Annotated in this window: 43 protein-coding genes and 5 pseudogenes; 7 read left to right on the plus strand and 41 right to left on the minus strand. The window is 33.8% G+C overall.

Translation table 11 applies throughout. The features are described from left to right. The 9 genes and pseudogenes from DMC01_RS05355 to DMC01_RS13320 form a co-directional block, all read right to left on the minus strand. On the minus strand, positions 1-860 hold an 860-nt coding region (locus DMC01_RS05355), incomplete at its 3' end, for a hypothetical protein (protein WP_221887133.1). A 103-nt stretch (positions 861-963) separates the two neighbouring features. After that, complete coding sequence (locus DMC01_RS05360; RefSeq protein WP_142693252.1) at positions 964-1,665, minus strand: hypothetical protein; 702 nt, start codon at positions 1,663-1,665, stop codon at positions 964-966. A gap of 9 nt (positions 1,666-1,674) precedes the next feature. Continuing rightward, positions 1,675-1,809: a hypothetical protein gene (locus DMC01_RS15870; protein ID WP_282432259.1), complete on the minus strand. Its 135-nt coding sequence runs from the start codon at positions 1,807-1,809 to the stop codon at positions 1,675-1,677. 8 nt (positions 1,810-1,817) lie between these two features. Beyond that, positions 1,818-2,567, minus strand: a complete 750-nt coding sequence (locus DMC01_RS05365) for a hypothetical protein (protein WP_142693253.1) — start codon at positions 2,565-2,567, stop codon at positions 1,818-1,820. An 11-nt stretch (positions 2,568-2,578) separates the two neighbouring features. Next, on the minus strand, positions 2,579-3,850 hold the full coding sequence (locus tag DMC01_RS05370; protein ID WP_142693254.1) for a hypothetical protein: 1,272 nt from the start codon (positions 3,848-3,850) through the stop codon (positions 2,579-2,581). Next, positions 3,850-6,720 carry a hypothetical protein gene (locus DMC01_RS05375; RefSeq protein ID WP_142693255.1) on the minus strand — a complete coding sequence of 957 codons (2,871 nt, stop codon included), beginning with the start codon at positions 6,718-6,720 and terminating at the stop codon, positions 3,850-3,852. Before DMC01_RS05375 ends, DMC01_RS05370 begins: the two co-directional genes overlap by 1 nt. Positions 6,721-6,840: 120 nt before the next feature. After that, a pseudogene (locus DMC01_RS05380) lies at positions 6,841-7,594 on the minus strand (IS1595 family transposase). Between the two features lie 156 nt (positions 7,595-7,750). After that, entirely contained in the window at positions 7,751-8,113 is a 363-nt protein-coding gene (locus tag DMC01_RS05385) for a hypothetical protein (protein ID WP_142693256.1), read from the minus strand. Positions 8,114-8,531: 418 nt separating this feature from the next. Then, complete coding sequence (locus DMC01_RS13320; protein ID WP_185908736.1) at positions 8,532-8,684, minus strand: hypothetical protein; 153 nt, start codon at positions 8,682-8,684, stop codon at positions 8,532-8,534. A gap of 1,048 nt (positions 8,685-9,732) precedes the next feature. Here DMC01_RS13320 and DMC01_RS16515 point away from each other — a divergent pair. Together DMC01_RS16515 and DMC01_RS05390 are read left to right on the plus strand one after the other, a co-directional pair. Continuing rightward, the gene (locus DMC01_RS16515) at positions 9,733-9,909 is read left to right on the plus strand and encodes a hypothetical protein (RefSeq protein WP_427846097.1); all 177 of its coding nucleotides are present in this window, start codon (positions 9,733-9,735) and stop codon (positions 9,907-9,909) included. A 9-nt stretch (positions 9,910-9,918) separates the two neighbouring features. Continuing rightward, positions 9,919-10,432, plus strand: a pseudogene (locus tag DMC01_RS05390) (transposase); the annotation flags it as partial. Positions 10,433-10,435: 3 nt separating this feature from the next. On the opposite strand, the gene DMC01_RS05395 reads toward DMC01_RS05390, so the two are convergent. From DMC01_RS05395 to DMC01_RS05435, 9 genes are all read right to left on the minus strand, one after another. Beyond that, positions 10,436-10,846 carry a hypothetical protein gene (locus tag DMC01_RS05395; protein WP_142693257.1) on the minus strand — a complete coding sequence of 137 codons (411 nt, stop codon included), beginning with the start codon at positions 10,844-10,846 and terminating at the stop codon, positions 10,436-10,438. A 51-nt stretch (positions 10,847-10,897) separates the two neighbouring features. After that, positions 10,898-12,196: a hypothetical protein gene (locus DMC01_RS05400; protein ID WP_142693258.1), complete on the minus strand. Its 1,299-nt coding sequence runs from the start codon at positions 12,194-12,196 to the stop codon at positions 10,898-10,900. Positions 12,197-12,207: 11 nt separating this feature from the next. Further along, a complete protein-coding gene (locus DMC01_RS05405) occupies positions 12,208-14,694 on the minus strand; it encodes a SprT family zinc-dependent metalloprotease (protein ID WP_142693259.1) in 2,487 nt (828 codons plus the stop codon). Between the two features lie 16 nt (positions 14,695-14,710). Further along, positions 14,711-16,348, minus strand: coding sequence for a hypothetical protein (locus DMC01_RS05410; RefSeq protein WP_142693260.1), 1,638 nt, complete (start codon positions 16,346-16,348; stop codon positions 14,711-14,713). After that, positions 16,332-18,302: a DUF5675 family protein gene (locus DMC01_RS05415; protein ID WP_142693261.1), complete on the minus strand. Its 1,971-nt coding sequence runs from the start codon at positions 18,300-18,302 to the stop codon at positions 16,332-16,334. Before DMC01_RS05415 ends, DMC01_RS05410 begins: the two co-directional genes overlap by 17 nt. A gap of 402 nt (positions 18,303-18,704) precedes the next feature. Continuing rightward, positions 18,705-19,361: an amino acid ABC transporter permease gene (locus DMC01_RS05420; protein WP_142693262.1), complete on the minus strand. Its 657-nt coding sequence runs from the start codon at positions 19,359-19,361 to the stop codon at positions 18,705-18,707. A gap of 2 nt (positions 19,362-19,363) precedes the next feature. Further along, complete coding sequence (locus DMC01_RS05425) at positions 19,364-20,107, minus strand: amino acid ABC transporter permease (protein WP_142693263.1); 744 nt, start codon at positions 20,105-20,107, stop codon at positions 19,364-19,366. Positions 20,108-20,676: 569 nt separating this feature from the next. Beyond that, the gene (locus DMC01_RS05430; protein ID WP_345788960.1) at positions 20,677-21,465 is read right to left on the minus strand and encodes a transporter substrate-binding domain-containing protein; all 789 of its coding nucleotides are present in this window, start codon (positions 21,463-21,465) and stop codon (positions 20,677-20,679) included. A 70-nt stretch (positions 21,466-21,535) separates the two neighbouring features. Next, the gene (locus tag DMC01_RS05435; RefSeq protein ID WP_142693264.1) at positions 21,536-22,264 is read right to left on the minus strand and encodes an amino acid ABC transporter ATP-binding protein; all 729 of its coding nucleotides are present in this window, start codon (positions 22,262-22,264) and stop codon (positions 21,536-21,538) included. Positions 22,265-22,588: 324 nt separating this feature from the next. On the opposite strand from DMC01_RS05435, the gene DMC01_RS05440 reads away from it, so the two are divergent. Continuing rightward, a complete protein-coding gene (locus DMC01_RS05440) occupies positions 22,589-23,704 on the plus strand; it encodes a Cj0069 family protein (RefSeq protein WP_142693265.1) in 1,116 nt (371 codons plus the stop codon). A gap of 2 nt (positions 23,705-23,706) precedes the next feature. Here DMC01_RS05440 and DMC01_RS05445 read toward each other — a convergent pair whose 3' ends face one another. The 23 genes and pseudogenes from DMC01_RS05445 to hisA all read right to left on the minus strand — a co-directional run bounded on the left by DMC01_RS05445 (position 23,707) and on the right by hisA (position 41,276). Then, positions 23,707-24,171, minus strand: coding sequence for a RidA family protein (locus tag DMC01_RS05445; RefSeq protein ID WP_246059043.1), 465 nt, complete (start codon positions 24,169-24,171; stop codon positions 23,707-23,709). 971 nt (positions 24,172-25,142) lie between these two features. Further along, positions 25,143-26,870 carry a mechanosensitive ion channel family protein gene (locus DMC01_RS05450; protein WP_142693288.1) on the minus strand — a complete coding sequence of 576 codons (1,728 nt, stop codon included), beginning with the start codon at positions 26,868-26,870 and terminating at the stop codon, positions 25,143-25,145. A gap of 170 nt (positions 26,871-27,040) precedes the next feature. Next, complete coding sequence (locus DMC01_RS13325) at positions 27,041-27,178, minus strand: hypothetical protein (RefSeq protein WP_185908738.1); 138 nt, start codon at positions 27,176-27,178, stop codon at positions 27,041-27,043. Continuing rightward, positions 27,178-27,813, minus strand: a complete 636-nt coding sequence (locus DMC01_RS05455) for a carbonic anhydrase (RefSeq protein ID WP_142693266.1) — start codon at positions 27,811-27,813, stop codon at positions 27,178-27,180. Before DMC01_RS05455 ends, DMC01_RS13325 begins: the two co-directional genes overlap by 1 nt. A gap of 527 nt (positions 27,814-28,340) precedes the next feature. After that, positions 28,341-29,210 (minus strand): hypothetical protein, encoded by an 870-nt coding sequence (locus DMC01_RS05460; RefSeq protein WP_142693267.1) that lies wholly within the window; start codon positions 29,208-29,210, stop codon positions 28,341-28,343. Between the two features lie 80 nt (positions 29,211-29,290). Then, on the minus strand, positions 29,291-29,677 hold the full coding sequence (locus DMC01_RS05465) for a DUF4878 domain-containing protein (protein ID WP_142693268.1): 387 nt from the start codon (positions 29,675-29,677) through the stop codon (positions 29,291-29,293). Positions 29,678-29,688: 11 nt separating this feature from the next. Next, entirely contained in the window at positions 29,689-30,240 is a 552-nt protein-coding gene (locus tag DMC01_RS05470; RefSeq protein WP_142693269.1) for a hypothetical protein, read from the minus strand. Positions 30,241-30,242: 2 nt separating this feature from the next. Next, positions 30,243-30,710 carry a hypothetical protein gene (locus tag DMC01_RS05475; protein ID WP_142693270.1) on the minus strand — a complete coding sequence of 156 codons (468 nt, stop codon included), beginning with the start codon at positions 30,708-30,710 and terminating at the stop codon, positions 30,243-30,245. 694 nt (positions 30,711-31,404) lie between these two features. Then, positions 31,405-31,707 (minus strand): hypothetical protein, encoded by a 303-nt coding sequence (locus tag DMC01_RS05480; protein ID WP_142693271.1) that lies wholly within the window; start codon positions 31,705-31,707, stop codon positions 31,405-31,407. A 394-nt stretch (positions 31,708-32,101) separates the two neighbouring features. Beyond that, positions 32,102-32,701: a hypothetical protein gene (locus DMC01_RS05485; RefSeq protein ID WP_142693272.1), complete on the minus strand. Its 600-nt coding sequence runs from the start codon at positions 32,699-32,701 to the stop codon at positions 32,102-32,104. Between the two features lies 1 nt (position 32,702). Next, positions 32,703-33,314 carry a T6SS effector amidase Tae4 family protein gene (locus DMC01_RS05490; RefSeq protein WP_142693273.1) on the minus strand — a complete coding sequence of 204 codons (612 nt, stop codon included), beginning with the start codon at positions 33,312-33,314 and terminating at the stop codon, positions 32,703-32,705. Positions 33,315-33,317: 3 nt separating this feature from the next. Next, complete coding sequence (locus tag DMC01_RS05495) at positions 33,318-33,776, minus strand: hypothetical protein (protein ID WP_142693274.1); 459 nt, start codon at positions 33,774-33,776, stop codon at positions 33,318-33,320. 263 nt (positions 33,777-34,039) lie between these two features. Continuing rightward, positions 34,040-34,216, minus strand: coding sequence for a hypothetical protein (locus DMC01_RS13330; RefSeq protein ID WP_185908740.1), 177 nt, complete (start codon positions 34,214-34,216; stop codon positions 34,040-34,042). 261 nt (positions 34,217-34,477) lie between these two features. After that, the gene (gene hisIE / locus DMC01_RS05500; protein WP_142693275.1) at positions 34,478-35,110 is read right to left on the minus strand and encodes a bifunctional phosphoribosyl-AMP cyclohydrolase/phosphoribosyl-ATP diphosphatase HisIE; all 633 of its coding nucleotides are present in this window, start codon (positions 35,108-35,110) and stop codon (positions 34,478-34,480) included. 389 nt (positions 35,111-35,499) lie between these two features. Beyond that, positions 35,500-36,267: an imidazole glycerol phosphate synthase subunit HisF gene (gene hisF / locus DMC01_RS05505; RefSeq protein WP_142693276.1), complete on the minus strand. Its 768-nt coding sequence runs from the start codon at positions 36,265-36,267 to the stop codon at positions 35,500-35,502. 36 nt (positions 36,268-36,303) lie between these two features. Next, positions 36,304-37,092 carry a R.Pab1 family restriction endonuclease gene (locus tag DMC01_RS05510; protein ID WP_142693277.1) on the minus strand — a complete coding sequence of 263 codons (789 nt, stop codon included), beginning with the start codon at positions 37,090-37,092 and terminating at the stop codon, positions 36,304-36,306. Then, complete coding sequence (locus tag DMC01_RS05515; RefSeq protein WP_142693278.1) at positions 37,079-38,314, minus strand: Eco57I restriction-modification methylase domain-containing protein; 1,236 nt, start codon at positions 38,312-38,314, stop codon at positions 37,079-37,081. Before DMC01_RS05515 ends, DMC01_RS05510 begins: the two co-directional genes overlap by 14 nt. A 67-nt stretch (positions 38,315-38,381) precedes the next feature. Continuing rightward, a pseudogene (locus DMC01_RS14950) lies at positions 38,382-38,510 on the minus strand (hypothetical protein); the annotation flags it as partial. A 15-nt stretch (positions 38,511-38,525) separates the two neighbouring features. Further along, positions 38,526-38,597 (minus strand): annotated as a pseudogene (locus tag DMC01_RS16520) (hypothetical protein); the annotation flags it as partial. Between the two features lie 52 nt (positions 38,598-38,649). Continuing rightward, positions 38,650-39,187 (minus strand): annotated as a pseudogene (locus tag DMC01_RS05520) (restriction endonuclease). Between the two features lie 9 nt (positions 39,188-39,196). Beyond that, complete coding sequence (locus tag DMC01_RS05525; protein WP_142693279.1) at positions 39,197-39,376, minus strand: hypothetical protein; 180 nt, start codon at positions 39,374-39,376, stop codon at positions 39,197-39,199. Beyond that, positions 39,369-40,499 carry a DNA cytosine methyltransferase gene (locus DMC01_RS05530; protein ID WP_142693280.1) on the minus strand — a complete coding sequence of 377 codons (1,131 nt, stop codon included), beginning with the start codon at positions 40,497-40,499 and terminating at the stop codon, positions 39,369-39,371. The genes DMC01_RS05525 and DMC01_RS05530 overlap by 8 nt, the downstream gene beginning before the upstream one ends. Before the next feature lie 45 nt (positions 40,500-40,544). After that, positions 40,545-41,276, minus strand: coding sequence for a 1-(5-phosphoribosyl)-5-[(5-phosphoribosylamino)methylideneamino]imidazole-4-carboxamide isomerase (gene hisA, locus DMC01_RS05535; RefSeq protein ID WP_142693281.1), 732 nt, complete (start codon positions 41,274-41,276; stop codon positions 40,545-40,547). 425 nt (positions 41,277-41,701) lie between these two features. On the opposite strand from hisA, the gene thrS reads away from it, so the two are divergent. From thrS to DMC01_RS05555, 4 genes are read left to right on the plus strand one after another with little or no spacing between them, the layout of a single operon-like run. Then, the gene (gene thrS, locus DMC01_RS05540; protein WP_142693282.1) at positions 41,702-43,510 is read left to right on the plus strand and encodes a threonine--tRNA ligase; all 1,809 of its coding nucleotides are present in this window, start codon (positions 41,702-41,704) and stop codon (positions 43,508-43,510) included. Further along, a complete protein-coding gene (gene infC, locus DMC01_RS05545) occupies positions 43,507-44,025 on the plus strand; it encodes a translation initiation factor IF-3 (protein WP_142693283.1) in 519 nt (172 codons plus the stop codon). The genes thrS and infC overlap by 4 nt, the downstream gene beginning before the upstream one ends. A 2-nt stretch (positions 44,026-44,027) precedes the next feature. Then, positions 44,028-45,113, plus strand: coding sequence for an AAA family ATPase (locus DMC01_RS05550; RefSeq protein ID WP_142693284.1), 1,086 nt, complete (start codon positions 44,028-44,030; stop codon positions 45,111-45,113). Continuing rightward, positions 45,110-45,775, plus strand: a complete 666-nt coding sequence (locus tag DMC01_RS05555; RefSeq protein ID WP_142693285.1) for a DUF4276 family protein — start codon at positions 45,110-45,112, stop codon at positions 45,773-45,775. Before DMC01_RS05550 ends, DMC01_RS05555 begins: the two co-directional genes overlap by 4 nt. Positions 45,776-45,872 lie beyond the last annotated feature (97 nt).

The following is a 45,872-nucleotide window of genomic DNA, read 5'->3' on the forward strand; positions in this document are numbered from 1 at the left end:
TTAATTTCTTTGTTCTTTAATGGCTTTGAGGAATCATAATCTTTGATGATGAGTTTAAAAGAAAATGTGTCGCTTGAGTGAGGGTTTAAAGGCTTGAAATCTTGCGTGATAGCTTGGTTGGGGGTGGTAAGAGAATTATCTATGCTTTTTTGAGATTTGTTTTCTTCATATGAATTTTTATCTTGTTGCAAATAGTTTTTATAAGATAGCATTTGTTGAATGATGGCAAAATGATTTATTTTAGGATTACTTAGATATTTACAAAGCTCTTCTGATTCAGCTTCGTTTAATGCTCGTAGTTCAATATAGTTATTTCGTAAAAGATAGTCTTTGATAAGATTTAGTTTGGTTATGTAAATTTCACAAAGCTTGTCTTGGGTTTGCTCTTCATCTAATTTTTGTTTTTTGCCTTTATCCTCAAATAAGCCCTCTTTAAAATACCAATCCTCTGCTAGTCCTGCTATAAATGCTCCTACAACAGCACCTATAATAGTGCCTACGATAGCAAAGCTAGTGCCAATAGTAGCTCCTATAACGCTTCTTGCTAGGATTTTGCTAGCTAAATTTATGCTTGCTTTTGTAGCTGATTTTTTAGCTATTTGTTTTGCAGATGTGCCAATATTTTTACCTATTTTACCAAAAGCATAAGACATGCTAGATTCAAATATTGTTTCTTGTATAGCTCTTTTATCATCTTTACCCTCTGCTTTCTTAAACAAATAAGAAAAAATACCAAAATTACCTATAAGTTTATATTGATAAAAAGTATTTATGCCTTTTGCGACTCCTTGTTTTACCATATATTCCTCTAATAGTACACTTGAACCTGCTCCCGCCACAACTATTGAGTAATTTATCAAAGTTCCTACATTGCCAAAATCATTGCTATAGCTATGGTTTTTTGCAAATTTTTGTTTGCAGATGCAAAATTCTAAAGCAATATAAGCAGATTGTGATTGTGTCTTACTTGACATTTTGTTTATTCCTCATCTTTTCTATTTTGTCCCAATCTATTTTGGGATATATGAAGCGTTCGTGTTGCAAACTTATTTTATATATTAAAAAATCATTTTTATCTGCGTTTAAAAGACTTTTTTCAATCATCGGCAATAAAAAGGAATAAAGCTCATCAATATTTGATCCTCCCCAATCTTGGATAAATGACACCACATTGCCAAAAGGGAATCTATCATTTAATCCCATTTTATAAAACTTTACTTCTGAACTTCCACCAAAAATCATAGCACCAGCGAAAAAAGGCAAATCAATATATATGTATAATGGCTCTGCTAGAGATATTTTTTTTGTTTTACCCAAATACTTTTCAAAAACTAAATTGTTTTTTGTAATATATATTTTTTTTCGATTTAATAATCTAAACAATCTATACATTGGCATTAGTGCAATAAATAATAAAACTAAGAATGCCAAAGCCATAATAATAGTCTCTAAATCACGATTGATAAGGTTTTCTATTATTTCTACTGGAAACCACCAACCCAAAACATATGAGAAAAATATTAGATGCAATATTGTAATAAAATAGCCTATATTGCTTTTTCGCTTTAGCCTCCAAATAATCTCATCGCCATTTGTATCATATCTTTTTGAATTTTGGCTTGTTGTTTGATTTGAATTTTTAAGTTGCACTTGTTGTTGCGACATTTTATTTTCCTAGCCCTTATTATAAAGTGTATAAATTCTAAACCACATATGTCCAAATATAGATTTATTATTCTTTGAGTTCTCTTTAAGATATGGTGTGCCAGCTTTTTCTATGAAGATCTGCATATAATATTTATTTTCCATAAGTGTTTCTATTTCCTAAATGGTCCAGAAATAATTATATGTGGCGTAATACCACTTGGCAAAGGTGCATTTTCTAGTACTTCAAGCCTAATGTTATATTTGTGCCAAACTTTTGTATCAAATAGCCCCAAGGTTATGATTTCATCATCGCTCCACATAGGAAAAACTCCCTTTATAGTTGTAAAATATAATGGCAATGTTATGATTTGTTCTTGGGATAATTTAGTATTGCCTAGTGGCGTAAAAATAAGCTTAAATTTAAAATGTTGATTTGGATGATACTCTTGCAAAATCTTTAAAACTTTTTGCTTTTGCAAGTCGTCCCAATAACATATAAGGCGACAACCATAAGAAAATTTATTGGCACTAGCAGGTCGCCAAATATAATCAAGTCGCTTGATAAAATCTGCTCCATTTTTTATAGGGAGATTTTCAAATGCTACCCTAAGATCGTAGTCATCAAGGTTTTTATCGTCATTTAAGCAGTAGCTATCCCTCCAATATGTATTAGGCTTAAAAAATATTTGAATAGCAATATATGGCTTGTGCCTCCAAAAATCAAACGGCATTGTAAATTGTTTTTCATACACATTGCCTTGCTTAGTAAAGTCAAATGGCTCTTTTATGTAAAAATACTCAGCTTTAAGTGGATTTAAAGTGCTACTAGAATATAAATTTATTTGAGATATAAATATTAACAAAATAGAATGTCTTAATATATTTTTGAATGTTTGTGTTGCATTTGCTGAATTTATCATTATGTCGCCTTTTATTCAAATCCTAACTCCAGCTTTTTCATCATTTCTTTGCTCCAACCCTTTGGGGCATTTGTGATGCTTGGATAGATTTGATTAAAAAATTCAATATACACATCTTTGTTATCGCTTAATTCAAAATAATATTTGCCTAGTGGGGAGGGGGTGGGTATGGTATATGATTCTTTTTCTTCTAATGACATCCATACAAGCTTGTGTTTTGGTATTTCGCTTATTTTTTGGTTGGGGGAGATAAAAGAAGACGATGGGCTACCAAATTCTGCGTGGTAAAGTCCTTTTTCATCGCTTGGGAGATAATTTGTAGCCTCCACATTAAAAAAGCCATATTCCCAGCCATCATTTGAGCTAGCAAGTATTTCATCTTTTAATTCTTGCGATAAATCACTATGATACAAATCGCTAACACTATTGCGCAATTTGTAAAACAAATGTTTCCAATTATCATATCTTGACAAAAAACTCTCATCTATATAACAGGCTATATTAAAGAGCATATTGTTTTTTTCTGCAAGGTATCCTTGATAATAGCGTATCGTATAGTTTTGCAAGCTCCACACCAAATACGCATAAAATAGCTCATCATATAGCAAAATCTTAAAATTAGATTGATTGGTTTTTGTTAGATAATCAAGGGCGATTAAATTAATCACATTATTGCGAACAATCTTATGTGTATCAGTATATCGCTTTATCATAGATTTTGGTAAAATCCCTTTTTGTGCTAGATTTTCAAAAAGTCTATCATTCAAATGATATGCCTTAATGCCGAGATTTTTGTTTATCGAAGTTAGGTAGTTTTGGATAAATTCTGTATTTTTTTGATGTAACTGCGTGAAATATGAGATGATTTGCTCTTTGCTTAAAGTAATATTTGCCTCGCTATTTTTGCAAAGGGTTTTTACATTATTGGCGTTATATATGGTGTATTCGCCACCCATCATTGCATCAAATTGTGTTTGTGGTGGAACATAGTTTGTATTTATCTCATCAAGCCATAAAGGATTGATTTTATCCACTTCATTAGTGATATTTGATATGTTTGAAGGGATCAATTTTGGTGCTAAAATGCCTTGCTTATTTTTGCTAAAAATAATTTTACCAAGATATAAGCCTATTTTATGGTCTAATATTTGGTATGAGTTATTGGGACACCAATCATTAAGGGCATTTATGGCTGTGTTTATGCCTAGATATATTTCTTTATCAGCTCGTTTGCGTAGAAAGTTATCGTGTATTTTTGGGTCCCAAACCCTTCCTAAGGCCATTATTTTACTCCAACTTTTTGTCTAAATTTCCAAGCCACCACCTTAGTATCTCTCTCGTTTGGTTGGATATAATATAGAGGCGATGGCTTCATAAATTGCTTGTTAATTTTAATTATATTTTTAGAATACTTATGATTTTTGTGGCACTTTTTCAATTCAGCATCAAAAATAGCGCATTCTTTATCATAGGCATTAAAAAATTTATCATAACTCCAAGCAATATAAAAAGTGTCATTATAATAAATCAATTTTGCCACTCTACTTTGTGCGAGTTTATGTCCTTGTGCATCCTCAAAAACATACCAAATATAAAAATGCCTAAATTCGTGGATAATTGTGTCTATAAATATAATAAAACTGTCTTTAATATTGTTTGGTGGCTTAATGCTAATGGTATTAGTTTTTCTACGGTAAGTGCCAGAATCGCCTGGATTTGGCTCAGTATCAATCTTTGGTCTATATTGTTGTTTTATGCCTAATTCATCGCAAACATCATAGAGAAAATCTGTGATAAGTTGTTTCCAATTTGCATTGCCACGCAAAAACGCATTTTCAAATTCTTGCTTATAATTTCTTGTGTTTGAATTTATGACATTACATATAATTGATATATTTATTGTTGAATCACAAAAACTTATACCTTTATATACTTTCACAACGCTATTTATAAAATTATCCCTATCATCTTTGTATTCATCCTTACACTCAAACCACACATAGCAAGTTTGTTCTACACTATCTATAAAATTCTCATCTCCTAAATCAAAGCTATAATAAATATAAGCAATTTTACCTGCAAGTTGGGGATAGGTTTTAAAATAATCAAATACTGCATCTGCCCTTTTGTTATATGTTGTTCTATTGCTTTTATAAAATTCATCTAAATTTTTATCATTAGCCTTTAAAAACCACAGTGCTTCATCTATGCTATAAATATAATCTAATTTATTCCACTCATTTATATCATTGCTATTTATGGCTTTAGCATATATAGCCTCTTGCTTAGTATTGTTATTAGCTCTTTGTGATTTGCTTACATTACCGTCATTGCCTACTGCAAAAGTTAGGTTAAATTTTATATGTGCTGTATTTTTATCAAACTGTTTTATGTTTGAAGCGTAGATAAGGTATATAAATTCTACATAGCCATTTTGTCGCAAATGATCTAGCTCTTTGGGTGTTGATAAATAAAAATCTTGTGTGTCTTGTCCTATAATAAATTCTTTTCTTAAATTATGTGATATAAGTTCAAAATTTTTAGCCTTATGTTTTTTTGCATAAAGCTCCTCTTTCCAATAAATTGTGCCTATATTAGATTCATCGCTAAATTTTATTGCTTTGAGTGTGAGATAAGTCCCTATTGCAAATGGAGCATTTAAATTCACAAAAACTCTATCATTATGCCCTTCAATCTTAATGTTTTTAATAAGATTAATCTTATAATCAATAATACATTTTACATATGGCATAGTATTTATTAGTTTGGCGATGTTTTTTATATTGGCAAAAAAGTGCTTTAAATATATATTATTATCTAGTGTTTCTTGTGTATTATCACATATTTTACAATGAGTTTGTGTGAATTCTTTATCATTATAAAGTGACAAAGTTGAATTAGATTTTGCAAAATCCGCATTGTTTTGAGCGGCAATGTTAGATTCTTTTAGCAAGGATTGTGCTTCTTGTGTGTTTATAAAATAAGTGCCATTTTCTATCCTTGCCTTAGTATGACCCTCATAACTCGCTCTTACTTTATCACCTTGCATCACAAAAAGTGTAAATCCATTGAAATATAAATAGATCTTTGCTTTGAAATAAAGCGTTGCAGAGCATTTTTGATAATTATTGGGGCTTAGAATTTTATTTGTGCTGTTTTTAAATTCATAGTATTGTGTGCTCTTTGAATTTAGTTTGTTTGTGGGGGTTTGATTGTAGTGCTCTAAGCTAAATGCGTGAGATGAATAAGTTTCTTTTGCTAGATAGTATGGACTTTGCTCGTAATCACTGTCATTTATGAGTTTAATGCTAAAAAAATCTCCCCTCTCATTGCTTGGAATTTCAAAGATAACTTCTCCATTTCTTGTAGTGAATTTAGATTCATAGCATTTTTTAGCATCAATATTTGTTATTTGAATTTCTTTGTCTTTTAAAGGGATTAATAAATCATAATCTTTAATGATGAGTTTAAAGGGAATCGTAGTGTTGTTTGTAGGTGGGTGAGGGTTGGGGGAATTTGTGGTGGTTTGAGTGGAGTGGTTAGAGGCATTTATAGTTGAATCATCTGTTGCATTTGTATTTGAATCTGCATCACTTTTTTTAAGATAATTGTTAAAACTGCGTAGCGTTTTATCTATATCGTTGGCATTAGAATCTGTGTGTAATAATACTTCTATTATGGATTGGTAGTCTTTGGAATCTAGATTCCTTTGAGGATTTGCATAGGGGTGAGCTGAATTATATTGTATCTCACCATTTGAATGATTGCCTTGAATAATCAAATCATTAACATCAAATTCATCTATCCAAGCAGTGATTTTATCGATAACATTGGAGGTAAAATCTTGCAAAGATGAAATATTATTTTCTATAATAGTTGCTATATATTTTGAAGATTCATCAAATCTTTGTTTTAGAGATTCCCAAAGTTGTGGAGCGTTTTCTTTGCAATAGATGTAAATTTCTGTTATGAAATATGTAAATGCTAAAGAAGCACCAATGCTAACCACCAAAGTCCAACAACCAGCAATAAAACCAGTAGAAGCAAGAGTCCCTACCGCCAATTCCGTAGCAATGCCAAATCCGATTTGCAAACCTCCTAAAATAAGCATATCATTAGCATTAAGATTAGAATCACTAATATTTAATACCATTGTTTTGGAGGCATTTTTGAACTTAGGTATAAATCTTGCATAAAAAGGCAATCCTTTTTCAATATACTTTATATTTTCTGTTATTACCGTGTCTATTGAACTTAACATATAAAATAAGGCTCAAGATACTTTAATAGGATTTTCTCTTATCAATTTTAATAAATTTTGATGAGAATTTTGTCCTAAATTTTTCGTCTTAATTCTGTTTCCTTTAAGTGAAGCACGAAATTTTCTTTTTTAATTCCACGAAATTTGGCAAGTCTAAACTTAGCAAAGCCCCAAAAATTATCTATTCCATTGATATGGCTTCGTCCGTTTGCGAACTCAAATTTGGCGTGTTTTACCCTATAATGTGCCTTTGCACCTTCTTGCAAAGTTGCGAGTGTAACGAAGCAAAAAATCCACTAAACCATCATAGGCTTTGAAGCTTTCCTGTAAATCTCGCTTTCTTCAAGCTCTGAAAATTCCTTTATTATGGACTGTAACTCTTTGGCAGAGCAATGTTTGACCACTTGCGTATAAACTCGTGCGATTGCGTTTTAACATACCAAACACAGGTGTCTTTTTTCCAGCCCCACGCCCACGCTTGCCCCTTACTCTTTTAGCTCCAAAATAACTCTCATCAACTTCGATTTCACCGCTGAGATTTTTTCGCATTCTTTGGCTATTAAAATGCGAATTTCACGCAAAATTCTATTCACGCAAACACGAGAAATTTTGCAAATTTCAGCGATTTTTTTCGCCTCTAAATCAAGGGCTTCTTGCAAAGTTACGAGCCGTAAGGCGAAGTAAAAAATACTTCAAAATTTCTCTAAATTTCTTTTGAGACAATTCGGAAGCGAATCATATACTTGTTTTTCATTTTGCTCTCCATACTTTAAAATGATATTGTATCAAATTAAAGTATCTTGAGCCTAAAATAATTTTGATTTTATTGAATCGGCGTTGTTGCTAACTTCTATGTCAATTAGACAGGGTTTATTGTCGCTTGTAATGCAGGTGGTAAATGTGTTTTCAATATTTTGTCCCATCATAATTCCTTTTCGCAAATTTTGGTATTTTGTGCGCTATTTGTTTTATCTTGTAAAATCGCTCTTTTGTTTAGAAAATCTATTAGCACACTAGAATCTATATCTTTTAAAAATCCAAAAACTCTGTGTTTAATGATATGATTGTCTTTGCGCTCACAACGCACGATTTGTTGTATTTTTACAGGAATTACCGATTGCGAAAATATATATTCGCAATAATACAAACTTTCATCATTTTTTATGCGATACAAGCCAATAGAGATAGCCCCAAATAAAATGCAAAATTCTGCAAAAAGCTCTTTATTTTGTGCATATATAGATTTTATGCGTGGCGTAACTAAAAGCAGGACACAAACAACCAAAAACCCAATATATAAAAAACTTAAAATGCCAAATAACGCACAAACAAATAATATGCAAAATATGCTAAAAAAACGCAATATTTTTGTTTTTCTATCACTACGAAATGGGGTAAGCAAGATTAGATTTTACTTTGTTTGTTTTCGCTCCCTAAAACTACAAAAATGCAAAAATAGCAAAATGAATATCGCGCAAAATATAGCAAAAAAGTATAACCCTACACACATCACAATATCATAAAAGTTTGCAAACATAGAATTTTGTCTAAAATGAATCTCTAAAATCACAAAACCAAGCAAAATGTTTATCGTGGCGCAGATTCGTGCAATATTTAGCACAGTGCCATATAGCCTCATTTTTTGTACATCCAAACTTTCATTTTTATAAGGAAATCCACAAAAAAGAAAAATATCAAACTTCTCACTCACTCTTTATCTCTCCACCTTTTATGTCCAGTTTATTAGAATCTATGATAACTTCCACGCTACCTACCTTTATATCAATGCCCTTATTTGCGTTATTGGGTAAGCCAAATGTTAAGCCCATTGCTTGTAAATGATTGTCTTTTGGCATTGCAATTCCTTATAAATATTACTTTATCGAATCACTATCGAGCTTATTTGTGTTTTTATGGCGCAAAAATTTCTTTGTTTTTGTTTGAAACATTTTCATAAATTTATCCATATTTGCATCAAATGTATTTGTATTAAATAGTGGCAAATGCACCATACACTTTATTTTCATATCGCTCCATTTAAGATTTTGCTTGTTTATATCAAAAAATATAATATTGTAAATACAAAAAGGAAATCCAAAATTGTGCGCAATTTTAACCCCATAATTTAGCTTGATTGTTTTTGTGAATAGAAATTTATTTGTTGTTATAATGAAATAGCTATCATAAAGCGTGATTTTACGCTTGTTGTCAACTATGATATCCCTTATACAAAAATAAACTCCAAATACAAATAATAACATAAGCGGAAAAATCAATATAGTAGCCCATTCTTGCTTGATTGCTTCAAATATATACAACTTAAAAAAGACTTGCATAAAACTATATATTACAATGCAACCAAACACCGCAGAAATAAAAAGCACAATTTTGCGTAATATGCCTATTTGGGATTTTACTTCGATTAGTGGATTAGAATCTATTGTGTGCATTTATATATTCTCGCGCTTCAAATATCTAAATGTTAATTTTTAATGCCCTTTCAATAACATTGATTTGGGCTTCTTTTGCCTTAATAATTTGTTCTTTTTGTGATTTGTCCATAATTTAACCTTTGCATATTATACTATTCTAACATAATATAATGGGAAAATTAGCTTTGTTTATATCGCATTTTCCATTTTCACGCTCATATTCATTTACCTTATCACTAGCTTTTTTGCTGAATGTGTAAAAAATTTCGTAAAGTTTATGAGATTTATTATATTTTGTATATTTGTCTTTATTGTAGAAATTTACCATTATTCGAATCAAACAATATGTTTCTTGTGATTAATTAAGACTCAATTAAACTTAAAACCAAATTGAAAGGTTTTTAAGTTAACGCCTATGAAAAACAAATACATAGTCCGTTCCCTAATTTCGCAGATATAATTTAAGGAAATTTTGCGTTATTTTTTACTTCGCCTTACGGCTCGTCCCTTTGCAAGAATTGATTTAGAGGCAAAAAAAATCGCTGAAATTTGTCAAATTTCACAACAAAGTTTGTGTAAAATTTTCAAGCAAATTTGCATTTTGATAGCCAAAGAATGCGAAAAAATCAGCAAAACGAAGTTTCTTTAGAAAATGAGCGGTGAAATCGAAGAGGGTGAGAGCTACTTCGGTGGTGTGCGTGGAAAAAGGGGGCGTGGGGCTGGAAAAAAGACACCTGTGTTTTTACTTCGTGCTACGCACTCGTAACTGCAAGCACAAGGTTTGCTAAAATGCAATCGCACGAGTTTATACGCAGGTCGTCAAGCATTGCTCTGCCAAAGAGTTACAGTCCATAATAAAGGAATTTTCAGAGCTTAAATAAAGTGAAATTTATAGGAAAGTTTCAAAGCCTACGAGGCCTTGTGATTTGTGTGCAAAGGCACATTATAGGGTAAAGCACTCCAAAAACGAGTTTGCAAATGGACGAAATCACATAAACGTAATATAGAATTTCTGGGGCTTTGCGAAGTTTCGTTTAGCGAAATTTAAGGGCTAAAAGAGAAAATTTTATCCTTCACTTAAAGGAAACAGAATTGAGACGAAAAATTTGGGACAAAATCTTTATCAAAACTTGCTAAAATTGATAAGAAAAAATCCTATTAAGTTTAATTGAGCCTTAATTAAATAGCGTATCCATAGATTCGCATACTTTATCACTATGTAAAAATTCATCTAAAATATAGATTCCATACAACAAAAGAGCTAAATATAAATCTTGTTGTGTGCATTTGGCATTATTTATTGATGGATTTTGCTGTATGTCTTTGCCATCATAAACGCATAAATTATAATTTCTGCCTAATTGTTTGACTTTGGATTTTAATGTTTCCGTTGAATCTAAATGTTGTGCTTTGGTCATTTCTTTTATATTTTGTAAGCGCAGATTTGGCTTATCATCATTTAGAATCTCAGTAAAAAAAGCTGTGGAAAAAATAAAGCTAGATTTTAATAATATTGTGCGACATAGCAAATCAGCCATTCCCCATCTGTTGCGTTTAATGCTTCTTGTTGTGTTATGTCTTTGCAACCAAAGCACCATATCGTTAGTAAAATACAGCAAAATCTATCGATTTATCCTTTACTCCAATCCTAATTCCAGCTTTCTCATCATTTCTTTGCTCCAACCCTTTGGGGCATTTGTGATGCTTGGATAGCTTCGATTAAAAAATTCAATATACACATCTTTGTTATCACTTAATTCAAAATAGTATTTGCCTAGTGGGGAGGGGGTGATTGGCTGCCTTCTTTCAAATAATGCTTGGTTGGGAGAGATAAATTGTAATTTTGTATACTCATCATCAACACTCATCAATCCCCCATTATTGCTAAAAAATAATTCCCTATAATATTCATCGGTTTCAAACATTTGATTTTCAAATCTCAGCTTAAATTCTTTTTTAAAATCACCTGTTTTTGGATCTATTTCACCACTTTGTCTCATTTGTGTTGCTAAATGAACATATTGTTGATATGCCCCTGGGTTAAAAAGTAGCTTATTTTCATCGCAAAAAGAAGCAGAAAAATTTACTATAAAATTTTTAAGACTCAATGCAAAATACCAATAAAATAGCTCATCATAAAATACAATCTTAAAAAGCATTTTATGATTCGTCTCTTTTAATGTTGAAAGATAATCTAAGATGGTTAAATCAAGTGCATTGTTGCGGATAAGCTTATGCGTGTCAGTATATCGCTTTATCATAGATTTTGGCAAAATCCCTTTTTGTGCTAGATTTTCAAAAAGTCTATCATTCAAATGATATGCTTTAATGCCGAGATTTTTGTTTATCGAAGCTATGTAGTTTTGGATAAATTCTGTATTTTTTTGATGTAACTGCGTGAAATATGAGATGATTTGCTCTTTGCTTAGCACAATATTATCTTTGTGCCTAAAATAGTGAATTTTTAGATCTTTGCGCTCATTTTTTGTAGGGTAAGTAGCCATACCATCTATATATCCTACTAGTCCTGTGTCTCTTGGCTGTATGTGTTTATTTGTTGGCATTACCTTTTTATTGATTTCATTTAGCCAAAATACATTCAATCCCTCAAAGCTAGAATCTGTGATATTTGAAGGGATAAATTTGGGCACTAAAATGCCTTGCTTATTTTTATTAAATTCAATTTTGCCAAGATAAAGAGTGGCAGTAAAGTCTTTGAAATGAGGTGGTGCGAAACATTGCATAAGGAATTTCTCAGAATTAACAGATAAATTTGGGTAAATATCCTCATCATATATCCTATCATCAATAGCTAAAATATTGCTTTCAATGCCTAAATAAATTGTTTTATACTTTACATATTCAATACCACCGCATATTGTGTTAAAATACATTTTATTATCAAGCAATAAACTTAAATCTAAAGTGTTAGCCATTTATCCGCCTTTTATTTTTGCTTTATACCAAGCCTTTTAATTACTTCGTTTGCCATATATCGTGGGTCGCGCTCATTTGGTTGAATCTCATAAGTACTTTGGTATATATCATTATTTTGTCCAAGATAGCAATTTACTTTATTTGATTCATTCTTATTGCATAATTTTTTGTAAGCCTTTGTTATTATATAATCACCGCTAATATAAAAATTAAAAGAATATGCAAGATAATTTAATAAAGGGCTTTTGTGTGGCTTTTCCTTATAAATTTTTTCGTAAATATACAAATGTCTGCATTCGTGTATAATAGTAGCAATAAGCCTATCTGAACGATACTGTAATGTAAATATAATATTGTCATTTGCATTGGCATAAGTAATTAATTTTTTATCTATTGCTACTGTATTGTATGGAATTTTATCTTCATTGTAGTAAGAAGTCATACCCCTACTAGCCATATCCTTAACAATTACATTATTAAGATTAAGTTTGAAGTATGAGCATATTTTCCATATTAAACTCTTTACAAAATTTTCTCTTTCTTGGTAAAAATCCATCCCAACCACCTTGCTTGCTTTGTCGTTGAGTGTGGCATTAAATAAACTATATCCATTAAATAAAGCATTATTATAAGCCTCTTTAAATGTAATATTTCTTTTTAAGATCTTACTTTGATAAACATCATTTTCAAACACTTTCACAACGCTATTTATAAAATTATCCCTATCATCTTTGTATTCATCTTTACACTCAAACCACACATAACAAGATTGTTTTGCATTGTCTATAAATTCATCATTCCCCAAATCAAACCTATAATAAATATAAGCAATCTTTCCTGCAAGTTGGGGATAGGTTCTAAAATAATCAAATACTGCATCTGCCCTTTTGTTATATGTTGTTCTATTGCTTTGATAAAATTCATATAATTTTTTAAGATTTATTTTTAAAAACCACAGTGCTTCATCTATGCTATAAATATGCTCTAATTTATTCCACTCACTTATATCATTGCTATTTAATATTTCGCCATTTTGCATTTTGTTTTGCTCGTTTCTTTGAGTTTCCCTTACTGCATTATCTGCACCAATTCCCACATTAAAATCTATACTAATCAAAATAAACGCATTAATAGCATTGTTTAAGGTAGCACATACAATAGCATAATCTTTGTCATTTTGTTTTCGCAGTGGCAAATAAAATCCTATTTTATTATATTGATTGTTTTTGTGAAAATACTTGCTTTCATCGCTAATTTGTTTATCTAGCCTAAGTTTTGTATCAAATATTGCATACCACCATTCCACCTTACTTGTTTGATTATCATCATTCATCACAGCTTCTAGCTCAATATAGCTTCCCGGTGCAAATGGCACTTTGATAGGATAGTTATAGTTATTTGGGCTATGATTTAAATACCTAATCTTTGTTTGGCTTTGTTTATCAATGCTAATTACTTGTGGTAGATTTTGTGAAAAATCTAGCCCCCATTCTATGTTTTCTATGAATTTTATATGACTTATGGTTGGTTTGCTATATTGCACTTTTAGAGTAACATTTGTCCGATTTGTATTATTTAAAATATATCTTAAATTCTTAGCATCATCATAAGAAAGCAATAGATCATTTTGTATTTGTTTATTATTTGCTAGATTTTTATCTCTTAGCATAATGATAGAACTACACGGTTTATTGCATTCTTTATCTGCGTAAATATTTAGTGATAAATTTGAAATAGATTCTGCAAAATCTGTATTATGTAGATTGTTTGCATTAATAAAATCTTTGATTTCTTGAGTATTTATATAATATATTTTATCTTGTAAAACCTTATTTTCATCTTGGTAGCCCTTATCATAGCAGTGAAAAAATGTGTGATTTGATTGTAAATCATCGTTTTTATCTTCTATATTACTTAATATGTCTATATTATCAATGTCGCTAAAGCTAGGCACAAAGTGCTTATAGCCATTTTGATGCTTTAATGTGTCCTTTTCTTGCAAGTTTAATGCTTTGCCACTTCTAGCCTCATAACTCGCTCTTACTTTATCACCTTGCATCATAAAAAGTGTAAATCCATTGAAATGTAAATAGATCTTTGCTTTGAAATAAAGTGTAGCAGGGCATTTTTGATAATTATTGGGGCTTAGAATCTTATTTGTGGTATTTTTAAATTCATAGTATTGTGTGTTCTTTAAATTTAGTTTGTTTGTGGGGGTTTGATTGTAGTGCTCTAAGCTAAATGTATGAGGAGGATCAGATTCTTTTGCTAGATAGTATGGACTTTGCTCGTAATCACTGTCATTTATGAGTTTAATGCTAAAAAAATCTCCCCTCTCATTGCTTGGAATTTCAAAGATAACTTCTCCATTTCTTGTAGTGAATTTAGATTCATAGCTTTGTTTAGAATCAATATTTGTTATTTGAATTTCTTTGTCTTTTAAAGGGATTAATAAATCATAATCTTTAATGATGAGTTTAAAGAAGAGTGCGTTCATAGCATTTTTGACTTCATTATTTTAAATACTTGAATTTCTTAGGCTTAATGTAGTAGATATATCGCTCCTCATCTGCTTTTTGATCATTGCAAGTTTCATCTGGTTCTTTGCCATAACACAGATCGCCATTGCCCTCTTCCACAGCAAGTCTGGCAAATTTAGCACTTGGATACATTATGCCTCCCTCATCTCTATTAAAATCAGGCATAGGAATGAGATAAGCACTTGGTATGTAGCATCTAGAATGAAGGGGATTTTTTAGATTTTTGTAGTTTGGCTCCTTTGGATTTAAAACATCATAAGCACAGATTGAAATTTCAGCCATATCATTTTCTAGTATGTTGTGAATGAAGATGGCATAATGATTAGGGCTTAAAGCATTTGGGTGTTCTTTTATGAAATTTTCTCGTTTTTCTATCCACCAAACCCAAGACTGACCTTCTTCATCATCTGAATTACCGCTACCATTATTGATAATTCCAAAATCAATAAAATTCGGCAACGCTATTAGCATAGTTGTTATCACCTTTGAAGCCCCATAAGGTTTACTAAGTATAGGTACTTCACAAGTGTAATATTCAAAGTCGCTAAAATCTCGTTTATATTTTTTATATTTTTTGCCATTTAAAATTATGTAAAAATAATCCTTTGTTTCATATACTTTTTGTTTTATCGAGTCATCATCTAGCATTGTAAAATATCCTTCATCTAAATCACCCTTCCAATCATAAAACTTATCAAAATTAAACACAGATCTTGTCGTAGCCCAAAGCCCTTTGAATTTAACATAATCGGGTCGTAAATCTAAAATATTATGTTTTTTAGGTGTTTTGATTTTTTTGGTATATTGCATCAAATCTATCCACATTTCTTTATCATCTCTTGGCATTGCATTGTACTCGGCAAAATCTTTAAGTTTATATCTTATATTGTGTTCCTTATACATTTGAGTAGCTTTTAAATTATATGGCTCATACATTTTAAATCTTGGTGCGAAGTTGAATTTATCCTCTAAGACTATGTCTTTTTCATTTAGCTCATCAAATTCTATGGCTTCACCTAGTTTTTCTAAGTCTGTGATATAGGCGTAAGGTCTTGTTTCTCGGATTTCCTTGCCTATATTTTCACCACTTTGGATATATCCTGTGATATAATCGCCAACAATATGTATATCCTCAAAAGTCAAAAAATCATCATCTTTAAAATAAACCTTTTCTGCTTCAGGTAAGCCTAGCGATACTCTTACAGGGATTTGCAAAAAGCCCTTGATTCGCTCACTAAAAAACCACTCTAATGTATGTGGGGCAAATCTTGTCAATAATTCTCTTGCATAAATATGATTAAAATTTAGATTAGCAGGATTGTAATCCTCCCAATCATTACGAAGCGATAGTTTTGAATCTCCAAATAACGCACTTCGTATAAAATATTTTTCATTTTTAGTGTAAATAAGTATTTCTATACTAGAATTATAAATAATATTAAATTCCCTCTCTATATGCTCTATGGACTTATATGCTCCAAATGGCAAATCGGCAGATTCTAATCTATACCACTGCAATACAAGCATTGCTTCGACATTGTTTAGCGTTTTTGCAAATTTTAAGTTTTTGATATTTTTTTCATACTCTTCTTTGCTAACCCATTCGTACATCATATTCTCCCTTGCTAAAATTATTTTTTATATGGATGCTAAAATTTTCGTATCTATTTTTACCATCTTGAGATTTTATTGCATTTTTTTTGATAAACTCCATAAGCATTCTAATGCTTGCATTGATATATGGTTCTATATTATTTTTGTAATGTTCGCCGTCTTTTTTACAGAATTTCTTATTTAGTTGCTTTATTTCTTTTTCCTCTTCATCCTTATTAAGTCTTTTATTGCTAATAATAGACAAACTAGTTTTTCTTTCTTTGGCTATGTCCTCAAGTTTTTTTCTCATTTCTGAAAAATTGACTGTGCTATTGCTATGCGTTATAAGCTCACCATTCTTAAATTCCCTCCCTATCAGCAAACAACCCTCAGTCCTATCAAGCGGGGATTCTAGCACATTTGTGCCTGAGTGGATGAGTATTTCTGTTCTTTTGTTCTTATGGCTACCACTTAAGACAAACTCATCATCATAAAGCTTTGGTAATAGATTGCTATGTTGTCCTTGTGTTGAATAATAAGTCCTTAAGCTTTCCATTTTTGTGCCTTTTTCCATTATTTTATAATGCCCCTCAGGGATGCGTAAAACAGTGTCAGCTAAAAGCCCATCAGGACCGCAAGGTTCTAAGATGACGCCTTTTGCTATGTTCTCTTGTGCTACTAATTCATATTCTCCATTCTCTTGTCGTTTTAATATTTGATAATCCGACAAAGTATATTTTGGTGTTTGTGTATGACGATTTATAAAAATGACATATTGTGTGGGTTTATAGTAGATAAAGGGAATTATGCTTTTTATTTGTTTATTGTTAAAAAATGATAAGGCATCGTTATTGTTGCAATTAAATTTTAGGGGTATTTTTTGATTTGCATTAACTTCTATATAAATAGAAATTGTAGATGATGTCTTGTCTGATATTTCTGCTTTATATCTCTTTTTGTTAAAATCAATATAATCATTTAGCTTTTCTATTTTTTTGTCATTTATGTCATTATTTGTATCAAGCTTGCATACCTCGCGTCTATTTTCATACAAAAACAAGCCCCTATAATCATACACCAAGGCAGATCTATGCTCTATTGCCAAGTGCATTTGGCCTAGTGCGTCAATTACTGTATGTTTATATATTTTGTCCCTTTCGCTATCATCTATCAATAATTTTCCATTAGCCTTAAATGGCTCTTTGTATGGCATTTTCCTTTTTATTATATAGTTATTTGACTGCGATTTTAGTTTAGCTTGTATGCTTAATATATCTTTATCTTTAAAGCCAAAATCCTTAAAATTTACAAAAATAAGATTGCTTTTAAATTCGTCTCCTTTTAGTTCTATGTCATTTATAAACCACTGAATTTCATCTACATTTATGTAAGCTTGCATAGTTTCATTAGCTAAGATCTTGCGATTTTTTTGTGATAATAATTTATCTATTTCTAAATCTCTATAAAAATATGCTTGAAAGGCTACTGTTTGCTCACAGTCAGCTACAAAAATTTCATCCTTGCTATCAAGAAAATAATCATAGCCCTCTTGTTTTTTTCTTTCCTTTTCTAGCCCATTATTTAAAACCTTATAGCATTTGATGATGCCAACTTTATATTGATTTGTAGGAGTTTCACAAGGCTTAAAGTATAATCTTGCATTGCATTTTACATAGCTTCTTGCATTGATAAGTTTTTGCGTGATTTGAGTAAGAGTGATTTTACCATTTATCTCTTTTGTCTTTGTTGCTAGATTATATGGATATTGTTTGCTGCCATCATCACAGATTAAACAAATGCTATGAAAATCTGCGACACAGTCTTTGTCAATGTTTAGCGTAAGCTTTCCATTAACGATTGTGCAAATTTGCGTGGTTTTATTATCTACATTTTTAATTTCTGCCCTACCATTTTCAATCCTTTTGTTAGAATCAAGATCAAAAAACTCTATGCAAATTGCGCTTTTTTCCATATTTTATTACCTTTTTTTCACATTAACGGGCTTATTTACAGTTAATTCATTTTCATCTAGTGTTAGCTTATAAGCTTTGACTTTTAGAGTAATTTTATCTTTGTTTAATGCAAGGCTAGATTTGCTTGATATATAGATGGCTCAATTAAACCTAACAAGATTTTCTCTTATTAATTTCAGCAAATTTTGATGAGAATTTTGTCCTAAAATTTTAGCCTTATATCTAAATTCTATTTCCTTAAATGAAGGACAAAATTTTCAGCCTTTAAATTTAGCTAAATCAAACGAGCAAAGCCCCATTCTACTACTTGGAAAAGTTATATTGTTTAGTGCTTAAAATTTAATGCTCTAAGTTTGCTAAACCTTTGTATCAAAAAGATCAAAGCCTTAAATTCAAAAGCTCTAAAAGGCGTAGCGGGTTTTTTTATCATAATACCTAACAAGTATAGATAGACTAAAACAAATCACAAAATACCACAAGGCGATCAAGCTAAGCATAGCTAGAATTTCCTCAAAGCTCTTAAGCTGGGCTAGTAAAATTTTAGATTGATAAGTAAGCTCGGCAATTTGCAAACCTGCTAAAAAAGAAGTATCCTTAAAGGTTGTAATGATTTGAGAAAGCAAGGATGGCACTATGTTGCGAAAGGCTTGAGGCAAGATGATGAAACGAAGGGTGAAAAATTTCCCAAAGCCCTGAGAATACGCAGCCTCAAACTGCCCTTTTGGCACTGCATTTAGCCCACCTCTAACGATCTCAGCCATAACAGAGCTTGTATATAAAGAAAAGCCTATGCTACCCCAAAGAGCAGGATCAGCCCTACCAAAAAAGCTTGGCAGCACAAAGACAGCAGTTAGCATCCAAAGTAGCAAGGGGGTGTTGCGAAAGATCTCAATGTAAGCTCCTGCTAATTTTGAGCCTATCTTACCTCCGTAATTTCTAAGTATGGCTAGGACTGTGCCAAAGATGATTGAAACTACACAGGTAAAGATAGCTATTTTTAGAGTTAAAAGCAAACCCTGCCACAAAAAAAGTAAATTTTCAGCACTAAATACCTGCATAGCTAAGTCCTCTTGTGTTGATTTTTAAGTCTATCCTCGTAGCCTTTGGCAAATTTTGCCAAGGGATAGCAGATGATAAAATACAAAAAGGCTGCAAAAAGATAAGAGGGTGCGTAATTTCCACTATCAGCAGCATAAACATCAGCCACAAACATAAGCTCACCTCCTGCTATTATCAAAAGCACTGAGGTGTTTTTAACCAAATTTACCATTTGATTTGTAAGGGGAGGCAAAATTATCTTTATGGTTTGAGGAAGGATAATAAAACGCATTTGTTGGATATAAGTAAAGCCCTGAGATGAGGCTGCTTCAAACTGTCCCTTTGGCACACTTAAAATGCCAGCCCTTACAACCTCGCTAATATAAGCTCCATGATATGCCCCAATGCCAAGCACACCAACGCTAAAAACATCAAGACTAAGCCCAAGTGGAGGCAAAGCAAAATAAAGAAAGAAAATTTGAATCACAAGGGGGGTGTTTTGAAAAAACTCAACATAAATTCTATTAAGCACAATTAATATTTTTATCTTGCTACTAGCCATCATACCGCCTATAATGCCAATGATTAAGGCAAGAAGAATGGCAAGGATGCTTACAGATAAGGTATAAGCAAAGCCGCTTAAAAAGCTATCCCCTCTTTCAAGGGTGTCTATGAATTTCCATAGGGCAAAGGGATTGCCACTTGTTTCACTGTAAAGTCCAAGTGAGTTTAAAAACTCACGTAGTTTATTTGCAAGATCACTCATATTTTATCACTTAAATTTTTATCATCTTTGACTCTGTTTTAAGAAACTGCTAAATTTCAAATAAATGCTACTTTGTCTTTCTTTGTCATTTTGCAAAAATTCAAACATTTTTGTAAACAATGCCTAAATTTAGAAATTTAGCCCTTAAAATTCACACAAAGGCTTGAATTTTAATAGCTTATCCTTTTGACAAAGGAAATAAAATGACAAATTAACACCTTTTGAAAAAAGCACCTTGTCTTGTAACGCTAAGCTTAATATAAGGCTCTTTCTTTAAAATATGACAAGGCTTATGATTAAAAGCATCTTTTACCCTAAGCCTTGTATCTTAAACAGAAACTTTTTAGAAAGATCACTTAAACATCTGCTTTTACAAAAAGCTCGTAATTCTTTTAAAAAGCACCTTGTCTTTCATATCTTTTAAATTAGCAACTAGCATAGCAACACTCAAAGCCCTAAGCTCTTTGCCTATAAAATAAATTCAGCATTTAAGCTTAATTTAAGCTAGCAAAACTAAGTTTAACTAGCTTAAATCAAACAAGCTTACAAGGGCTAGGCTGAACTTAAATTTAATTTAAGCCCCATTTCTTGGCTAGCTCTTCAAGCAATTCAGGATTATTCTCCACAAATTCATCCACAAAGGCTGCTAATTTTGTGTTGGATTTCTTGCTTACTATGCCATATTCTTGCGGGGCGAAGTTATCAGGAAGGATCTCGCTTTTATCATCCACATAGCCTAGCAAGATGGACTTATCCACAGAAAAGGCATCAACCCTCTTAGCATCCAAGGCAGCCTTTATGCTTGGATAATCAGGAAATTCGCTAAATTCTATCTCAACTCCCTTTTCTTTGGCACTATCATCTATCACCTTGCGAGTAGTAGCTGCTTGGGCTACTCCTACTTTGGCACCATTCATATCCTCAAAGCTCTTATAGCCCTTTTCTTTTAGCACAAGTAAGCCTATGGAGTCCTTGTAGTAAGGGGCTGAAAAATTAAAAGACTTTTTTCTTTCTTCTGTAATGGTAAAGGTTGCTATGACTAGATCTACTGAGCCGTTATCAAGCAAGGGACCTCTTGTTTTGGCATTTACTGCGATTAAGGTAGCCTTACTCTCATCTCCTAAAAGCTCTTTTGCTATAGCCTTTGCCACATCTGCTTCAAAGCCCTCTATCTCTCCACTTGTTTGATTTAAAAGACCAAAACGAGGCACATCGTTTTTAAGCCCAACTGTTAGCACCCCTCTTTTTTTAATGGCTTCAAGCTCATCGCTCTTAGTATCCCCACAAGCACTAAGCAGTAGGCCAAACAGTCCCAAAAAAAAGGCTAACTTAAAAGCCCTAAACATCTTTTTACTCATCTTTACTCCTTTGTAGTAGTTTTAAATTCAACAGTTCATAAAATCACCTAGATCCTTGTTTTAAAAAGAGCTAGTGATTTAAAATTTTGCCTAAAAAATCCCTAGCCCTTTGAGTTTTAGGTTCTTTGAAAAACTCCTCTGGGACATTTTCCTCTACTATCAATCCATCTTCCATAAAGACTATTCTATCAGCTACTTCTTTTGCAAAGCCCATCTCATGCGTTACTACCACCATAGTGGTGCTGCTTTGATGAGAAATCTCACGCATAACATCAAGGACCTCTTTTATGGTTTCAGGATCAAGTGCACTTGTTGGCTCATCAAAGAGCATATATGGCTTTTCGCTGCAAAGGCTTCTTGCTATGGCTACTCTTTGTTGCTGCCCTCCTGAAAGGGTGGCTGGATACACGGCTGCCTTGTCGCTAAGACCTACTATTTTTAGGTATTTATTTGCTATTTCTTCTGCTTCAAGCTTGGATTTTTTATCAAGCTTGATGGGAGCAAGGGTTAGATTTTGCATTACTGTTAAATGGGGATAAAGATTAAAATGCTGAAAAACCATAGCACAAAATTTTTGACAAATTTTAATCTTGCTTTTGTGATCTAGCTTAACTCCACCTACTACAACCTCACCAGAGCTTACCTCTTCTAAGCCATTGATACAGCGAATGGTGGTGCTTTTGCCACTTCCACTAGGTCCTATTATAACTAGCTTTTCTCCATCTTTTATGCTTAAATTTATATTTTTTAGCACCTGATGGCTTCCGTAAAATTTATTTACCCCTTTTAATTCTATCAACTATCTTGCCTTTTTTTGAACTTAGGCTTGATTATAACACAAATTAAGCATAATTTTTTATAAAAATTCATAAAATTCACAGTCTTCATCAAATTTTAAATTCAAGGCTTTGAATTTAAGCCCTTTATATGTAAAAAAACGAGCCTTGTATCTTAGAATTCAAGCCTTTTTTAATAAAGCAAGAAGCTTGTAAATAAGTTCACAATAACTGAGTAAAAATTTAAAAAGTGTTTAATTTTTTCTTCAAAATAATGCAAAATTAATAAAAATAAAATTGAATTTTTTGTATAATGAAATTTGACAATATTTCAAAAAGGAGTGAAGATGAAGAAAAACATAGTGTTTTTTGAGGCAAGAGGCGGAAGCGACAAGGGACCTGATGGCTACAGAAAGGATACTATGCCCATGGTTAATGCTTTAAAAGCCAAGGGCTGGAACGCTGAGGTGGTCTTTTTTACCGATGAGATCCTCAAAAATGAAAGCGAGAAGAATAAGATCTACGAGCATGTAAAAAACAACGCAGATGGCTATGTATCAAGGGTAAATCCTGGTAATCTCAAAGAAGAAAAGCTGTATTTTGGTGTTTTAAGAAAGCTTTGTGAGGACGGACTTGTTGGTATGCCTCATCCTGATGCTATGATAGGATATGGAGCAAAAGATGCACTAACAAAATTAAGAAACACAGAGCTTGTGCCAACTGATACCCTAGCTTATTATGAGCCAAATGAGGCAAAGAGGATAGGTGTAAAGTGGGAGGCTGGAGGAGAGCATGATTTTAAGAAGAATTTCCCAAAGACACTTGCAAAGGGCGAGAGGGTTTTAAAGCAAAATAGAGGCTCAACAGGAGAGGGCATTTGGCGTGTTCGTTTAGAATCTGCTGATGGGTATGGCAAAGCTGATTCACTTCCACTTGATACAAAGATCATTTGCACCGAAGCAAAGGATAATCACAGCGAAAATAGACAGCTTGGTGAATTTATGGACTTTTGCGAGGTGTATTTAAATGGAGACAACGGTATGCTTGTAGATATGACCTTCTTGCCTCGCATCAAAGAGGGTGAAATTCGCATTTTAATGCTTTATAAGACCCCTGTTTATGTGGTGCACAAAAAGCCAGCCGAAGGAGGCGATGCCTTTTCTGCTACCTTGTTTAGTGGGGCAAAATACCGCTATGATGAGCCAAAGGATTGGCAAAGCTTGATTGATTGGTTCTTGGTGCAATTACCTGAGATCAGATCAAAGCTTGGAAATTACGATCTTCCTCTTATTTGGACTGCTGATTTCATCCTTGATACAGACAAAAACGGCAAGGATAAATATGTCCTTGGCGAGATAAACTGCTCTTGCGTTGGCTTTACAAGTCCTGCTGAATATATGGATAAAATAGCCCTTATGGTAGGCGATACCATCATTGAGATAGTAAATGAGGCAAAAAAATAAATTCAGTTTTTAAGATAGCCAAAAACTTGAATTTCAAGCTTACAACCCCTTACCAAAGTAGAGCCAACACAGGCTCGAACAGGTTTTGGGGCATCCTTTAACCATTCATCATATACTTCATTCATAGCATCGAAATCTTTAAGATCATTAAGCCAAATTTGCACCCTTGTAAGAGAGCTTTTGTCTGTGTTAATAAGAGCTAGAAGCTGATCTATTTTGTCTAAAACCTCCCTTGTTTGTTCTTTTATGTCAAGCTTTGAATTTAAGCTTACTTGCCCAGCACTTTCAAAAAAATTCCCACTCACTACAAGTTGAGCCATACGGTTATCTTCTTTGTATCTTTTAATCACTGTGTATCCTTTGAATTTTAAACTGCTGAATTTTAAACTGCATTTTAGCCTTAAAAAATAAATAAGTGCGTTTTTAAAGTTTTGAATTTCATACAAAGTTCCCTTTGTTCTTTTCATAATAAAAAGGTATTTGTCTTAAAAATTCCACGAAAAAATAAGTGAAAATTCAAAAAGCGGTTTGAATTTTTTGAGCCTCTTTGCCCTTTTTTAAAGGCTCTAAACTTTGTCAAATTCGTCATTAAAGTTTGTGTAAAATTTTCAAAAAATTCATATTTTGATAGCCAAAGAATGCACGAAGCTTTCTAAGATGAGTGCTTGAAGTTGATGAGAGCTATTTTTTACAATGCTAAGCTCGTAACTGCGTAGTAGAAGGGGAAAAAAGTGTGCATGATAAGCGTGAACATGAGGCTGGTTGCAAAAGTTTTTACTGCGTTATCCATCTTGCAACTTTGCAAGAATAAGCAAAGGCACAAGATTTTATAAAACACTCTAAAAACGAGTTTGCAAACAGACGAAATTATATCAACTAAAATATGAATTTCTGAGATTTTTCTAAATTTCTTTTTGCCAAATTTAATGACTAAAAGAGAAAATTCTATCCTTCATTTAAAAAACTTAATTAATACGAAAATTTTAGGACAAAATTCTAATCAAACTTTATTAAAATTGACAAGATAAAATCTTGTTAAGTTTAATTGAGCCAAGAATAAATAAGTGCTTTTTCAAAGTTTTGAATTTTATGCAAAGTTTCCTTTGTTCTTTTCAAAATAACAAGGCATTTGTCTTAAAAATTTCACAAAGCAACTGTTAAAATTCAAAAAGCAGTTTGAATTTCTTAAGCTTCTTTGCCCTTTTTCAAGGGCTATTTTATAACAGTATTAAAATTTGTCGCACTAACTGTTTTGAAGCACCCTTAAATTCAAAAAAGCTTCTTTTGAAAGCTTAAAATGACAAAATGATAAGGCATATTTTTTGAAAAAACTCTTATTTTGAAAAAGCTCTTACAAGGGCTTTTCTTAAATTCAATATCTTTTACACAAAAGCCTTTAAAAATAAGCTGTTCTTTAAATGGGCTATTTTGTTAAAATTCAAGCCTTAATGCTTGGATCCTTAAAATTCTCCACATAAAGACTAAGGCTTGGAAAGGCAAAGCTTAGTTTATTTTTTTCTAAAATTCGCATAAAATCAAGCATTATGCTTTGCTTTGCCTCTCTAAATTCAGCTGAGTTGATTGTCTTTGTGTAAAAATACACCTCTATATTGATAGAACTATCAGCAAACTGGCTTAAATTCACATAGCAAGAGTTTTTATAGCCCTCTAAGTCATTTACAGAAACTAGATTTTGACGGTAAGAGGCACTGTAGGTAGCATTTAAGGCACTATCTTCTTTATGGGCTACAAGAGGGCTTTTGGCAAGATATTCTCGCAGATCTGCTATGCAGCTTTGAAGCTGTTCTACCTTTGCATCGTAAGCTACTCCTAGGATCATTTTAATCTGCCTTCCTACCTTTCTTTTGCTCCAATTTTTCACATTAGCACTCATTACTGTTGAATTTGGCAAGAAGACCAAAGAATTATCAAAGGTTCTTAGCGTTGTTTTTCTAAGCCCTGTTTCAACGACAGTTCCTTCAACCCCGGCAAGTTCTATCCAATCTCCTTGATTAAAGCTATCATCAAAGGAGATGATCAAAGAGGCAAAGAAATTTGCAATGATGTCTTTTGCAGCCAAGGCAACAGCAAGCCCTCCTATGCCAAGCGAGGCTATGATGGCTTGAACATTAAAGCCAAGATGGGCTAGGACTAAGAGCGTGGCTATGATGATGATGACAAAATAAAGCACCTTTATGATTAAATTTGCCACCTCTTTTTTTCCGCTTTTTTCAGCAAGCTTTGCTACAAGCATTATGCCGTAGCTGTTTAAGATGCCCATTACAAGCCAGGCAAACAAGGCAGCATAAAGTACATAAAAGATCTTTGTAATTAGCTCATTGACAGGTGCTGGATAATAAAAAATGGCAAAGCATATGCTAAAGGCATAAAAAAAGAGTATAAGCTGAAAGGGTCTTTGGTTTTTATCTATGAAGATCTCTCTTACTTCTGATTTATCCATAACTGTTTTTGAGCCCTTGAAAAAAAGCCTCATTAGGCAAAATAAAATAAAGGGTGGCAAAAACACCCTCAAAGCCCAAAAAATTAGCAAAATAGCTACACAGATGATAAGCTTACCCATATCAACAAGCTCGGTTTGAAAATAAGCATTTATGAGATCTATTAGGGCTTGAAGTTTAAATTCAGCAAAGATATAATTGCTTTCAAACAAATAAGCATTATCCCTTAGATAGTTTAAAATTTCTAAATAAGTAGCCATCTTAGCCTGTAAATACGCATCAGTTTCAGATAACAGCTCAAAATGCTCATCAAGGCTCATTATACTAGCACTGATGCTTTCTTTCATCTCCTTGCTGCTAGCTGTTGCCACAAAAAGCTCACTTAATCTTAACAAAGATGCATAAAAAAGCTCATTAAATTCTATGATCCTAAGAAACTGAGAATTTTGTTTCTTTTGAAGCTCAAAGCCTTGCATAAAGTCTCTGTTTAGATCCTGCTTTACAATGAGGCTTGGAATTTTTTCTAAAAGATCTCGCTTTTGTTTTCTTAGCCTTTCTTCTTCTTTGGCAAAAAACTCTTTATTTAGCTCATTTTTTTGCTCTTGTAATTCTAAATTCAAAGACACAAGATCCTCAACCACAAGATCAAGTTCAGTAGCATTTGCAAAAAGACAAAGAGAAAAAAGAATTAAAAGGCATTTTTGCATTGGCTTTTTTTCAAAAAAGCATTGATTTTGTGCAAATTTATCCTTTTTAGCCCTAAAAAAAAAGATGCCTAAGTGCTTGTGAGATAAAAGTTTCAACAAAAAGATCTTCTTTTTAAGATAGCTTGGACGATAGACAAAACTTAATATGTTTTGATAAAAGAACTTCTTCATTATTTCTCCTTCTTTAGCCCTAAAAAAAAGATGCCTAAGTGCTTGTGAGATAAAAGCTTCAACAAAAAGATCTTCTTTTTAAGATAGCTTGGACGATAGACAAAACTTAATATGTTTTGATAAAAGAACTTCTTCATCATTTCTCCTTCTTAGCTAAAAGCACAAAATGCTTTTGATCTATGTTGTATTCGTAAATTTCTCCTGTTTGGATTATGTAATGCCAGGCGTGCAAGGAAATTTTTTGCTCTAAAACTGTGTCTTTAAGTCCTGGATAATCAAGCAAATTTTGCAAGGAATTTAACACATTAAGCCTTTCTGTTAGCCAAGAACGCATAGCTAGATCCTTTTTTGCTAGATCAAGTTCTAGGATCTGATCTTTTATATCATCTAAGAGGCTTAGCCATTTTTTGACATTTGGGGTTTTTTCTAGGCTTTTTTCATCATACAAGGCCTCACAGCCCCCACAGTTACTATGTCCGCACACGACTATGTTTTTTACTTTTAAAGAAGTTATGGCATATTCTATGGCTGAGGTAGTAGCTAGATAATCCTCTCCCACACGGTAAGGAGGCACTATATTTGCTATGTTTCTTACCACAAAAAGCTCACCAGGAGCAGTGCTTGTAATCAAACTTGGCACCACCCTAGAATCCGCACAGCCTATGAAGAGGGTGTGCGGATTTTGCCTATCTTTTAGGGATTTAAAGAGTTTTTTATGCTCCTTAAAATCCTCTTGCATAAATTTAATAGCACCACCAACAATGCTCCTCATTACAACTCCAAATAATCTTTAAACCCTTTGAATTTAAATTGTGCTTTCAAACAAGGCTTAAATTCAAGGTCTTTTTTAGAAAAACTTGCCGCCTTTAATTTGTGCCTTTAAGCAAGGCTTTAAATTCAGCCAAGATTTAAATTTTTTATCAATAAATGTTTAAATTAATTTTTTCAAGTTTATAAATTTAACCTAGCCTCTTGCAAAAGGCATAACTTGACACAAACAATTTGAGATTATAACCTAAATTTATGCAAAATAAGATCTTTTGTGAATTTTTGAGTTTATCTTTGAATTTTAAATGTCAAAATTTATGAAAAATACATATGGAGTACAGATTATGGAATATAGAAAATGGATTATGGAACTTTGCCAAATAATTTTTTTAAAAGCTTTGTTTGCATAAGGATACCTAAGCTCTTGTCCATCTTTTTATAAGCTAAACAAAATTTGCGAATTTAAGTCATAAAAAGCCTAAAAATTCATAAAATTCAAAATAGCTTAAATCACGCAAAAACTCACAAAACTTAGGGCTTAAACTCATAAATTAAAACACTTTGATTATCCTCATAAAAGGCTTTTGGAAAGAGATACTCGCCTGAAAGTAGTGAAAGATTAAGTTTTTCGTAGGGCAAATTCAGTGTAAATACTTGATTAAAGGCATCTTCAATAAGAGTGGTGCAGTAGAGTTTTTCATCTTCGTTAAAAAGCTTGAATTCTTTTCCTATTTGAGCTTTTAGATAGCTTAAAACTTGCTTGATAGCTTGATTGTCAGTGCTTTGAAAATCAAGTCCTTTGCCACTTTTAAATTCAGCATTTTTAAAATCAAGGCTTTTGTCATTTGTAAATTCAGCATTTTGAAAATCAAGTCCTTTGCTATTTTCAAATTCAGCATCTTGCCTTTCAGTGCCATTTAAAATGCCTTGATTGTCAGCGTTTGTAAATTCACCGTTTTTACTTTCAATGCCTTGTAAAGTGCTTGAATTTTTGACATTTTCAAGCTCATAGCTTTGCCCAACAGTCCAAAAATTCATATAACGTTTCACAGCTATGCCCTTTGCGTGAGCTAGAAAATAGCTAAATTCACTCACAGCGACTTTATTTTGCGTGTCCGTGCTGCTTGCGTGTAAAATTTGCAAGGGCTTTGTATTTATCACAACTCCTATGTGAGAGTAGGGGCTATTTGAAAGCTGCTGTATAATTAAAGAATCTAAATCAATGCCAGCTCTTAGCACCACATCAAGTTCTTTTAACTCAGGCAAATCCTTTAAATCGCTCATTCTAAGCCCTTGCTTCTTGTCAAAGTGCCAAAAAGCAAGGCTTATAAAAAAGGCTATTATCACAACAGCCACGACAAAAAAGGCAAATTTTTTGCCAAATGAGACCTTAAAAATCAAGCCAAAAGCCTTTTTAAGCTATTGAAACATTGCAAAAGTCTGAAACAAAGCCATTTGCGACAAAGATTAAAGTCCAAAGGCTATTTCATATTGACCTTCCACTTCCCATCAGACTTAATCAACCTCACCCTTTCATCTTCGCTTGAGCCGTCTTTGAAGTGAAGTTTTAGCTTGACAGTGGCTTTATCCTCGTCTATTTGCTCTTCTACAAACTCGATTCTATCAAAGCCACCCTTTGCCTCAACCTGCGACTTTACCCTAGCTGTCATTTGCATTAGCTTACCCTCTACCTCATCGCTATGGTTTTTATATTTTTCTGGCAAATAAATCATAGAAACAAGCTTCTTTGTTTTACCCTCTATCATAGCCTTTGAAAAGTCCATAGCCACATCCTTTGGCGCACTGCTTCCGCAAGCTATAAAAAGCGCAGCAAAGGCTACAACAAGCATAAATTTAAAATTACGCATCTTCTCCTCCTTTAAATATTTTCAACAGTAACTTTGTTGATATGATCTAATTTTATCCAAGCAATTAGCTCAAAGATAAAAGCTAAAAGTGCAAAGACCCAAGATATCCATCCCATCCATAGCACAGTAAGTGCTTGATCCAATAAAACAAAGATATAAGCGACAATAAACAAGCTCCTATCGCTTAAACGACTAAGCTCTTTGTAGTAAAAAAAGCCAAAGATCACCCCAGCCAAGGCTACTACAATCTTAACTATATCCATAAAAACACCTGAAAAGATAGAGCTAGAATCTCCCGTGGCTGCAAATTCAAGGGCTGAGCCTAGCTTGCTTGAGCTAAAATAATTTTCAAGCACCACAGAAAGTATCATTAAGCCAACAAAGATGAGAAAATTTCTAAGCACAGTTGGGCTTGATGAAAGCTCCTTAACGCCCTTAATCGCAAACAACATCACAGCATAAAAGGCTATGGTAAAAAGCACTCCAACATAAGGTAAAAGCGCAAACACAGACAAAATAAGGGCAATTATCGCCTTTGTCTTTATACTTTTGATGGTAGTCATTTTTACTCCTCCATTAATCTTACTAGCTCATACCAATTGCCATCACCTGGATATTCCATACTCTCAGAAATGCCTTGTATGATTAGCTCTTTGGCTAAATCAGGACGAACGACATTTAACTCGTTCATCTTTGAAAGGCTGTATCCCTTTGCCTTGTCATACTCGCAAGACATAATGTGGGATAAAAACTTACCCCCATGCGCATTTACTAAGGCTCTTGGATTATAAAAGCCTATGCGAATTCGTCCATTAAAAGCGGCGGCTTTTTTGAAGGCGTTTTGCACCTTTTGTGGTGGCTTTAAGCAGTAGGCATAAAGCTTGTCTGCTAAGGCGTCCTTGCCCTGGCTTATATCAAAGCTTATGCTATCTACTACCTTGTTAAGATCAGCCTCAACGCTAAGCTTTACTACCTTAGCAAAGGCTAACTGAGAAGCAAGTAAGAAACTTGCCAAGATAAAGAATTTCTTCACTGTAGCTCCTTTAAAATGAATTTGCTAAATTTTTAGGCTCAAAACAGTGTTGATCTTTTAGCGCATTCTTGTCAAATTGTTTCTTTTGAAAAAGAAATTTTGATGAATTGCAAGAGATGAAGCAAAAACACCCTGTTTCTAAGGAAATTTTGAGATCTTTGCTTAAATGATAAAACTCAACACTGTTAAAAGGCTAAAAATTTAAAACATAACATTTTACCCCCCCCCCAATAAACAGTAAATGAATATAAAAATTTTGGCTCTTTTTCAAAAAAGTATTAAGCTTAGACAAAATATCATATTTGCATTCTTAGCGTGTGCTAAGAATTCACGAATTTATGGAGAAATGCCTTAAATTGATGGCTTCTTCGCCCATAGGCTCAAAATGACAAATCAATACTGTTGTGAAAAATAGCCATTTTTAAGCTTTTTGTTTTAATGATAAAAAAGATTTTTAAGGCTGAGAATTTATAAGTTTCGTTAAATTTAAATACAAGGCTTTTTTAATATAAGGTCTATTCTTAAATTTAGTAGATAAAGCTTATTGAATTTTTGAGGCATTTTTTATGTAATTAAGATCTATTAAATAAAAACTGCAAGAAGCAAGGTTTGTTCTTAGCAGTATGCGGCAAATTTAGTGAGGCTAACAAAAATATGACTCAAGATATTTTAATAGGATGTTTTCTTATTAATTTCAGCAAATTTTGATAAGAGAAAATCCTATTAAATTTAATTGGGTCTCAAAATATCTTGAGCCTAGATTATTATTAGAATCTTTTTGTAGATTCTTAGCTATTTGAATTTTTATACTTGTAGTCTTATCTTGCAATTTAGCAATATGTGTTTGTTTGCTTTCTTTAAGATAGCAAAAAATGGGAGTATCTTTTGCGATCTTGCCTCTGCTCTTTTTTTCTAAATGTTTTAAATTTATACCCTTGCTTTGAGCTTCAATTTCTTTTAAATTTATACCACTTAGGTGAATTTCAAACTTGCCCACTGAAAGTATCTATTGCTTGTTTAACCTTTAAATTCATACCCTTGCTTTGAGCTTTTAAATCCTTGTGATTTTTAAACAAACTTCAAAATTTTAATGAGCTAAGCTATAAATTTATACCCCTTATGTGAATTTTAAAGTTTCTTGATCAATGTGTCTACTTCTTCTTTAACCCTTATTTTTATTCCAAAGCAACTGTAAATGTTGTTTGGTTTTAAGCTTGTTTGTAGGGTGTAGGGCTTGTTACTTGACATTATGGTGTAGGCTGTGTTTGGCTTAGTTGAGATCTTGGCTCCTCACACCTTCAAATTTTATAAACAAAATTTTAGCAAAAACTCGCTTATTTTATGTGCCACTTAAATTTAAGCAAATTTTGTGTTAGCTTAAGATAGCTTTACTAACATTCTCCAAGTCTAGATTTGCAGTATTTTCTTGCAATCCTTTCCATTTCCTCATCAAACTCGCTAGATTCATAAATTGTTAAGCATTGTTTGACATTTTCAGGGCTTAGTCCATTCATTGTCTTGCGATATGGTTTTTCAGATATCAATCCATTTGCTGTCATACGAAATCTATTTGTATAAGCACTGTTTATATAGGATTTTAGCTCTTTTAGTGCACCATCTATATTTAGCCGTTTGCCATTATTTACTAAGCTAGTGCATAAATACCTTAAATCTGCAGTTTCTCGTTGCAAATCTGTAGCGATTTCTCCACCTTGCAGTGCCATTCTTGGTGCTTCTTTTGTCGCTTGGCTGATAAGCTTATCTAAATCTACATTGAGGCAATGCGACATTGCGTATTTTTTTAGTTCCTCTTTTAGCCTTGTGATTCTTGCTGGCTCATAATGTATTGAGTAGCCCATTTCACCTCCATATAAAAATCCCTTACACACTTTTGACATATATGGCAACTCCTCTGGCGAAATTAGCCCAAATGTCACTCCAGCCTTGAGATTTATAGCCACCAAGAAAAGCATTAGTATAGTTTTTTTCATTTTACAGCTCCCAAAATTCAAATTTTGTTGCGAGATTGTCCTCAAAAAACGAAGTAAGTGTTCTTGTAGCATATGGTGATACACCAACTTCTTTGTAATCTCCAAAACATTGTTTATCTCCATACCATAATGTAGTATGTCCTGTAGCAGTAAATTCTGGTGCTTTATAATAAAATCTTATGACAATTAAGCCATTTTTATTATGATTTTGTAACCACTTGATACACTCACGATCTAACTCCTGCTTATTAAAGCTTTTATCTGCTTTTCCCCAAATGGAATTTAAAAAATCACTCATACCTGCAGCACCCATAATATACTTGTATCCGTTTGATTTGTTATATTGTATATTACCATTGATTCTTACATTTGGTTTGGAAAGTTTCTGTTTAATTGATACACCGCTATTATTAAGTGCATAACTCATTCTCAAAGCACAGCTATTGTTGTTGCGTCCCCTTATATTGAAAATATGAAAAAACACCGCTTCATTATTACTTCCTCCATAAATTTCATTTATTTCCTCATACGCTTCTTTTATCGTATCCCAACTAGGTCTTATGCATTTTAAATCTTTCTTTGCTGTACCACAAGTAACCCTCCAAACTGCCATTTTTTACCCCTTATTTTTTGTCAATACATTGTATATCACTACTTCGCCATTTTCACCCACCTTGCCACTTGCATTGATTGTCCTACCGTCATCAGATTCTAGTTTGATTGCTAGTGATTCGCCTAGTTTGTAGCCTTGTGTAATGATGTGTAAATTCACATCGCTTTCTATTTTGGAATTTGTTTTTATTTTCTTGCAATCCTTTCCATAGCTAAAATACATTTCAAGGATTTCTTTAGATTCTACTCGTGATTTTGTCCTTTCTATCCCCTCCCACTCTCCTATAAACCTCAAAGGCAGTTTAAATTCAACAGCGATATATCCCTTATTTATATCTTCATTTGTGAGTTGAATTTTTTGCGAGGCTTTGTTGTTTGCCTCGTGCTTATTTGTCAAGGGAATAAAAGATAAATTCAACAAGCAAGGCTTGATTAAGCCTTGTTTTGCTTGATTTATAAACACTTTCTTTTGTCTGATTTATGAGATCTTCACTTAAATTTGTCCTTATGGTTATAGTGTTACCGTCTAATTTTGATCTGCTTTTTTGAAGTTGATTGTAACAAAATATGCTTAGTTCTTGTGAGTGTTGATTATAGCAAAAAATGGGTGTGTCTTTTGTGATCTTGCCTTTGCTTTCTTGTTCTAAATCTTTTAACTTTATGCCCTTGCTTCGAGTTTCTATTTCCTTTAACTTTATACCACTTAGGTGAATTTCAAACTTGAATTTAAAACTTGTCCGCTAAATTTATATGATTTATGTGAATTTCAAAGTTGCCATTATTATTTCCCTCATTGTTGAAAGTATCTACTTCTTCTTTAACCCTTATTTTTATGCCAAAGCAACTGTGAACTTTGTTTGGTTTTAAGGTGGTTTGTAGGGTGTAGGGCTTGTTGCTCGGCATTAAAACTCCTTTAAATTTAAAGCATTTTTAAATGAACCGTTTGCATTTATTAGTAGCATTTTTTAGTGTTTCTTGCTACTAGCAAACTTTTGATTCGATACGCTACCAAGCTTAGACTTATTTTTTAAAAAGCTTAAAACCTAGCTTATCTAAAATGAAGCTTCTTTATTAAAATGACAAGCTCAGCTTATAAATAGATATTTTTTTAAAAAGCATCAATTTTAACAAGTACTTGTTTTAAAAACACTTAAACGCATTAAATTATTCTTTTTTCGCGTTTCTTTCCTTTAAAATAGCGATTATTTCATTTAAGCTTAAATTCTTATCCGCCAAAAGCACACAAAGATGAAAAAGCAAATCAGCCCCCTCGTTTAAAAGCTCGTTTTTATCGCCACAAACAGCGGCAAGTGCCGTCTCAACGCCCTCTTCGCCAACCTTTTGAGCGATTCTCTTTGTGCCTTTGGCAAAAAGCTCGCTTGTGTAGGATTTGCCTATGTCGCCATTTTTGCGTGAATTTATGAGCCTTTCAAGCCGTGATAAAAAGACAAAATCGCCCTTTTTGCTCGTTTCCTCAAAGCAAGAAATGCTTCCTGTATGGCAGATTGCTCCCACGGGACTTGCAAGCACTAAAAGAGTGTCTTTATCGCAGTCAAGCCCCATTTCTACTATATTTAGATAATGTCCGCTTTCCTCGCCCTTAAGCCAAAGCCTTTGTTTCGTGCGTGAGTAAAAAACTACTTTGCCTTGTTTTAGGCTTTCACGCAAAGCCTCTTCGTTCATATAGCCAAGCATTAGCACTTCGCTAGTTTTAAAATCTTGCACGATGACGGGCAAGAGATTATTTACCTTACCCCAAGCTATGCTAGATATAAATTCATCTTGATTTGTTAGCATTCATTGTCCTTTTTTAATAAATAAAATTTTACTCTTTTAAATTTTAACTAAGGCAAAAATTCAAAAAATTCACATTAAATTTCATTCAAAATCAAATTAAAAATTCACAAACTTCACTTAAAACAAAGGCGAAAATTCACGCTTGCGTGAATTTTCCATTAAATTAAATCAAAGGTGCAGTATTTGGGGCTAAATCGCTTATGTAAGGCGAAGGCTAGACTAACAGCGGTAGCGGTCTGCCGAGCCTTGTAGAAGTGATTTTTCGCCGAAAGACGAACCAGCCGAATTCAAAAAGCCCACAAAAAGAGCTAAAATTCACAAAAAAACACTCAAATTCAAGCCAAAATTCACAAAGCAAACACCCAAAATCACAAAGCCTAAAATTCAAGCTAAACACGAACACTTATATTATTTTCTTTTAAATAGCCCTTAAGCTCAGCTACATCCACAAGTCTTTTATGAAACACACTAGCCGCCAAAGCCCCATCAGCTCCCACCTTGAAAGCATCCAAAAAATGTTCAGCCTTCCCAGCTCCACCACTTGCTATGAGCGGCACGCAGCAAATCTCACGCACAGCGGCTAATTGCTCTAAATCATAGCCCCTTCTCATCCCGTCTTGATTCATCATATTTAGCACTATTTCACCAGCTCCTCGGTTTGCTGCCTCTTTTATCCACTCAAGCGTGAATTTACCGCTATCTTTCGTGGTTTTTTCCTCACCTGTGTAGGCAAAGACCCTTAAATTTCCGCTCTCGTCCTTGTAGCTATCAACGCCCACCACCACGCACTGCACCCCAAAGCTCTTGGCAAGGCGTTCTATTAACTCTGGCTCCTTTAAGGCTGGCGAATTTATGGAGATTTTATCCGCTCCGTTTGCTAAAAGCTCGGCTGCATCGGCTTCGCTTTTTATGCCCCCTGCTACGCAAAAGGGGATATTTATGTGTTTTGCCACCTCGCTAACCCACTCACACCTTACTCTGCCTTGCCTAGCACTTGCTACTATGTCGTAAAACACCAATTCATCGATGCCACACTGAGAGTAATACCTCGCAAGCTCGACTATGTCTCCCATATCCTCGTGGTTTTTAAACTGAACGCCCTTTACTACGCGACCGTCTTTTACATCCAAACAGGCTATTATTCTTTTTGTAAGCATTTTTTGTCCTTTAAGATTTGAATGACAAAAGTCTTTTTAAAAACTCCAATTTGCCCTTATCCACGCTAAAATTTCCCTAGTGTCGCAATTATGATCTGGGCTTAAAATGCCAAGGATTTTAAAGGCTTCAAGGACAAATTCTTTATCTTTGTAGTCTAAAATCAAATAAGCACATTCGTTTTGCCCTGCTACCCTGCCAAGCAAGGGCTGCTTGTATTTATCCTCTAAATGCGTAATGGGAAAACACACATAAAGCATAGGCTGAATGCCCACAGCATTTTGCTTTTCTTTGATGATGATTTCAATAGAAAATCGATCGTTTAAAGATTCTTTATTTCGCCAGATGAGATATGGTAAATTTATTGTCCTTAATGAAAACATAGACGAATAATGAGATTGAAACAATGGTTGTAATTCTTGCGTTCGTATTTCAAACCGTGAATCCAAAAAATAGCTTACTTGCTCTAAAAAATCAAGCAAATTATCAAGCTCCCTTACACTCACAATGCCCCAGTACGCAAAGTAAAACAAATACTCGCTTAATTCATAAAGTGCCCTGGGTTTCTTTGTGTCCTTGTCCTTTGCACGGAAAAATTCGCTTTCCTGTAATTTTGTTAAAGCTAACTTTTCCTTGTCGCTTTTGTCCGCATCATAGCCTATTTGCCATTCTATATAATGCTTTTGCGCAAAAGGAACTTGCCTTGTAGAAATGGGTAAGCCGTATTCATAAAAGCTATTTCGTTCTTTCACACGCACCTTGCTACTTTGAGTAGTGAGTGGAAGTTCTACTACAATTTGGGGCTTTTGAAGTTTAGCGATTTTCATAATGAACCCCCAGCAAATTCTCAAAATAATGCGTAATTTCAGGGCTTAAACACTTTGAATTTGAAGCCTTGATAAAGTCCTTTTCAAGCCTTTTAAAGCCCTTAAAATCAATCATCACATCGCAATTTCCAAAATAATAAGGCACATTTTTTAAAATTTGCTTAAACACATCCACATAGCAGTAAAGGCTATACTTCTTAGGCTCGATATAAACGGCATTTGCACAGTCTTTGTCGATAAAGGTTTTGCTTCTGCGAAGGGCGTTTATATCACGCAAGGTGTAAAACATAGCGATTTTTTGAGAGTCTAAAATGCGTTTTTTGTTTGGATATTTGTCAATAAATTTGCTAATAAATTCATAATCATTCAAACAAAATGCCTTGTTTTCAGCTGTTTTAAAGCTGTAATGTTTAATAAATTCATAGCTAATGCCCTCTGTGCTTCGCTCGTAAAGGGCTATGATAATGGGGAAAAAGCCAAGAGAATTTGGGCAAAAAATTTGCGAACTAATGATAAGTGAATTTTTAAGCTTATAATTTGCAAAAAATGCCCTCAAAGCCTTGAAATTACTCTCTTTGATGAGATAAGAAAGAGGATGCAAAACGCAAATATAATCAGCCTTTAATTTCTCAAAAGAAAGCAAAAAGCTCATTCCCAAATCCCTTTTTTTAAGCTCTTTATCCACGCTACACTCGTCATTTTTAAGGCTTTTTTGCACTATGGAGGTTTTATCATTATAAGGGGGATTTCCTATGATAACTAGCTTTGAGCCTTCTTTAATGTCAAAATTTGCCCTACTTACATTTACGAGTGAGTTTTTGTGTAAAAATTTGGGTGGATTTTTTGAGTTTGAAAAGTTTTGCCTAGCTATTTTTAAGGCTTCTTCATCTATGTCTATGCCGATTTTTTCTTTAAATTCAAGGCTTTTTACACTTTTTGTATTTAAATTCAAGGTTTTTTGCATCTTTTTTTCTTTAAATTCAAAGCCCTCTTCGCCTTGACTTTTTAAATCTTTTTTGCCTTGAACTTTTAAGCCTTGCAAAACATCATCTCGCAAAAAATTCCCATATCCACAAGAACTATCAAGCAAGGTCAAGTCCTTTAACTTCACGCTTGACAAGTCATTTAAAAGCATATCATAAACAGTTTTCACCACAAAATCAGGCGTGTAAAAACTACCTAAATTCAAGGCTTTTATCTTATCTAAATGCGTTTGCGACATATTTGTCCCTTGAGAATTTTCATTTCATTATACATAATTTTGGCTTAAAAGCTAAGTGAAGTTCGCCTTAAGTCCTTGAATGCCTTTCATTCAAACACTCTATCCCATCTTTAACGCTAAAAACATTATCTAGCAAGGCTTTACCTACTATGACACCACTGCAAGGTCATTTTAAAGCCTTTAAATCACTTAGTGAGCTTAGATACTCAATTTTCAACCAAACGCCCTTTACCACGCGTCCGTCTTTTACATCCAAACAGGCTATTATTCTTTTTGTAAGCATTTAAGTCCTTTGGTTTTTGAATTTTTACGAGCCAAAATATAACTCCCTAAATCTAGGCGGAGTGCAAGAGCCATTTGAAGAGGTTTTGTTCTATGTTAAAAACGCTTTGTCCTTCCATTTGTTGCCTCGTAATCCAATGAATGTCATTATCCGCAATGCGCGAAAAACGCCACTTGTCCGTTGAAAATATCAAAATGAATGACAAGGGTTTGAATTTGCGAGCTCTCATACACGGCTTTTGCCTCACGCACTTTGTGTTCTTTTATATCATTTATGCCTTGAAATCCGCTTTGCACTTCTATACGCCACTTTTTGCCCAAATTGTCAATCTCCAAATCGGCTTTTGGTGTGCGTTTAAATGTATCAAGCGATGAAAAATCATCCTCGCCTATACTTTGTATCGTTTCTTGCGAAACGGCAAAAATATCAGCTATCGCCCCCTTAAAATACTCCAAAATCAAATACCCACGCACCCAACTAAAATACACCTCTTCTTTTCGTCTGCCTTGATTATTAAGTTTATTTAGAATTTGATTGTTTTTAAGCAGGTCATAGGCGTTAAAAAGTTTATCTTGCAAAAACTCTTCTATATCGCAGGGCTAATAATACACGCCATTTAGCCTACGAAAAATTTCACAAAGCCTAACATTTAGCAAATCAATATAAGTAAAATCTATATTTGCCACAAGATCTTTTGCACTTAAAAATTCTCTAAATTTCGCTTGTGAGCCAAAGCCCAAAGCGTTACGGTAATCTTTAAAATCATTTACACTAAACATTTTCAAATCCTTGTAGTGCCCTAAAATACTCTTGCACAGCCCTTGCCAAGGCTATACTAAGAAGTGGTGGCACGGCATTGCCTATCTGCAATCTTTTTGCACTCTCACTTCCCACAAAGATAAAATCATCAGGAAAGCTTTGTAATCTCGCCCCTTCCCTAATGCTTAAAGCCCTAGAATCTCGTGGATGAATGCACCGAGAGCTACTTGGTGTAGCAAAATTTCGAGTGATTGTGGGTGCAGATTGCTGCCACCACATTTTCGCATAGGTGTTTGTGTAGCCTGATTTTGGGCGAATGTGTGCGGGCAAGTCATCTTTGCATTGTCCATCTTTGAGAGTTTGCATTATTTTGATTAAATTTGGATTGTTTTTGGGGCTACTATGTTCGCTTAACTTTGTATCCTTTCTAACAAAGTGCAAAAATTCATTGTTTGGCTCACACAAAAAGCCCTTATCATTGCCATTTTCTCCACTTTTTATATGGGGTAAATCACATAAGGCATTTTCAAGCGTGATAAATTTTGCTAAATCGTTTGCATTATTAGAATGCGTGGGCTTTGGAAAGATAAAATCTTTTTTACAAAATTCGCGTAAAATCCCTACAACAAAAACCCTCTCACGCATTTGTGGCACACCAAAATGCACGGCATTTAAAATTTGATGAAAAATTTTGTAGCCCAAATTCTCAAATTCCTTGCAAATTTGCTTAAAAAGCTCCCTTTTTTGCATAGAAATTAGCCCTACGACATTTTCAAATACAAAGATTTGTGGTTTTAAAATGCCTAGAATTCTTAGATATTCCTCAAACAAATGAGCCCTTTTGTCCATTTTTCTTTTGCCAAGAGTAGAATAGCTTTGACAAGGCGGACCCCCTAACAGAATATCTATTTTTTCGTAACTTAAAAGCGTTTTTTCGTCAAGATCTTTTATGTCGCAGTGCAAAATTTGGGCGTTTTTGTGATTTTGCTTGTAGCTTGAAAGAGCGTCTTTGTCAAGATCGTTTGCAAAAATAAGCTTAAAAAAATCATTGTGATAAAAGCCGTAGCTAAGCCCACCAGCCCCACAAAAAATATCAGCAACGCTAAGTAGATTGTTTGTAGGGGTATTGTTTGCGTTTCGCATTTTTATCCTTTATTGAAACTTAAATTTAGCATAATTTCGTGTTTTTCATTTCAAACACTCAATCCCCTCTTTCACGCTAAAAACCTTATCTAGCAAGGCTTTGCCTACGATGACACCGCTGCAAAGCCCTTTTAAAGCCTTTAAGTCATTTAGTGAGCTTACTCCGCCTGAGGCTTGAATTTTAATGTGCGGGAAAATCTCGCTTACAAGTCTATAAAGCCTCACATTTGCCCCGCTCATAGTGCCGTCCCTTGAAATATCCGTGCATAGTATGTTTTCTAGCCCGTGTTCAGCGTAAAATTCAAGCACTTCGGGTAGTTTTTTATCACTTTCTTCTTGCCAAGCATTTATGGCTATGATGAATTCTTTATCCTTTGGCACGACATCAAGGGCAAGGCAGATTTGATGGGCTGGAAATTCACGCAAAATTTCAACGCAAAGTGTGGGATTGTGAATAGCCAAAGAGCCTATGACAACGCGGCTAGCACCTGCATCAAGCAAGGCTTTTATCTCACTTTTGCTGCGTATGCCCCCACCCACTTGAATTTTAGCACTTACGCTCTCACACAGAGCTTTAATGAGCCTAATTTGCCTTTTGGCTGGTTCTTTTGCCCCGCTTAAATCCACTATATGAAGCCATTTTGCTCCGTCTTTGGCATACTCTTTTAGCTTTTTAATAGGCTCAAATTCATAGCTTTGAACCCTTTTGTAATCGCCCTTAAAAAGCCTGACAACCTTGCCGTCTATTAAGTCTAGTGCTGGTATTAAAATACTCATTTTTTATCCTTTCAATGTAGGCTAAAATACTAACACAAAAGGTGTAAAAAGTCAAAGTTAGCTAAAAGTATCAATCGCCAAAAGTATTATTAAGGGCTGAATTTAACTATCCTATACTTGCTTTTGGTTTTATCATTTTTGAATTTACTGTGTAATTTTTAAAAGGATTTTTTGTGCTATGATTACTATCTTAGAGGCTACAAAAATGAGCTTTTTTGCAAAAATATGGCTAAATTTAAAATAAACTTAAGCTTTACAAGGTTAAAATTATCAATTAGATATTTTAAGATCTTTAAATGCCTTGTCATTTTGTAACCAAAAATAGATCTTTTATCTTAGAAATCTTTTTTGAACTTGTAAATGATAAAATTATAATAACGTCTTTAAAGAGTAATTTTATGTTTTAAGGAGAAGAATTTTTATAAATGAAAGCAGAACTTATAGCCTACAAGTGTGATGATCAGATCATAGACACACAAAGTGCGACCTCAACAACACTCAATCCCATTTATTTTGACAATTCACCTGACTGTTTAGCCGTTCTTCGTCATAGCTGTGCTCATCTTATGGCACAAGCGATTAAAGCTCTTTATCCAGAAGTAAAATTCTTTGTTGGACCTGTGATAGAGGATGGCTTTTATTATGATTTTCGCGTAAATGCCTCTCTTAGCGAGGAAGATCTGCCTAAGATCGAAGAAAAGATGAAAGAATTTGCAGCCCAAAAGCTAGACATTACTCGTTATAACATAGAAAAAGATGAGGCTGTGCTTAAATTCAAAGACGATGATTTAAAGCAAGAGGTGCTTTTGCGAATTCCACAGGGCAAGGTTGGAATTTACAAGCAAGGCGAATTTGAGGACTTGTGTCGCGGCCCTCATATACCAAATACCGGCTTTTTGCGTTTTTTTAAATTAACCCGCATTGCAGGAGCTTATCTTGGAGGCGATGAAAAGCGTGAAATGCTTACTCGCATTTACGGCACGGCATTTGCAGACAAAGAAAGTTTGAAAGAGCATTTACGAATTTTAGAGGAGGCTAAAAAGCGAGACCACCGCAAACTTGGAACTGAGCTAAAACTCTTTCATTTTGACGAGCAAATCGGAGGAGGCTTGCCTTTGTGGCTAAATGCAGGGGCTAGAATGCGCTCAAAATTAGAGCATATTTTGTATAAAATTCACCGCCTACGCGGTTACGAGCCTGTTAGAGGACCTGAGCTTTTAAAAGCTGATGTGTGGAAGCTTAGCGGGCATTATACAAACTACAAGGAAAATATGTATTTTACACGCATTGATGAGGTAGAGTATGGCATAAAGCCTATGAACTGCGTGGGACACATTAAAATCTATCAAAGCGAAGTGCGAAGTTACCGCGATTTGCCTATCAAATACTTTGAATACGGAGTGGTGCATCGCCACGAAAAAAGTGGGGTTTTGCACGGACTTTTTAGGGTGCGTGAATTTACCCAAGATGATGCGCATATCTTTTGCACCCAAACACAAATCAAACCGCTCGTGCTTGAAATTTTAGACTTTGTAGGCTCTTTAATGCGTGCCTTTGGCTTTGAGTATGAAATGGAAATCTCCACAAAGCCTGAAAAAGCCATAGGAAGTGATGAGATTTGGGAAAATGCCACAAAAGCCCTAAAAGAAGCCCTTGATGAGCAGGGGCTAAAATACGGCATAGACGAGGGTGGGGGTGCTTTTTATGGACCCAAGATTGACATTAAAATCACAGATGCCCTTCGCAGAAAATGGCAGTGTGGGACGATTCAGGTGGATTTTAATCTGCCTGAGCGCTTTGAGCTTGAATACACCACGAGCGAAAATACCAAGGCGCGTCCTGTTATGCTTCATAGGGCAATTTTAGGTAGCTTTGAACGCTTTGTTGGCATTTTGACAGAACACTGTGCTGGGGAGTTTCCATTTTTCATCGCCCCAACGCAGGTTGGCATAGTGCCGATAGCCGAAGCACATTTAAACTACGCAAAAGAAATTCACAAGGAGCTTTTAAATTTAGGAGTAGATAGCGAAATTTATGATAAAAATGAGAGTTTGAGTAAGAAAATTAGAAACGCCGAAAAGCAAAAACTGCCTATGATAGTGGTTTTAGGCGATGAGGAAGTGGCAAAAAAAACCGTTGCTTTGCGAGATCGTAGAGCCAAAGAGCAAAAAAACCTTTCTTTGAAAGAGTTTTTGGAATTTATAAGGGAGAAGTTGAATGAGGTGCATTTTTGAGTAAAGAAAAAGAAGTGCTGCTCAACGAAGAGATAAGAGCGAGTGAGCTTCGCTGTGTAGGGGAAAACGGCGAGGCTTTTGGAATTCTCAGTCGCACGGAGGCTTTAAAGCTGGCAAGCTCAAAGGGGCTTGATTTGGTTTTAATCGCTCCTGATGCAAAACCCCCTGTCGCAAAGGTGATGGACTTTGGCAAGTTTCGCTATCAGCAAGAAAAAAAGCAAAAAGAGGCGAAGAAAAAGCAAAAGGTCATCGACATCAAAGAGATTAAGCTTTCAGTAAAAATAGCTCAAAATGACATAAACTACAAGGTTCGCCACGCCCTAGAGTTTTTAGAACAGGGCAAATTTGTGAAATTTCGTGTCTTTTTAAAGGGGCGAGAGATGCAAAATCCTAAGGCTGGGGCTGATTTGCTTGAAAAGATTTGGCAAAGCATTGAGGATAAGGCTTCAAGGGAAAAAGAGCCAAATTTTGAGGGAAGATATGTGAATATGATGGTGGTGCCTAAGAAGAGTTAAAGATGGCAAAGGTAGAGAAAATTACTATAAAAGGCTATAAATCCATTAAATCTTTGGAAGATTTTGAGCTTAAAAACTTAAATATACTCATTGGGGCTAATGGAGTTGGTAAAAGTAATTTTATCTCTGCCTTTACATTGCTAAATAAAATGTGTAACAAAGAACTGCAAAGCTACACTCAAAGTAAATCTCCCGACAACTTTTTACATTTTGGCAGAAAGCACACGGAGAGAATTTTTTTTGAATTTAAGTTTGCTTCAAATAAATATAATGTGGAATTTATTCCAACGCAAGAAAACAAACTTTTGATTAAAGATGAAAAAGGTTATTTTTTTGGACTTATGAAAAATATCACTGTTAATCTTGGGCAAAATTTAGAAGAAAGTCATCTCAGTGAGATTGAAAAATATTCTTCTTCCAAAGCTGTGGCAGACTATATCAAAAATTCAATTCAACAATGGAAAGTCTATCACTTCCACGACACAAGCGATACTTCCAAAATGAAAGGCAAACCAGCTAGCAATGACAATCTCATCTTTAAGCAAGATGCGGCGAATTTAGCTTCATATCTTAAAATGATAAAAGACAAGCACATTGCCCATTACGAGCAAATCGTAGCCACTATACAAATGGTTGCACCATTTTTTGGAGGCTTTGTATTGCGAGATGATGAGTTTATCCAGCTTGAGTGGTTTGATAAAACCGACTCTGACACACCTTTTAAGGCTCATTATCTTTCAGATGGCACACTTCGTTTTATAGCCCTTGCGACCTTGCTTTTACAGCCCTTTGAGCTTATGCCAGATACGCTTATAATTGATGAGCCTGAACTTGGGCTTCACCCCTTTGCACTTTGCATTTTAAGCGAACTCATCAAAAGGGCTAGTGTAGAAAAACAGGTTATCATCTCATCTCAATCAGTAGAACTTATAAATTATTTTGAACCCCAAGACATTATAGTCGTAGATAGAGAGGATAATCAATCCACATTTAAAAGATTAAACGCAGAGGATTTGCGAGACTGGCTTGAGGATTATTCTTTGGGCGAAATTTGGAAAAGTAATCTAATAGGCGGTCGCCCAAAATGAGCAAAAGAATTCACATAGTATGCGAGGGACAGAGTGAAGAGAATTTTATAAAATGGGTTTTAGCCCCACATTTTGTGAATTTAAAGCTTTATCTTACACCCATTATCATACCTACCTCCAAAGGACATAGGGGTGGAGGGTTAGATTATAATAGGGTGAAATCTTTTATCGAAAGAAAACTTAAGCAAGATAAAACAGCCTTTGTAAGCACATTTTTTGATTATTATGCTCTGCCTAGCGATTTTCCACAATATAATAACCAACAAGGCGATATTTATCAAAAAATAGATAGTTTAGAAAAGGCATTTTGCGATGATATAAATGGCAATTCGCACCCAAAAAGATTTTTCCCACATATACAACCACACGAATTTGAAGCCTTGCTTTTTAGCGACATTAACAAAATCATAGAAGCAGACACACTTTGGCAAGGCAAGGATACTTATCTTGCAAAACTTCAAAACATAACAAATGAATTTCCTAACCCCGAACTCATCAACAATTCCACACAAACAAGCCCATCACATAGGCTAGAAGCCATATTTCCAACATATCAAAAGGTCTTTCACAGCAAAATCATCGCTCAAAGCATAAGCATTACGCATATAAGAAGCGAATGCAAGCATTTTGATGAATGGTGTAAGAAAATTTCATCATTGTAAGGGCAAAATTAAAGGACAAATATGAGCTTAAATCACAACAATAAACATCACCTAAAACAATGAAAAACGAAAACCCCACCTTCTTAAAAGAGCAAAT

The organism is Campylobacter troglodytis, assembly GCF_006864425.1.
Classification (GTDB): Bacteria; Campylobacterota; Campylobacteria; order Campylobacterales; family Campylobacteraceae; genus Campylobacter_D; species Campylobacter_D troglodytis.

Excerpts from the sequence above, each read along its gene's own strand:
- DMC01_RS05360 (WP_142693252.1), bottom strand. The coding sequence starts at position 1,665 with ATGTCGCAACAACAAGTGCAACTTAAAAATTCAAATCAAACAACAAGC.
- DMC01_RS15870 (WP_282432259.1), bottom strand. The coding sequence starts at position 1,809 with ATGGAAAATAAATATTATATGCAGATCTTCATAGAAAAAGCTGGCACA.
- DMC01_RS05365 (WP_142693253.1), bottom strand. The coding sequence starts at position 2,567 with ATGATAAATTCAGCAAATGCAACACAAACATTCAAAAATATATTAAGA.
- DMC01_RS05370 (WP_142693254.1), bottom strand. The coding sequence starts at position 3,850 with ATGGCCTTAGGAAGGGTTTGGGACCCAAAAATACACGATAACTTTCTA.
- DMC01_RS05375 (WP_142693255.1), bottom strand. The coding sequence starts at position 6,720 with ATGGTATTAAATATTAGTGATTCTAATCTTAATGCTAATGATATGCTT.
- DMC01_RS13320 (WP_185908736.1), bottom strand. The coding sequence starts at position 8,684 with ATGCCAAAAGACAATCATTTACAAGCAATGGGCTTAACATTTGGCTTA.
- DMC01_RS05400 (WP_142693258.1), bottom strand. The coding sequence starts at position 12,196 with ATGGCTAACACTTTAGATTTAAGTTTATTGCTTGATAATAAAATGTAT.
- DMC01_RS05405 (WP_142693259.1), bottom strand. The coding sequence starts at position 14,694 with ATGAACGCACTCTTCTTTAAACTCATCATTAAAGATTATGATTTATTA.
- DMC01_RS05410 (WP_142693260.1), bottom strand. The coding sequence starts at position 16,348 with ATGTACGAATGGGTTAGCAAAGAAGAGTATGAAAAAAATATCAAAAAC.
- DMC01_RS05415 (WP_142693261.1), bottom strand. The coding sequence starts at position 18,302 with ATGGAAAAAAGCGCAATTTGCATAGAGTTTTTTGATCTTGATTCTAAC.
- DMC01_RS05420 (WP_142693262.1), bottom strand. The coding sequence starts at position 19,361 with ATGCAGGTATTTAGTGCTGAAAATTTACTTTTTTTGTGGCAGGGTTTG.
- DMC01_RS05425 (WP_142693263.1), bottom strand. The coding sequence starts at position 20,107 with ATGAGTGATCTTGCAAATAAACTACGTGAGTTTTTAAACTCACTTGGA.
- DMC01_RS05430 (WP_345788960.1), bottom strand. The coding sequence starts at position 21,465 with ATGAGTAAAAAGATGTTTAGGGCTTTTAAGTTAGCCTTTTTTTTGGGA.
- DMC01_RS05440 (WP_142693265.1), top strand. The coding sequence starts at position 22,589 with ATGAAGAAAAACATAGTGTTTTTTGAGGCAAGAGGCGGAAGCGACAAG.
- DMC01_RS05445 (WP_246059043.1), bottom strand. The coding sequence starts at position 24,171 with ATGAAAAGAACAAAGGGAACTTTGTATGAAATTCAAAACTTTAAAAAC.
- DMC01_RS05450 (WP_142693288.1), bottom strand. The coding sequence starts at position 26,870 with ATGCAAAAATGCCTTTTAATTCTTTTTTCTCTTTGTCTTTTTGCAAAT.
- DMC01_RS13325 (WP_185908738.1), bottom strand. The coding sequence starts at position 27,178 with ATGAAGAAGTTCTTTTATCAAAACATATTAAGTTTTGTCTATCGTCCA.
- DMC01_RS05455 (WP_142693266.1), bottom strand. The coding sequence starts at position 27,813 with ATGAGGAGCATTGTTGGTGGTGCTATTAAATTTATGCAAGAGGATTTT.
- DMC01_RS05465 (WP_142693268.1), bottom strand. The coding sequence starts at position 29,677 with ATGCGTAATTTTAAATTTATGCTTGTTGTAGCCTTTGCTGCGCTTTTT.
- DMC01_RS05470 (WP_142693269.1), bottom strand. The coding sequence starts at position 30,240 with ATGACTACCATCAAAAGTATAAAGACAAAGGCGATAATTGCCCTTATT.
- DMC01_RS05485 (WP_142693272.1), bottom strand. The coding sequence starts at position 32,701 with ATGAAAAAAACTATACTAATGCTTTTCTTGGTGGCTATAAATCTCAAG.
- DMC01_RS05490 (WP_142693273.1), bottom strand. The coding sequence starts at position 33,314 with ATGGCAGTTTGGAGGGTTACTTGTGGTACAGCAAAGAAAGATTTAAAA.
- DMC01_RS13330 (WP_185908740.1), bottom strand. The coding sequence starts at position 34,216 with ATGCCGAGCAACAAGCCCTACACCCTACAAACCACCTTAAAACCAAAC.
- hisIE (WP_142693275.1), bottom strand. The coding sequence starts at position 35,110 with ATGCTAACAAATCAAGATGAATTTATATCTAGCATAGCTTGGGGTAAG.
- hisF (WP_142693276.1), bottom strand. The coding sequence starts at position 36,267 with ATGCTTACAAAAAGAATAATAGCCTGTTTGGATGTAAAAGACGGTCGC.
- DMC01_RS05510 (WP_142693277.1), bottom strand. The coding sequence starts at position 37,092 with ATGAAAATCGCTAAACTTCAAAAGCCCCAAATTGTAGTAGAACTTCCA.
- DMC01_RS05515 (WP_142693278.1), bottom strand. The coding sequence starts at position 38,314 with ATGTCGCAAACGCATTTAGATAAGATAAAAGCCTTGAATTTAGGTAGT.
- DMC01_RS05525 (WP_142693279.1), bottom strand. The coding sequence starts at position 39,376 with ATGTTTAGTGTAAATGATTTTAAAGATTACCGTAACGCTTTGGGCTTT.
- DMC01_RS05530 (WP_142693280.1), bottom strand. The coding sequence starts at position 40,499 with ATGCGAAACGCAAACAATACCCCTACAAACAATCTACTTAGCGTTGCT.
- hisA (WP_142693281.1), bottom strand. The coding sequence starts at position 41,276 with ATGAGTATTTTAATACCAGCACTAGACTTAATAGACGGCAAGGTTGTC.
- thrS (WP_142693282.1), top strand. The coding sequence starts at position 41,702 with ATGAAAGCAGAACTTATAGCCTACAAGTGTGATGATCAGATCATAGAC.
- DMC01_RS05550 (WP_142693284.1), top strand. The coding sequence starts at position 44,028 with ATGGCAAAGGTAGAGAAAATTACTATAAAAGGCTATAAATCCATTAAA.
- DMC01_RS05555 (WP_142693285.1), top strand. The coding sequence starts at position 45,110 with ATGAGCAAAAGAATTCACATAGTATGCGAGGGACAGAGTGAAGAGAAT.